The 57,671-nt window shown below is 39.1% G+C and carries 56 protein-coding genes and 1 tRNA gene (2 of these 57 only partly in view); 48 read left to right on the plus strand and 9 right to left on the minus strand.

The features are described from left to right. From J0J35_RS10230 to J0J35_RS10245, 4 genes are all read left to right on the plus strand, one after another. Positions 1-146 carry the 3' portion of an ECF transporter S component gene (locus J0J35_RS10230; RefSeq protein WP_019294173.1) on the plus strand. It extends 337 nt beyond the left edge of the window, so 146 of the gene's 483 nt are visible here — the last part of the coding sequence; the start codon falls outside the window, past its left edge; its stop codon occupies positions 144-146. After that, a complete protein-coding gene (locus J0J35_RS10235; RefSeq protein WP_117516704.1) occupies positions 127-669 on the plus strand; it encodes a TIGR01440 family protein in 543 nt (180 codons plus the stop codon). Before J0J35_RS10230 ends, J0J35_RS10235 begins: the two co-directional genes overlap by 20 nt. Before the next feature lie 485 nt (positions 670-1,154). Beyond that, positions 1,155-2,759, plus strand: coding sequence for a CTP synthase (locus tag J0J35_RS10240; protein ID WP_061413691.1), 1,605 nt, complete (start codon positions 1,155-1,157; stop codon positions 2,757-2,759). A 105-nt stretch (positions 2,760-2,864) separates the two neighbouring features. Continuing rightward, entirely contained in the window at positions 2,865-3,482 is a 618-nt protein-coding gene (locus tag J0J35_RS10245; RefSeq protein ID WP_206916867.1) for a sugar O-acetyltransferase, read from the plus strand. Between the two features lie 36 nt (positions 3,483-3,518). On the opposite strand, the gene J0J35_RS10250 is transcribed toward J0J35_RS10245, so the two are convergent. Next, positions 3,519-3,695 carry a DUF2929 family protein gene (locus J0J35_RS10250; RefSeq protein WP_017369403.1) on the minus strand — a complete coding sequence of 59 codons (177 nt, stop codon included), beginning with the start codon at positions 3,693-3,695 and terminating at the stop codon, positions 3,519-3,521. 106 nt (positions 3,696-3,801) lie between these two features. Between J0J35_RS10250 and J0J35_RS10255 the strand changes: the two genes are divergently transcribed. Beyond that, the gene (locus J0J35_RS10255) at positions 3,802-6,918 is read left to right on the plus strand and encodes a DNA polymerase III subunit alpha (RefSeq protein ID WP_206916868.1); all 3,117 of its coding nucleotides are present in this window, start codon (positions 3,802-3,804) and stop codon (positions 6,916-6,918) included. Positions 6,919-6,927: 9 nt separating this feature from the next. On the opposite strand, the gene J0J35_RS10260 is transcribed toward J0J35_RS10255, so the two are convergent. After that, positions 6,928-7,581 (minus strand): hemolysin III family protein, encoded by a 654-nt coding sequence (locus tag J0J35_RS10260; RefSeq protein ID WP_019292642.1) that lies wholly within the window; start codon positions 7,579-7,581, stop codon positions 6,928-6,930. 167 nt (positions 7,582-7,748) lie between these two features. Between J0J35_RS10260 and J0J35_RS10265 the strand changes: the two genes are divergently transcribed. From J0J35_RS10265 to J0J35_RS10285, 5 genes are all read left to right on the plus strand, one after another. Then, positions 7,749-8,585, plus strand: a complete 837-nt coding sequence (locus tag J0J35_RS10265) for a DegV family protein (RefSeq protein ID WP_019292641.1) — start codon at positions 7,749-7,751, stop codon at positions 8,583-8,585. Continuing rightward, positions 8,578-9,402 carry an SGNH/GDSL hydrolase family protein gene (locus J0J35_RS10270; RefSeq protein WP_206916869.1) on the plus strand — a complete coding sequence of 275 codons (825 nt, stop codon included), beginning with the start codon at positions 8,578-8,580 and terminating at the stop codon, positions 9,400-9,402. The genes J0J35_RS10265 and J0J35_RS10270 overlap by 8 nt, the downstream gene beginning before the upstream one ends. After that, the gene (locus J0J35_RS10275) at positions 9,392-9,976 is read left to right on the plus strand and encodes a YpmS family protein (RefSeq protein WP_019294169.1); all 585 of its coding nucleotides are present in this window, start codon (positions 9,392-9,394) and stop codon (positions 9,974-9,976) included. The genes J0J35_RS10270 and J0J35_RS10275 overlap by 11 nt, the downstream gene beginning before the upstream one ends. Before the next feature lie 117 nt (positions 9,977-10,093). Beyond that, positions 10,094-10,369: an HU family DNA-binding protein gene (locus J0J35_RS10280; RefSeq protein WP_003133973.1), complete on the plus strand. Its 276-nt coding sequence runs from the start codon at positions 10,094-10,096 to the stop codon at positions 10,367-10,369. 243 nt (positions 10,370-10,612) lie between these two features. Next, positions 10,613-11,758, plus strand: coding sequence for a cysteine desulfurase family protein (locus tag J0J35_RS10285; protein ID WP_206918207.1), 1,146 nt, complete (start codon positions 10,613-10,615; stop codon positions 11,756-11,758). A 111-nt stretch (positions 11,759-11,869) separates the two neighbouring features. Here J0J35_RS10285 and cysK read toward each other — a convergent pair whose 3' ends face one another. Beyond that, positions 11,870-12,790 (minus strand): cysteine synthase A, encoded by a 921-nt coding sequence (cysK, locus tag J0J35_RS10290; RefSeq protein WP_019294167.1) that lies wholly within the window; start codon positions 12,788-12,790, stop codon positions 11,870-11,872. A gap of 184 nt (positions 12,791-12,974) precedes the next feature. Here cysK and J0J35_RS10295 point away from each other — a divergent pair, with 184 nt between their 5' ends. After that, positions 12,975-13,904 carry a glucosaminidase domain-containing protein gene (locus tag J0J35_RS10295; protein ID WP_019294166.1) on the plus strand — a complete coding sequence of 310 codons (930 nt, stop codon included), beginning with the start codon at positions 12,975-12,977 and terminating at the stop codon, positions 13,902-13,904. Between the two features lie 101 nt (positions 13,905-14,005). On the opposite strand, the gene J0J35_RS10300 is transcribed toward J0J35_RS10295, so the two are convergent. The 3 genes from J0J35_RS10300 to recU are packed head-to-tail and all read right to left on the minus strand — an operon-like array spanning position 14,006 to position 17,405. Next, on the minus strand, positions 14,006-14,632 hold the full coding sequence (locus J0J35_RS10300) for an MBL fold metallo-hydrolase (protein ID WP_206916871.1): 627 nt from the start codon (positions 14,630-14,632) through the stop codon (positions 14,006-14,008). Between the two features lie 3 nt (positions 14,633-14,635). Then, complete coding sequence (locus J0J35_RS10305) at positions 14,636-16,723, minus strand: transglycosylase domain-containing protein (protein ID WP_206916873.1); 2,088 nt, start codon at positions 16,721-16,723, stop codon at positions 14,636-14,638. A 31-nt stretch (positions 16,724-16,754) separates the two neighbouring features. Next, on the minus strand, positions 16,755-17,405 hold the full coding sequence (gene recU, locus J0J35_RS10310; RefSeq protein WP_206916875.1) for a Holliday junction resolvase RecU: 651 nt from the start codon (positions 17,403-17,405) through the stop codon (positions 16,755-16,757). Between the two features lie 271 nt (positions 17,406-17,676). Between recU and J0J35_RS10315 the strand changes: the two genes are divergently transcribed. The 28 genes from J0J35_RS10315 (at position 17,677) to J0J35_RS10450 (ending at position 46,971) form a co-directional block, all read left to right on the plus strand. Further along, complete coding sequence (locus tag J0J35_RS10315) at positions 17,677-18,204, plus strand: SLOG family protein (protein ID WP_206916876.1); 528 nt, start codon at positions 17,677-17,679, stop codon at positions 18,202-18,204. Between the two features lie 136 nt (positions 18,205-18,340). Next, a complete protein-coding gene (gene spx / locus J0J35_RS10320; protein ID WP_003133982.1) occupies positions 18,341-18,733 on the plus strand; it encodes a transcriptional regulator Spx in 393 nt (130 codons plus the stop codon). A gap of 23 nt (positions 18,734-18,756) precedes the next feature. Then, positions 18,757-19,038 (plus strand): UPF0223 family protein, encoded by a 282-nt coding sequence (locus tag J0J35_RS10325; protein ID WP_019292631.1) that lies wholly within the window; start codon positions 18,757-18,759, stop codon positions 19,036-19,038. Continuing rightward, complete coding sequence (locus tag J0J35_RS10330) at positions 19,004-19,792, plus strand: inositol monophosphatase family protein (RefSeq protein ID WP_019292630.1); 789 nt, start codon at positions 19,004-19,006, stop codon at positions 19,790-19,792. The genes J0J35_RS10325 and J0J35_RS10330 overlap by 35 nt, the downstream gene beginning before the upstream one ends. 72 nt (positions 19,793-19,864) lie before the next feature. Beyond that, entirely contained in the window at positions 19,865-21,148 is a 1,284-nt protein-coding gene (gene murA, locus J0J35_RS10335) for a UDP-N-acetylglucosamine 1-carboxyvinyltransferase (RefSeq protein ID WP_019292629.1), read from the plus strand. Beyond that, positions 21,141-21,326 carry a DNA-directed RNA polymerase subunit beta gene (locus tag J0J35_RS10340; RefSeq protein WP_019292628.1) on the plus strand — a complete coding sequence of 62 codons (186 nt, stop codon included), beginning with the start codon at positions 21,141-21,143 and terminating at the stop codon, positions 21,324-21,326. Before murA ends, J0J35_RS10340 begins: the two co-directional genes overlap by 8 nt. Positions 21,327-21,479: 153 nt before the next feature. After that, positions 21,480-22,763 carry a trigger factor gene (gene tig, locus J0J35_RS10345; protein WP_019292627.1) on the plus strand — a complete coding sequence of 428 codons (1,284 nt, stop codon included), beginning with the start codon at positions 21,480-21,482 and terminating at the stop codon, positions 22,761-22,763. Positions 22,764-22,917: 154 nt separating this feature from the next. Further along, the gene (locus tag J0J35_RS10350; RefSeq protein WP_019294159.1) at positions 22,918-23,250 is read left to right on the plus strand and encodes a helix-turn-helix transcriptional regulator; all 333 of its coding nucleotides are present in this window, start codon (positions 22,918-22,920) and stop codon (positions 23,248-23,250) included. Then, the gene (locus J0J35_RS10355) at positions 23,247-23,924 is read left to right on the plus strand and encodes a type 1 glutamine amidotransferase domain-containing protein (protein WP_019294158.1); all 678 of its coding nucleotides are present in this window, start codon (positions 23,247-23,249) and stop codon (positions 23,922-23,924) included. Before J0J35_RS10350 ends, J0J35_RS10355 begins: the two co-directional genes overlap by 4 nt. Continuing rightward, on the plus strand, positions 23,924-24,844 hold the full coding sequence (locus tag J0J35_RS10360; RefSeq protein ID WP_206916879.1) for an NAD-dependent epimerase/dehydratase family protein: 921 nt from the start codon (positions 23,924-23,926) through the stop codon (positions 24,842-24,844). Before J0J35_RS10355 ends, J0J35_RS10360 begins: the two co-directional genes overlap by 1 nt. 97 nt (positions 24,845-24,941) lie before the next feature. Beyond that, positions 24,942-25,631, plus strand: a complete 690-nt coding sequence (locus tag J0J35_RS10365; RefSeq protein WP_206916882.1) for an HAD family hydrolase — start codon at positions 24,942-24,944, stop codon at positions 25,629-25,631. A 51-nt stretch (positions 25,632-25,682) separates the two neighbouring features. After that, positions 25,683-25,754: transfer RNA gene (locus tag J0J35_RS10370), tRNA-Arg, on the plus strand. Positions 25,755-25,940: 186 nt separating this feature from the next. Then, positions 25,941-26,873 (plus strand): ribonuclease Z, encoded by a 933-nt coding sequence (gene rnz, locus J0J35_RS10375; RefSeq protein ID WP_206916884.1) that lies wholly within the window; start codon positions 25,941-25,943, stop codon positions 26,871-26,873. After that, positions 26,854-27,501 carry an SDR family oxidoreductase gene (locus tag J0J35_RS10380; RefSeq protein WP_206916886.1) on the plus strand — a complete coding sequence of 216 codons (648 nt, stop codon included), beginning with the start codon at positions 26,854-26,856 and terminating at the stop codon, positions 27,499-27,501. The genes rnz and J0J35_RS10380 overlap by 20 nt, the downstream gene beginning before the upstream one ends. A 32-nt stretch (positions 27,502-27,533) precedes the next feature. Beyond that, on the plus strand, positions 27,534-29,768 hold the full coding sequence (gene recJ, locus J0J35_RS10385; RefSeq protein ID WP_206916889.1) for a single-stranded-DNA-specific exonuclease RecJ: 2,235 nt from the start codon (positions 27,534-27,536) through the stop codon (positions 29,766-29,768). Beyond that, positions 29,758-30,270, plus strand: a complete 513-nt coding sequence (locus J0J35_RS10390; protein ID WP_003134000.1) for an adenine phosphoribosyltransferase — start codon at positions 29,758-29,760, stop codon at positions 30,268-30,270. Before recJ ends, J0J35_RS10390 begins: the two co-directional genes overlap by 11 nt. Positions 30,271-30,395: 125 nt before the next feature. Further along, the gene (gene rpoE, locus J0J35_RS10395; RefSeq protein WP_003134001.1) at positions 30,396-30,956 is read left to right on the plus strand and encodes a DNA-directed RNA polymerase subunit delta; all 561 of its coding nucleotides are present in this window, start codon (positions 30,396-30,398) and stop codon (positions 30,954-30,956) included. A gap of 105 nt (positions 30,957-31,061) precedes the next feature. Further along, positions 31,062-32,777 (plus strand): endolytic transglycosylase MltG, encoded by a 1,716-nt coding sequence (mltG, locus tag J0J35_RS10400; RefSeq protein ID WP_019294152.1) that lies wholly within the window; start codon positions 31,062-31,064, stop codon positions 32,775-32,777. 24 nt (positions 32,778-32,801) lie between these two features. After that, complete coding sequence (gene greA, locus J0J35_RS10405) at positions 32,802-33,275, plus strand: transcription elongation factor GreA (RefSeq protein WP_019292667.1); 474 nt, start codon at positions 32,802-32,804, stop codon at positions 33,273-33,275. 119 nt (positions 33,276-33,394) lie between these two features. Next, positions 33,395-33,847, plus strand: a complete 453-nt coding sequence (locus tag J0J35_RS10410) for a CtsR family transcriptional regulator (RefSeq protein ID WP_019292666.1) — start codon at positions 33,395-33,397, stop codon at positions 33,845-33,847. Continuing rightward, positions 33,837-36,287: an ATP-dependent Clp protease ATP-binding subunit gene (locus J0J35_RS10415; RefSeq protein ID WP_029345874.1), complete on the plus strand. Its 2,451-nt coding sequence runs from the start codon at positions 33,837-33,839 to the stop codon at positions 36,285-36,287. The genes J0J35_RS10410 and J0J35_RS10415 overlap by 11 nt, the downstream gene beginning before the upstream one ends. Positions 36,288-36,408: 121 nt before the next feature. Next, complete coding sequence (hpf, locus tag J0J35_RS10420; protein ID WP_003134010.1) at positions 36,409-36,966, plus strand: ribosome hibernation-promoting factor, HPF/YfiA family; 558 nt, start codon at positions 36,409-36,411, stop codon at positions 36,964-36,966. 247 nt (positions 36,967-37,213) lie between these two features. Beyond that, positions 37,214-39,547, plus strand: a complete 2,334-nt coding sequence (pflB, locus tag J0J35_RS10425) for a formate C-acetyltransferase (protein ID WP_019292664.1) — start codon at positions 37,214-37,216, stop codon at positions 39,545-39,547. A 229-nt stretch (positions 39,548-39,776) separates the two neighbouring features. Further along, complete coding sequence (gene coaE, locus J0J35_RS10430; protein ID WP_019294150.1) at positions 39,777-40,382, plus strand: dephospho-CoA kinase; 606 nt, start codon at positions 39,777-39,779, stop codon at positions 40,380-40,382. A gap of 46 nt (positions 40,383-40,428) precedes the next feature. After that, positions 40,429-41,619 (plus strand): multidrug efflux MFS transporter, encoded by a 1,191-nt coding sequence (locus J0J35_RS10435; protein WP_206916892.1) that lies wholly within the window; start codon positions 40,429-40,431, stop codon positions 41,617-41,619. Continuing rightward, positions 41,616-41,762 (plus strand): 50S ribosomal protein L33, encoded by a 147-nt coding sequence (rpmG, locus tag J0J35_RS10440; protein WP_014024306.1) that lies wholly within the window; start codon positions 41,616-41,618, stop codon positions 41,760-41,762. Before J0J35_RS10435 ends, rpmG begins: the two co-directional genes overlap by 4 nt. A gap of 132 nt (positions 41,763-41,894) precedes the next feature. Beyond that, on the plus strand, positions 41,895-43,118 hold the full coding sequence (locus tag J0J35_RS10445) for an FtsW/RodA/SpoVE family cell cycle protein (RefSeq protein ID WP_206916896.1): 1,224 nt from the start codon (positions 41,895-41,897) through the stop codon (positions 43,116-43,118). 433 nt (positions 43,119-43,551) lie between these two features. After that, complete coding sequence (locus tag J0J35_RS10450) at positions 43,552-46,971, plus strand: pyruvate carboxylase (RefSeq protein WP_206916899.1); 3,420 nt, start codon at positions 43,552-43,554, stop codon at positions 46,969-46,971. 45 nt (positions 46,972-47,016) lie between these two features. Here the strand turns inward: J0J35_RS10450 and J0J35_RS10455 are convergent, their stop codons facing one another. After that, positions 47,017-47,616: an ATP-dependent Clp protease proteolytic subunit gene (locus J0J35_RS10455; protein WP_003134020.1), complete on the minus strand. Its 600-nt coding sequence runs from the start codon at positions 47,614-47,616 to the stop codon at positions 47,017-47,019. A gap of 179 nt (positions 47,617-47,795) precedes the next feature. Between J0J35_RS10455 and J0J35_RS10460 the strand changes: the two genes are divergently transcribed. From J0J35_RS10460 to J0J35_RS10490, 7 genes are all read left to right on the plus strand, one after another. Further along, positions 47,796-48,173: a VOC family protein gene (locus J0J35_RS10460; RefSeq protein ID WP_206916902.1), complete on the plus strand. Its 378-nt coding sequence runs from the start codon at positions 47,796-47,798 to the stop codon at positions 48,171-48,173. A 59-nt stretch (positions 48,174-48,232) separates the two neighbouring features. Beyond that, positions 48,233-48,763, plus strand: coding sequence for a hypothetical protein (locus tag J0J35_RS10465; protein WP_019292658.1), 531 nt, complete (start codon positions 48,233-48,235; stop codon positions 48,761-48,763). A 161-nt stretch (positions 48,764-48,924) separates the two neighbouring features. Then, positions 48,925-49,323, plus strand: coding sequence for a transcriptional regulator Spx (spx, locus tag J0J35_RS10470; RefSeq protein ID WP_003134024.1), 399 nt, complete (start codon positions 48,925-48,927; stop codon positions 49,321-49,323). 135 nt (positions 49,324-49,458) lie between these two features. After that, on the plus strand, positions 49,459-50,232 hold the full coding sequence (locus tag J0J35_RS10475; RefSeq protein WP_019294145.1) for a TatD family hydrolase: 774 nt from the start codon (positions 49,459-49,461) through the stop codon (positions 50,230-50,232). Beyond that, on the plus strand, positions 50,229-50,774 hold the full coding sequence (rnmV, locus tag J0J35_RS10480) for a ribonuclease M5 (RefSeq protein ID WP_019292656.1): 546 nt from the start codon (positions 50,229-50,231) through the stop codon (positions 50,772-50,774). The genes J0J35_RS10475 and rnmV overlap by 4 nt, the downstream gene beginning before the upstream one ends. Continuing rightward, entirely contained in the window at positions 50,771-51,694 is a 924-nt protein-coding gene (locus J0J35_RS10485; RefSeq protein WP_019292655.1) for an ABC transporter ATP-binding protein, read from the plus strand. The genes rnmV and J0J35_RS10485 overlap by 4 nt, the downstream gene beginning before the upstream one ends. After that, positions 51,687-52,457 carry an ABC transporter permease gene (locus J0J35_RS10490; protein WP_019292654.1) on the plus strand — a complete coding sequence of 257 codons (771 nt, stop codon included), beginning with the start codon at positions 51,687-51,689 and terminating at the stop codon, positions 52,455-52,457. Before J0J35_RS10485 ends, J0J35_RS10490 begins: the two co-directional genes overlap by 8 nt. Before the next feature lie 57 nt (positions 52,458-52,514). Here the strand turns inward: J0J35_RS10490 and J0J35_RS10495 are convergent, their stop codons facing one another. Both J0J35_RS10495 and J0J35_RS10500 read right to left on the minus strand, forming a co-directional pair. Next, positions 52,515-53,486 carry a LacI family DNA-binding transcriptional regulator gene (locus J0J35_RS10495; protein ID WP_019292431.1) on the minus strand — a complete coding sequence of 324 codons (972 nt, stop codon included), beginning with the start codon at positions 53,484-53,486 and terminating at the stop codon, positions 52,515-52,517. Further along, entirely contained in the window at positions 53,486-54,901 is a 1,416-nt protein-coding gene (locus tag J0J35_RS10500) for a sucrose-6-phosphate hydrolase (RefSeq protein ID WP_206916903.1), read from the minus strand. The genes J0J35_RS10495 and J0J35_RS10500 overlap by 1 nt, the downstream gene beginning before the upstream one ends. Before the next feature lie 182 nt (positions 54,902-55,083). Between J0J35_RS10500 and J0J35_RS10505 the strand changes: the two genes are divergently transcribed. Then, positions 55,084-57,021, plus strand: a complete 1,938-nt coding sequence (locus tag J0J35_RS10505; protein ID WP_206916906.1) for a sucrose-specific PTS transporter subunit IIBC — start codon at positions 55,084-55,086, stop codon at positions 57,019-57,021. A 16-nt stretch (positions 57,022-57,037) separates the two neighbouring features. Then, positions 57,038-57,671 carry the 5' portion of a fructokinase ScrK gene (scrK, locus tag J0J35_RS10510; RefSeq protein WP_029346182.1) on the plus strand. The gene runs 242 nt beyond the window's last position, so 634 of the gene's 876 nt are visible here — the first part of the coding sequence; the start codon lies at positions 57,038-57,040; its stop codon lies off the right edge, out of view.

Below are 57,671 nucleotides of genomic sequence, written 5' to 3' on the forward strand. Positions count from 1 at the left end.
ATATGTTTATTGTTGGAAGTTTAGCCGTGGCATTACCAGACATGGCAATCAATGCCGTGCAAACCAGTGTCGGTTTTGTCGTTGCTTTGCTTCTTACAGAAATTCTTAAGAAATCAGGTGCTCTTCATGGACTTAAAACAAATTAAAGAAGAAACAAAAACAATTATTGAAGATGTTATTGCAAAAACAGAGATAAAAGCTGGACAGATTTTTGTCTTGGGCCTATCTAGTTCCGAAGTCAATGGCGGTACAATTGGTAAGAACTCCTCAGCTGAGATCGGCGAAGTGATTGTCGGAACGATTTACGAAGCACTCAAGGCGCGGGATATTTATTTAGCTGTCCAGGCTTGTGAACACCTTAACCGTGCTTTACTTGTAGAGCAAGAATTGGCGGACAAAAAAGATTTGGAAATCGTTTCTGTTGTTCCACAGCTTCATGCAGGAGGGAGTGGACAAGTCGCAGCTTATAAGCTATTTAAGGCACCAGTAGAAGTTGAGCATATCACGGCATATGCTGGACTCGATATTGGCGATACAGCTATTGGAATGCACGTAAAGCATGTCCAAATCCCTGTGCGACCTCTCTTGAAAGAACTTGGCGGAGCGCATGTCACAGCTCTCAAATCACGTCCTAAGCTTATTGGTGGGGAACGTGCAAGTTATGAGTAAGTAAAAGTCTGGATAAGTACCTCACTGGAAATTTTGCATATCAGTTGGTAATAAGGACAAAGTGTGAGAAAATGTTTTTTAACAATAAAGAGGGAGGTGCAGATGACATTTAAAGTCGAAGTAGATGACCTCAGAGGGAAACCAGTTGCTCGCGAGTCCTACTGATATTCACTAATTTCTAAAAGGAGGATAGATGTTCTTATCCTCTTTTTTACTCCAGATAAAATCTAGGACCTTGACAAAAAAATCAAAATCATATAGAATAATATTCGGGCACCGCTTTTTGCGGTAAAGTCAGAAGCTCCCTTACAAAAGGGAGCTTATTTTTTTGTTTCGCTACCAACATTTGTGGCTAAAACCACTAATTGATGGATGGCAAGCTCTACGGAGCTTTGCCTAAGCGCCTCATTAGGAAAAATAAAAAAGCAACTATTTTTCCATTATATTTTCCCAGGCTTAATATAGAAAACAGAGGAGATTTCGCATTGGCAACTAAGTATATTTTCGTCACAGGTGGTGGTACATCATCAATGGGTAAGGGTATTGTTGCAGCGTCTTTGGGACGTTTGCTCAAAAATCGTGGCCTTAAAGTAACTGTACAAAAATTTGATCCGTATCTTAATATTGACCCAGGGACAATGAGTCCTTATCAACACGGTGAGGTTTTTGTTACAGACGATGGTGCTGAAACAGACCTTGACCTTGGACACTACGAGCGTTTTATTGATATCAATCTTAATAAATACTCAAATGTAACTTCAGGTAAAGTTTACTCTGAAATTTTACGCAAAGAGCGTAAAGGGGAGTACCTTGGAGCCACAGTTCAAATGGTACCTCACGTTACGGATACATTAAAAGAAAAAATTAAGCGTGCAGCAACTATGACTGATGCGGATGTTATCATCACTGAGGTGGGTGGTACAGTAGGTGATATGGAATCCCTTCCGTTTATTGAGGCTCTACGTCAAATGAAAGCCGAAGTTGGTTCAGATAATGTGATGTACATTCACACTGTGCCAATCCTCCACTTGCGTGCAGCTGGGGAGTTGAAAACAAAAATTGCACAAAATGCAACAAAAACATTACGTGAGTATGGTATCCAAGCGAATATGTTGGTGCTTCGTACAGAAGTTCCAATCACACGGGAAATGCGTGATAAAGTAGCTATGTACTGTGACGTTGATCCTGAAGCAGTTATCCAGTCTCTAGATGTGGAACATCTTTACCAAATTCCGTTAAACTTGCAAGAGCAAAACATGGATCAAATCGTTTGTGATCACTTGAAACTTGATGCACCTGCAGCTGATATGACAGAGTGGGCAGCAATGGTTGACCATGTGATGAACCTCAAGAAAAAAGTCAAGATTGCCTTGGTTGGGAAATACGTAGAATTACCAGATGCATATATCTCAGTGACAGAAGCATTGAAACATGCCGGATACCCAGCAGACAGCGATATCGAATTGGACTGGGTAAATGCCAATGACTTGGACGATAGCAATGCTGCTGCACGTTTGAAAGATGCACATGGTATTATCGTTCCTGGTGGGTTTGGTGAACGTGGATCAGAAGGTAAAATTTCGGCTATCCGTTATGCACGTGAAAACGACGTTCCAATGTTGGGGATCTGTCTGGGTATGCAAATGACATGCGTGGAGTTTGCGCGCAATGTTCTCGGCATGGAAGGGGCACATTCTTACGAATTAAACCCAGAAACACCATATCCAATTATCGATATCATGCGTGACCAAGTTGATGTTGAAGACATGGGAGGAACCTTGCGCTTAGGACTCTACCCATCAAAACTAAAAGCAAACACTAAAGCACGTGCGGCATATAACGATGCGGATGTCGTTCAACGTCGTCACCGTCACCGCTATGAATTTAATAATAAATATCGTGAACAATTTGAAGCGGCAGGCTTTACATTCTCTGGTGTTTCCCCAGACAACCGTTTGGTCGAAATCGTTGAGTTAACCGATAAGAAATTCTTCGTTGCTTGTCAATATCACCCAGAATTACAATCACGTCCAAACCGTCCAGAAGAGCTTTATCAAGCCTTTGTTAAAGCTGCAGTGGAAAACATGTAAAAATAAAAATCCCTACTTAAGTTGGGGATTTTTTTAGTGCTTACTTTTTAATATTTTTTCCTATCATAATTTGATATACTGGATGCAATATTGAGAGGAGAAGCCATGTCAGAGTATCAACGTATGATTTCAGGACAACTTTATAGAGCATCTAAGATTGAAAAAGAGTATGATCCACAACCAGAAAGAGTACTTGCCCAAAAGATAAATCAAACCAGCCTAATGGATCAAAAAGAAATTATTGCTTTAGAGAAACAATTGTTTGGGAGTACAGGAAAATCTATTTATGTGAATCCGCCACTTCAAGTCGATTATGGTTTTAACACACACATTGGTGAAAATTTTTATGCCAATGTGGATTGTATTTTTTTGGATGTTGCACCAATCACTATTGGAGACGATGTGATGTTTGGACCTCGCGTAAGCCTGATTACACCATTGCATCCTATCGATGCAGCTGTTCGGGTTCGAGGGCTTGAATATGCAAAACCAATCACTATTGGCGATCGTGTATGGCTCGGTGCAGGTGTTATTGTGAATCCAGGTGTTAGTATTGGCGAAGGAACGATTGTAGGGTCAGGAGCAGTAGTTACTAAAGATCTGCCCGCACATGTCATCGCTGTGGGAAATCCGGCACGTATTTTAAGAGAAATTAGTGAGACAGATCAAGAGTATTGGGAGCTACAAGAAAAGGATTATTATGACACAAAAAAAGCAGATTAAAAACCTGCTTTTTTTGATCGGTCTTTGAAAGAGAGATTAATGCTTTGGTTCCACAACTCCGACTTTACTAATGAGTAAAACAAAAAGTCCGAATACCAGTGAGACAACCAAAGTGCTAAACGGCTTGTCAGCTACCCCAGCGAGTGCGGTCATGATGTAACCTACAACTTCGCCGATAACGGCTGACCAGAAAAGAGTTACAAGTACTTTCATAATAATTCTTCTTTCGATTTTTCTTCAAAATAAAGTATAATACTATTAGAGCTAAAATTCAAGAATTATGCGAAAAAAGTATAAAAACAAAGGAGAAAGGAGCCAAATGTTTGCACAACTCAACACCAAAACAGAGTACAGTTTTTTAGATAGTGTTGTCCGAGTAGATGATTATCTGAATGTGGCAGAAAAAATGGGCTATAAACAGCTCGGCATTTGTGATGTCGGAAATTTACATGGTGCTTATCACTTTGCGATTGAAGCACAAAAGAGAAACATACAGCCCATTATTGGGGTTGAGCTTGTTTTTGAGCTGGACAGTTTACCTGTATCCTTTAGTTTTATTGCTAAAAATACTGAGGGTTATAAAAATCTTTTAAAAATCTCTTCCAGTCATAATTACGGTCGTCACCGTTTTTCTGATATTGAGAGTTTTTTAAATGATGTCGTTCTAGTGGTACCAGAGTCTTATGCGAATCTCTCAGCCCTTTCACAGATTCAAGCAGAAGTATATATTGGCATCTTGCCTACAGGTGCCGGAGGAACTTCGCTTCAGTTTCCGCACCTTCCTTTTCAGCCTGTGCGCTACTTATCACAGGTCGATAATGAAAGCCTTGAAGTTCTACATGCGATTCGTGATTTAATACCTTACAATCAAGAGTTGACTTTGTCAAATGACCAACTTTTGCAGAGACCAGAAATTTATGAAAAATTATATGCTAAGAATTATCCTCAAGCCTTAGATAATCTTGAAAACTTAGTTGCAAATATTGCATATGACTTTAGTGAGAAGTTAGGCTTGCCTCAGTTTGATAAACAAAGAAATGCAGCGGAGCTTCTTCGTGAAAGAGCAGAAGTCAATCTGCCTGCAGGAGAAGACTATCGTGCACGTCTCAATCATGAACTATCGGTCATCCATCAAATGGGTTTCGATGACTATTTCCTTATCGTTGCCGACTTATTACGCTATGCAAGTGAAAACGACATCTATTGTGGCATGGGGCGTGGCTCTGCTGCTGGTTCATTGGTGGCTTATACTTTAGGTATCACTCATGTTGATCCGGTGGCAAATAATCTCTTCTTTGAACGTTTCCTTAATCCTGAACGTGTAGCGATGCCCGATATCGATATTGATATGCCTGATACCAAACGGTCCGAGTTGCTTGCTTATATGAAGCGGCGTTATGGTAGCGACCATGTGGCGCAGATCGTGACTTTCTCGACCTTAGGTAAACGACAAGCTTTACGTGATGTCGGAAAGGCTTTTGGGATGAACGAAGCTGAGCTTTCTTCTCTCACACGCATGTTGAGACAGCGGTTTGGTTCGCTTCGTGATGAATATGAGGAAAATCCTAAACTTAAGGCTGAAATTTTACGCGACAGTCGATTGCAGAAAGTGTATGAGATAGCTACTCGTATTGAAGGCTTACCGCGTCAAACATCGACACACGCTTCGGGCGTGGTGTTAAGCCAAGAATCCTTGGTCAATTACGTGCCTCTAAAACCATCCGATGATTTGGCCTTGGCACAATATGAGGCACCGGATGTTGAAGCAATTGGCCTGTTGAAAATCGACTTTTTGGGTTTACGAAATTTAACGATAATTGAGCGATTATGTGAATTAGTACAAAAACGAAAAAATGTTCACATCGACCCTTTGCACATAGATTTAGAAGATGACAAAACGTTAGCACTTTTCCGGGCTGGAAATACTCTAGGTATTTTTCAATTTGAGAATCCACAGATGAGACGCTTTTTGCGTAATTTAGCTCCAACAAAGTTTGAGGATATTGTTGATGCGACATCTATTTTCCGTCCAGGCCCTTCACAGTTTATTCCCCAATTCGTTGCCCGCCGACATGGACAGGAAAAAGTAGAAGTCATTGACGAGACACTGACAGAAATATTAGCGCCAACCTATGGTATTATGATTTATCAGGAACAGATCATGCAAGTTGCACAACGCTTTGCTGGCTTCTCTTTGGGTAAGGCTGACTTGCTCCGCCGTGCAATCTCAAAGAAAAAAGGAAAAGAATTTGAAGAACTCCAAGCCGAATTTTTAACAGGAAGCTTAAAGTTGGGGCACACCGAAGCACAAGCGATGGAGATATATCGTCTGATTGAACGTTTTGCTAATTATGGTTTTAATCGTTCTCATGCCTATGCTTATGCTGCTCTAGCTTTTCAAATCGCTTATTTCAAGGCGAATTATCCCGATGAATTTTATGAGGTTCAGCTTCGAGACCGTAAAAGAGAGAGCATGATTCAAGACGCTTTGGATAATGATTTTCAAATGGAGCAACCTTCCATCAATCGGATGCCTTATCATGACAGAGTAGAAAATGGTAAAATCGCCTTGGGCTTAGCAAATGTACGGAGCATTCCACGAGATATGGCATTTTGGATTGTTGAACATAGGCCCTTTAGTGATTTAGCAGATTTGGTGAAAAGTTTACCTCAAAATTTCCAGAAAGAAGATTATTTGCTACCACTTGTACAGATTGGAGCTTTTGATGACCAAGACATGAACAGAGGGAAGCTGGCTCAAAACTTATCAACTCTCATTGATTATAGTCAAAATATTCAACTGGATCTCTTCGGTGCATCTGCCTTAAAATTCTCTTTTCAAGATGCAGAAGATTATCTGCAATCCGAGAAATACGAGTATGAAAAGCAGTTTTTAGGTGTAGGGATTACGCCACACCCCTTGCAAACTTTAGCACTTAAACTGAAAACAAATTTTACAGCACTGACTGATTTGCAAAAAAATAAGCGAGCGACTGTTTTAGTCGAGCTACTTGCTGTGCGTACCCATCGTACAAAGACAGGAGAGACAATGGCTTTCCTATCCACAACTGACAGTAAAGAAAATTTTGATATTACACTTTTCCCAGAAAATTATCGGCGGTTTATGGCAAATCTCGAAAAAGGAAAATTTTATTTAATTTCTGGCAAAGTTTCTGAAAGAAATGATGCTTTACAGATGCTAGCTGATCGTGTCATCGAAGTAGAAGAGACAGACCGTAAACTTTGGTTGAATCTTGAAGATGCAAGTCATAATACGCATATTTCTCGAATTTTACGGGAGTTTCCTGGAGGAATACAAGTCATTTTGCATTTTGCTGACACAAAAAAAACCACACAGACTCAAGTCTATGTGGAAGAAAATGATTTACTTTTGAACAAGTTGAAAACCTATGTCTTAAACGCTGTTTATAAATAGCGTTTTTTCTTATGATCCCACATAACCATAGATGGAGAACCACATCAGCATTGCAGCACCAAGAACAAAAAGATGCCAGACCACGTGAGCGAAAGGGAATTTATAACGGTATATAATTGCACCGACAGAGTAAATTACGCCTCCTCCAACGAGAAACCAGAAGCCATAGGCAGGCAGAAGCTGCCAGAGAGGGTAAATGGCAAAGAGGATGACCCATCCCATAACAATATAAAGGACAGTTGAACCTCTAGGCACGGTATTCCATCGTGGGAGGTAGATAGCTGTAACGACTATTCCCAAGATCGCACAAAGCCAAACAAGTGCTAACATTCCCCAGCCTAGCCAATTTCCTAATGTAACGAGGCAATAAGGGGTATAAGTTCCTGCGATGAGTAAAAAGATACCGCTATGATCAAAAACTTGAAAAACTTTTTGAGCGCGTGTAAAGTGTAGGCTGTGTGCCAAAGTTGAAAAGAGAAAAAGTAGTACAAGAGAGGCTCCATAAATTGAGAAAGCAACAATCTGTATCGGTGAATGATTGGCTACTCCTTTAAGTATGAGTAAAACAAGTCCTGTAATAGCAAGACCAGTTCCGACTCCGTGTGTGATGGCATTAAAGACCTGGTCGACAATTTGATAAGCGCGAGAAGCTGGCTTTTCCATTGATCTCCTTCTTTCCATAATAATTTCGCTTTCTAAAATCAAAATATTTATAAATTTGAAAAAGAGGATTAGCGAAATTGCAGTTCATTTGGTATAATATTAATATATATTAACATAGATTGTTTAGAAAAGAAATCGAAGTCTTTTTATTTTGATTTGGAGAAAATATGACAATTAAAATTGTGACAGATTCATCAATAACTATTGAACCAGAATTAGTAGAAGAACTTGATATTACTGTAGTTCCATTGTCGGTAACTATTGACGGGACAACTTACCTTGATTCAGACTTACCCTTGGACTCATTTATGGAAAAAATGAAGGCTTCTAAGGCATTGCCTAAAACAAGCCAACCTCCTGTAGGGGTCTTTGCAGAAAAATATGAAGAAATTGCCAGTGAAGAAGATGCGATTATTTCCATCCACATCACTGAAAGTTTAAGCGGTACAGTACAAGCAGCACGTCAAGGGGCAATGCTATCTGGCCGTGATGTAACAGTTCTTGATAGTGACTTTACGGACCAAGGTTTGAAATTCCAAGTAGTGGAAGCCGCACGATTGGCTAAAGAAGGTCTTGGAAAAGAAGAAATCTTGAAGAGAATTAATCACGTACGTGAAAATACAGAACTGTTTATTGGGATTTCGACGCTCGAAAACCTGGTTAAAGGCGGACGTATCAGTCGTACAACCGGAATCGTGGGAAGTCTCTTGCATGTACGTATCGTGATGGAACTAAAAAACCGTGAGCTAGGTGTAATGACACGAGGACGTGGGAATAAGACATTTACCAAATGGTTAGATGAAACGGTAGAACACATCGCAAACTCTGGACGTAAAATTCGTGAGATTGGCATTTCACATGTAGAAGGACTTGATTTTTCTAATAAAGCGAAGGAAGCTTTGCAAAAATTTGTTGAAAAACCAATTTCTATCCTCGATACTAACTCTACTATTGCTACTCATACAGGACCGGGTGCTTGGGCTGTAATGATTGATTATGAATAAAAAACTGAAAATTATTCTTGAACTTGCTGGCTTTTTGCTAGCAAGTTTACTTGTATTCTGTTTGCTTTCCTTGATGAGTACTCCAGCTGGCAACCGTTTAAAAGAAGAAGTACAGGATCAAGATAAAATCGTGAATTACGTGGCATTGGGAGACTCATTAACAGAAGGTGTTGGTGATGCAACAGGCCAAGGTGGCTTCGTCCCTCTTTTAGCAAAAGAGGTAGAAAACCAAACCACAGGAAAAGTAGAGTCACAAAACTTTGGTCATGCAGGTGATACAAGTACCCAAATCTATGAAAAAATGCAGGACAGAGAAATCCAAACTGCTATAAAAAATGCAGATTTTATCACTTTGACTGTTGGTGGGAATGATGTTATGAAAGTTATCCGAGATAATGCTGCTCGTCTTTCAAAACTTAAAGAAAAAGACTTTGAACAACCTGCGCGTAATTATCAAAATGAGCTGAAAAAAATCTTTGAGACTATTCGGATAAATAATCCTAAGGCTCATGTCTATGTTTTAGGGATTTATAATCCTTTCTATATGAATTTTCCTAATATAACAGCCTTGCAAACAATCATTAATAATTGGAATATCGCAACAGAGGAGACGGTAAAAGAAGAAAAAAATACGAGTTTTATTGCCATTAACGATTTGCTTTACAAAGGAATCGGAGGGGAGAAAGGGATTTCTGAAAGTCAGTCTCAAATCAATGATCTCCTTTATACAGCAGATAGTTTCCACCCCAACAATATTGGCTATCAAATCATGGCTGATGCAGTATTTAAAGAATATCAGGTGATCAATGAAAAATAAAAAAACAATCTGGAAATGGCTCTTTCTTGCTCTATTAGCAATTAATCTTGGAACTTTTGCTTTTATTTCGAGTCGCGTATTTAATGTGCGGGACCAACAATCTTTGAGACAAGTAAGTAAGCCTAAAGAGACGACAGAAGTCGCTAAAATAACGACTAATCGGGACCAGTTAAACCAGCTTATTAATACTTATCTGCAAGATTTTCAGACTTCAGACATGAGTTATAAATTCTATCTATCAAATAGTCAAGCTGTTTTAGAAGCTTCTTACCAACTTTTTGGCCAAAAAATTCCACTCTATATTTACTTTGAACCTTTGGCTTTAAATGATGGTTCTGTTGCACTTCAGGTGAAGAATGTTTCGGCAGGGACATTGAACTTACCAACAAGTGCTGTTCTTGCTTATGTGAAGTCAAGCATTAAGCTTCCAGCCTTTGTAGAAGTCTTACCGACGAAGGATCAAGTCATATTACATCTGCCACAACTTACTTTAGCAGATAATTTATATTTAAAAGCAAATCAGCTAGATTTAGTCAGTGGAAACTTTACTTTTAATTTGATGATTCAACCTTAAAATCAGCTAAAAACCGCAGAAAAACGCTGTTTAGGCTTGCAAAGGTTCACAACATTTGATAAAATGAAAAGTGCCTAATAAGAACAGGTAAAACAAAATATGGAGGACATTTTTAAAATGGCTAACAAACAAGATCTTATTGCTGAAGTTGCAGCAAAAGCTGGATTGACTAAAAAAGATGCTGAAAAAGCAGTTAACGCTTTCGGTGAATCAGTAACTGAATTCCTCGCAAAAGGAGAAAAAGTTCAACTTATCGGTTTCGGTACTTTCGAAACTCGTGAACGTGCAGCTCGCGAAGGACGCAACCCACAAACTGGTGCAGCTATCCAAATCGCAGCAACTACAGTTCCTGCATTTAAAGCTGGTAAAGCTTTGAAAGACGCTGTTAAATAATCTAGCGTAGAAATACTGATACCGTGGTTAACCATGGTATTTTTTATTGTCTTTGATTATAAAAATTTGTAGCTCTTGCATGTTTACTTACAGTAAAACAGAATGAAGATAACAGTTGAGTACATAATGATTTTCAAGCTGTAAAAAGCGAGAAAAAAGTGATAGAATGTAAGGATGAAAAAATGCTTCCGCTGCTTAAGCTAAGGAAGCTGCTAAATGTTATTCAGAAATGGGGAAACTAAAATCATTTACTTTGATAATTCAGCCACTACCGCTATAAATCCAGAAGTTTTACGCACATATACAGATGTAGCCACTAAAATCATGGGAAATCCCTCGAGCTTGCACAGTTTAGGAACAACTGCAACACGTCTTTTGGAGGCTTCACGCCGTCAAATCGCGGATCTACTTCATGTTAATGCAGAGGAAATTTACTTTACGAGTGGTGGAACAGAAGGCGATAACTGGGTCTTAAAAGGTGTGGCATATGAAAAAGAAAGATTTGGTAAGCACATCATTATCTCAGCCATAGAACATCCTGCAGTTAAAAATACTGCAGCATGGTTAGCTACGCAAGGATTTGAAATTGATGAAGCACCAGTTGATGAACGGGGATTTGTTAAAGTTTCAGAGCTTGAGGCATTAATCCGCGAAGATACAATTTTGGTATCTGTCATGGCCGTAAATAATGAGATAGGCTCTATTCAACCGATCAAAGAAATCGCTAAACTCTTGGAAAATCGTCCTACCATTTCTTTCCACATCGATGCTGTCCAAGCCATTGGTAAAATAGCTGTTGAGGACTTTATGTTGGAACGTGTGGACTTTGCAACATTTTCAGCGCACAAATTCCACGGGCCACGTGGTGTCGGTTTTCTTTATATTAAATCAGGGAAACGCTTAGCCCCTCTTTTACATGGCGGTGGTCAGGAAAATAACAAGCGTTCGACGACTGAAAATGTTGCTGGTATCGCTGCTACAGCTAAGGCCCTTCGTCTTGCACTATCTGATTTTGATCATAAAGTTGAGAAAATTCGTCAAATGAAAGCAATCATCTTTGAGGAACTCTCTAAGCAAGAAAAAATTATCCTTTTTTCAGAAATGGATGACTTTGCTCCCAATATATTGACCTTTGGAATTCGTGGAGTTAGAGGAGAAGTTGTTGTTCATGCTTTTGAAAAACATGAGATTTTCATCTCAACAACATCTGCATGTTCTTCGAAGAAAAATGCTGCTGCCGGCACACTCATGGCTATGCATGTCAAACCTGATCTTGCAACCAGCGCTGTACGTGTTAGTCTGGACCATACAAATAATATGTTAGAGATTGAAGCCTTTCTTACAATCTTCCGCAATATTTATCAAGAAATGCTTAAAGTAGCGAATTGATAAAAGAATAAAAGCCCCGATTAAGTGTCGGAGCTTTTTTATCTGTTGTTTAAGTAAAGACGTGGCTAAATTACAACTATTGATGTTTCTCTTAAGTTAAGAGTTTAAGAATTAAAAATCATAGAGTTCTGTAGAGAGGTAGCGCTCGCCATTGTCGGCAGACAAGGTCAATACTTTCTTTCCTTTACCTAATTTTTTCGCAACTTCAAGAGCAGCCCAAATTGCTGCACCACTTGAAATCCCTACAAGGAAGCCCTGGCTAAAACCAATTTCGCGAGCAGTAGTAAAAGCTTCTTCCACAGGGACATCAATTACTTCATCATAAGAAGAAGTGTCCAAAGCTTTAGGGATAAAAGGAACACCAATCCCTTGAAGTTTATGGGGCTGTGGTTGCCCGCCTGTTAAGACAGGAGAACTTGCAGGTTCTACCGCATAACTTTTGAGATTAGGATTTGCTTTTTTCAGTACATGGGAAACCCCAGAAATAGTTCCACCGGTTCCCGCACCAGCCACAAAAGCATCCAAACCTGTTTCACCAAAAACGTCCAGTATTTCTACAGCTGTTGTGGCTTCGTGAGCAGCTGGGTTAGCCGGGTTGTCAAATTGAAGTGGAAGGAACCATCCTTTTTCTTCTGCAAGATGCTCTGCTGTAGCAATAGCTTCATTCATTCCTCCAGCAGCTGGAGTTAAAATAAGTTCAGCACCGTAAGCTTGAATTAATTTACGGCGTTCAAGTGAGAAGGTTTCAGGCATGACAATCACAACTTTGTAGCCTAAAGCAGCTCCGACAAAAGCAAGTCCGATTCCAGTATTTCCAGAAGTTGGTTCAATAATAGTCCCACCTTCTTTTAGTAGTCCATCCCGCTCTGCTTGCCGAATCATATTGAGGGCAATACGGTCTTTTACTGATCCTCCAGGATTAAATGCCTCAAGTTTAACGTAAACCTCAGCACTGTCTTCAGGAAGATTGCGAAGCTTGATAATGGGTGTTTGCCCAATGAGTTCAGTAATGTTTTCATAAATTTTAGACATAGAGTTCTCCTTTTATCTTTGATGATCCTGCTTCTTATTATAAAACCTACTTTATCAGTTTTACATAAAAAAAGCGAATAAGCGCTATAAAAATATAATATCAAGGATTATATAGTTTTACATTAGATAATAAATAGTATATACTTAGAAATAATGAATATTTTATTTATGGAGTTTTTATAAGATGAATACAAAACACAAATTTTTATTTGGCGCAGCTGCTGTAGCCCTTACAAGTCTTGGGGCTGTGAAAGCACAAGCAATGTCAGTACAAGAGTTGGCTGAAGCAGCAACTCCAGTCGCAAACGAATATGGTCTTTACCCCTCTGTTATGATTGCCCAAGGTATTTTGGAAAGCAGTGCTGGACAAAGTGCACTAGCTGTAAATTATAATAATATTTTCGGTGTGAAATACACTTCAGGAAATCCAGTTTATTTGCCTACACAAGAATTTCTTGACGGACAAATGCATAATGTCGTGGAACCTTTCCAAGCTTATGCTTCAGTTGCAGAGGCTTGTGCTGCACAAGCACGTTTATTACGTGGCTCTTTCTTGTATTCAGGTGTTTGGCGTGAAAATACAAGCTCGTATCAAGATGCAACCGCTTGGTTGCAAGGACGCTATGCTACAGATCCAAATTATGCCTCAAAATTAAATGCTGTTATTGCGCAATATGGTTTAACAGCTTATGATGGCGGAGAAGTCGCTACAACTTCAACAACAAGCTATGTGACAACTACAACTTCTACAGATACAAGTTCATACGGTACACAAACTTATACTGTTCAAGAAGGTGATACAGTCTATGATATTGCAGCACACTATGGTGTATCAATGGATGCAATTCTTTCCCAAAATGGTCTCTCAGCTACAGAACACATCATGCAAGGCCAAGTTCTCCAGATACCAACAGCTGGGACTAGTGCAACGACGACAACTTCAACTACAAGTGCTTCAACGATGGCAACAAGCACCGTTTCTAGTTCTTATACTGTTCAATCAGGTGATACTTTAACGTCAATTGCCTCTGTTTATGGAAGAACAGCAGATGAACTTGCCGCAATGAACGGTATTACAGGAAATATCTATCCTGGCCAAACATTATCTGTATAATAAAAAACATCTCTATATTAATATAGAGATGTTTTTTTTTGAGGGAAATTTCTGGAAGCTTACTAAGCTGAATATAAAAAAGCCCATTGGGGCTTTTTATATTAGAAAAATGGATTATAAAGTTTTTCTTTTCCAATCGTTGTGCTTGGACCGTGCCCTGGATAAACCGTATAATCATCGGGAAGGCTAAAAAGTTCTGCCTCAATGGACTGTAGTAATTGTGTGTGATTCCCACTTGGAAGATCTGTTCTTCCAATCGCACCAGCAAAAAGTGCATCACCGGAAAAAATAAGCCTCTCTTCTTCGAAAACAAGACTAATTCCTCCAATAGAATGTCCGGGTGTGTGGCGCACGTGGAATTTTAGCCCAGAGAGATTATAAGGTGTATCACAGACATAATATTCATCTATATTAGTCTTACAAGTGACAGGAAAGGGGAGCATTAAAGCTGAAGCATTAAGCTCGGGGTTTTTGAGCCACTCTTTTTCATTTTCATGTAGATAAACTTGAGCATTAGGATAGGCTTGCTTGAGGGTATCAAGCCCCATGATATGGTCAAAATGTGCATGAGTCAAGAGAATAGCAGTTAAAGGCTTGTCAATCTCTTGAAGTTTTGCAATAATTTTTTCTGGTTGACTGCCAGGATCAATAAGTATACTAAAAGCAGAATTGCTCAGGATATAAGCATTTTCCTGAGCAATTTCACTAACGATTTTCTCGATTATCATAAATTAATTTCCTGTTACACTAAGGTCAGAACCTTGTTTTACGACATCGCTTGGCATTTGCCAGTCTGCAACAGATGTTGGATCAGGATATAAATCTGTCATCATTGCTTTGAAAACTTTAGCAGCGATATACATATTTTCGCCATAGACAGGTTGTAGTCTATTTTTATAACCGGTCCATACAGCCATAGAATATTGTGGTGTGTAACCAACAAAGTTTTCGTCTGGTGCCATTGAACCACCTTGGAGCTGAGCTTGCGTGATTCCAGCTGTTTCAAGAGCTTTAGGATATTCAGCATCATCGTAGTTGGAAGTTCCTGTTTTCCCTGCTTCAGGAAGGCCAGGAGTTTGTGCATAAAGACCTGTAGAAAGAGCAGGTATTGTGCCGTCATTTCCTTTGATAACATCTTTGAGGATATCAGTAATAAGATAAGCAGTTGAAGACTTCATCGCACGCGTGCGCTCTGGCTCATAAGTTTTTGTCGAGCCGTCAGGCATTACAATTTTCGAAACATAGTAAGGTTTTGTGTAGATACCATCGTTCGAAAAAGCAGCATAGGCAGCAGCCATACGTTCAGAACTTGCACCATATTGAGAATCACTACTTCTTGAGTTACTTGAAATCCCATTAGCGAAAGTCATAGTTCCTGGTTCAAAAATAGGGTTACCTTTGTCATCATATTTTCCTGTTTCTACAGGATACTTAAATCCGAGTTTGTTGGCAAAAGCAGTCGCATTGTCCAGTCCAACAGCATCCAAAGTTTTAATAGCCGGGATATTACGTGAAAGAGCTAAAGCCTGTCGTACGGAGATATTTCCTAGATACTGATTGTCCCAATTGTTCAGTTGAATATTTTGAGCATCGGGATAGAAGTAAGGACCAGAGTCGGAAATGGTTTGGGCAGTGCTTGTATAAATGCCATTTTCAAAGGCAGGTGCGTAGTCGATGAGTGGCTTCATCGTTGAGCCCCAGTCACGAGTAGATTCTGTTGCAGGATTTGAACCAAACACCGCAATTTCTTGCTTACGTCCACCGATTTGGGCAGCAACGCCACCTGTCTGTGTATCAATCAAAGTTGAAGCAACTTGAAGTTCGTCATCAGTGAATGGTACAGAATCATTGGTATTGACAATGTTGAATAGATTTTCCTGCGCTTTGCTGTCAAGCGTAGTATAAATCTTTAAGCCAGCATTTGGCGCATCTGTTCCTGTTTCTTGATTGGCTTGCTTGATGGCTTCGGTGATGAAGTCATTGGCATATTCAGGAATGTTTACACCGCTCTTCAAGTCTTGAAGACCGTCATCGATTGGTGTATTGATGGCTTCATCTCTTTGTTTCTCCGTGATTTTACCATTGCGGTACATCGCATTGATTACCAAATCGCGACGATATTTCGCAGCTTCTGGGTTTTTATAAGGATTATAAGTATTTGGTGCTTGTGGCATACCCGCAAGTAGGGCTAACTGTGCGATAGACAAGTCTGTTAACGGTTTATTATAGTAAGCTTGAGAAGCTGTCCCCATACCGTAATAACCATTCGCCATATTGACTTTATTGACATAAGCAGTAAAGATTTGCTCTTTTGACCATTTTTGGTCCAGCTGTAAGGCAAGCCAAGCTTCTTGAATTTTGACTTTCATGTTTTGGTCAGCTGAGTCAGTAGAGAAGAAAGACAGTTTAATCAACTGCATATCTAAGGTAGAACCACCTTGCATATGTCCACCACGTAAGTTATTGACTAAAGAACCAGCAATACGTATTGGGTCAACACCACGTGTATTGAAAAAGCGGCGGTCCTCAATCGAGGTTACAGCATTAACAAGCATGACAGGTATATTATCAGCCTGTACTAAATCACGTTGTTCCGCACCAAGAGTAGCAATTACTTTCTCATCCTTGTCATAAACGACCGTTGATGGGGGTGACTCTAATTTGCTCATATCTAATTTCGGCGCATCTTTTGCGTAATAAATAAAGAGCGCACCAGCAGCAACAAAAGTCAGAATAATTGTTGAAAAAATCAGAATTAAAGCCCATTTCAATGTTGAAATGAGAGATCTTTTAACTGCAGTGTTTTTATTTCGATTCATTTTTGATTTTTTTCGTTTGTTAGTAGGAATTTTAATTCACCTCGCAAAGTTGATTAACGATATCCAAGTAAGGGATTCTAGGAATCTGATTTGATGGGATTTGATAAGCATGTTGCTTAATATAATCAAGAGGAATAGACTTTAAGCCTTTTTTTTCTTGATAAAAACGAATCAAATTCTCAGATGGCAAGTAGTAAGTTTCGTCCAAAGAGGCAAAGTGTAAGAGCACAAAGGCAATGCCTTTTTGTTCAAGAACTTTGGACATATGGACGATTTGATGCTCATGAAAATTTTTCAGAGGAAAACTTGTCTTCTGTTGAGTTTCCTTAGCTTCAAAATCAATATATCTTCCCTGATAGACGCCAGAATAATCTGTAGTTGAAGCCTGTCTAAAGTAGGCTTCAGTAATTTTAGCACGGCTACGTTGGGGATAGTCAACCTTTACAATTTGGATAGGAGTGGGTTTTTTATGAATCACAGCGATATCATGTGCAAGATAGTAATCATTAGTCGCATTGATCTCTGCTTCAAAGTTCATACCACGTTTACCAAATTTTACTGCCGATTTAGATTTTACCATATTCGGAGTACTTTTCGCAGCGTTATGCACCACTTTTTTCTCTGTTTGTTTTCCTGAAAAATTTTTTCTTTGTTTATTTAATCCTTGAGGATATTTTAGCATGTGTGTTTTTCCATATATTAAATAATTACTTCTATTGTATAATGTAATTATAGCAAATTATTTGTCTTTTGGATTATTACAGTTAAAATGGTATCTTATTGTAGAGTTTGCGATTAGTTTCTTTACTTTCAAATTTTAATAACAGCAATAAAAATAGCTCTTTATTTTTGCTTAAGTCGTATAAAAAGTATAAACGAGGAGAAAAGATGTTTTTTGATAATCAAGAAAAGAAAAAATATAATGCCTTATATTGTGCAAGGAAGGACCCGTTATGAAGACATTGCTTATTACAGGTTACACAGCTTTTGATTTAGGGATTTTTGATGAGAAGGATATCAAAATTAAAATTATCAAAAAAGCCTTTAAAAGAAGATTGGAAGCGTATCTGGACAAAGGATTGAAATGGGTGATTTTCACGGGGAATTTAGGCTTTGAATATTGGGCATTACAAGTTTCTAAAGAATTACAAACAGAATACGAGTTCCATATTGCAAGTATTTTTCCCTTTGAAACGCAGGGAAAAAACTGGAACGAGGCGAATCAAGCAAAATTGCGTGAATTTAAAGATGTAGATTATGTTAAATATGCTTACGAAGATTACGAAAATCCAAGTCAATTTCGTCAGTATAACGATTTTTTGCTCGAAAATTCAGATGGTTCTTTAGTTTTATATGACGAAGAAAACGAAACTAAGCTCTATTTTATTACGGATAGGATGCAAAAGACATCAAATTATAATATGGAATTGATTAGATTTGAAGATTTACAAGAAATTTGTGATGATATGAACAATATGTAACATAGACACAAATTCTTACACAATAGTAAAAAAACGCACTTTTTTTAATCTATAATTTTTGGTATAATAAGTAACAAATAATAGCGCTGCTCAAGTTTAATAATTGGTTACAGCCTAGATAGAATGGGGAAAGAAAGTGGTTGATTTATACTTATCGCCTTCATGTACTAGTTGCCGTAAGGCACGTGCATGGTTGGACAAACACAGTGTCCCTTATACGGAGCACAACATTTTGACACAGCCGATGACAAATGATGACTTACGTAAAATTTTGTCAAAAACAGAAAACGGAACGGAAGATATTATTTCAATTCGGTCAAAAATATTTCAAAAGCTTGCTTTGGATCTTGATGAGTTGACCATTAACGAGTTGATTAATCTTGTAACAGAGTATCCAAACCTTTTACGTCGTCCGATTATCACAGATGATCGTTTGTTACAAATTGGTTTTAATGAAGACGAGATTCGTGCTTTCTTACCTCGTCATTATCGTCGTGCGGAAATGAAACGTGCCGTAAACGACTTCTAAATGAATAAGGGAGAGTGGAAATAATGAAAGCTAATTATCAATATCCACTTGATTTAAGTTGGAGTACTGCTGAAATGACTGCAGTGCTCTCTTTTTTCAATCAAGTGGAAAATTTTTATGAGAGTAAAGTGGACAAAGAAGAATTCTTGGAGGCTTATAAAACATTCAAGAAAATTGTACCTTCCAAGATGCAAGAAAAACAGCTGGGGCGAGAATTCGAAGAAAGCAGTGGTTATTCGCTTTATCGTGCCGTCAAGGAGGTACAAGCGAGTGAAAGACAATTTGTTCGCTTTGAAAAAGCTTAAACAAGCAAAAACTTGGGTGAGAGAAGCCGGTGCTTTTCTTCGTGATAATATTCATCAAACTTTGGAAGTTTCGCAAAAAAGTAATTTTAGTGATTTGGTGACAAATTTTGATCAGCGGGTTCAAGAAATTATCATTGAAGAAATTATGAAGAATTATCCTGAGGATAAAATTTTAGCCGAAGAAGCCGGACGAAATACAGCAGCTTTTGACCGTAGTCAAGACAATTTTTGGGTTTTGGATCCTATTGATGGTACGATAAATTTCGTGGTGCAGCAGGATAACTTTGCTGTGATGCTGGCTTATTATGAAAAAGGGCAGCCCCAATTTGGATTAATTCTTGATGTAATGGCGGACAAACTTTATTGGAATAACGCGCAAGAAGTATATTGCAACGATAGAAAACTTTCCTATAAACCGCAAGCATTTGAAAAAAGTCTGCTTTCAATCAATTCAATGATTTATCGTAAAAACTTATATAAACTAACGGACTTTAGTTTAACTACTTTAGGAGTAAGGATGTTAGGTAGCGCAGGAATGGCCTATGCGGACCTTCTTGAAGGAAAAACTGTCGCTTATTTTAGCCTTTTACAACCTTGGGATTATGCCGCAGGAGGTATTTTGACCGAAAAGCTCGGTTTTGTGACCAAAACCTTTGAGGGAGCAAAACCCAATCTTATAGACCGTCAGTACGTTTATAGCCTGCCTGCACATTTAGTTGAACAACTAATACAAAGGACAGACATAATCCTGTAAAGTTGACGAAAAGATTCATTGTGCTATAATTTAGGGTGTCTTTCAGAATAAAGAAATTATAGGAATGTATAAATGGATAAAATAATTGTCAAGGGTGGAAATACCCGCCTTAAAGGAACTGTAGAAATTGAAGGAGCAAAAAATGCTGTTTTGCCTTTGCTTGCAGCGACACTTTTGCCAAGCGAGGGAGAGATTATTCTTCGTAATGTTCCTATCTTGAGCGATGTTTACATGATGAACAATTTAGTGGATCATCTTGGAGTTGACTTAGAGTTTTCAGAAGAAAGCAAGACGGTTCACGCACAAGCAGCTTCTAAAGTAAAAACAAAAGCACCCTACGAATTTGTAAGCAAAATGCGTGCCTCTATCGTTGTAATGGGTCCAATTTTAGCTCGAAACGGGCATGCTCGTGTCTCAATGCCCGGAGGTTGCTCAATTGGTTCGCGTCCTATCGATCTCCACTTGCGTGGCTTTGAATTGATGGGGGCGGAAATTACTCAAGAAGCGGGTTACATTGAAGCTAAGGCTGAAAAGCTACGTGGTGCACATATCTATTTGGACTTCCCATCAGTAGGTGCCACACAAAACTTGATGATGGCTGCAACTCTAGCAGAAGGAACAACAACTTTAGAAAATGCAGCACGCGAGCCTGAAATTGTTGACCTTGCAAATTGGCTCAATAAGATGGGTGCAAATGTCAAAGGTGCTGGTACAGATACAATTATTATCAAAGGTGTTGAAAAAATGCATGGAGCTAACCACGCAGTTGTACAAGACCGTATCGAAGCTGGAACCTTCATGGTAGCAGCGGCAATGACACAAGGTGATGTGTTAATCAAAGATGCGGTTCGTGAGCACAACCGTCCCTTAATTTCTAAATTGATTGAGATGGGTGTGGAGTTTGTCCAAGAAGATGAAGGACTTCGTGTTCTAGGTCCTGAAATCTTAAAAGCAACAAATGTAAAAACTTTACCACATCCTGGTTTCCCAACAGACATGCAATCGCAAATGACTGCGGCTCAAGCTATCGCTAAGGGTGAATCAACAATGATTGAAACGGTTTTTGAAAATCGTTTCCAACATTTAGAAGAAATGCGTCGTATGGGCTTAACGGTCGATATTACACGTAACACAGCCATCATCCAAGGCACACGAAAATTACAAGGTGCACAAGTTAAATCAACAGATTTACGTGCAAGTGCAGCATTAATTTTGCTTGGTATGGTTGCGCAAGGTCAAACTACAGTACGTAAATTAAGTCACCTTGATCGTGGTTATTACCGCTTCCATGAAAAATTAAAATCACTTGGAGCAGATATTGAACGTGTTCCAGAACTTGAGGAAATTGATGATTAAAAAAACGATTAAAGTATTAGGCGTTCGCCTTTCATTAGTCTTTTTAGTTCTTGTACTTGTCCTTATAGCAGGTGCAGCGGGCTTGATGCTAGGCTATGGTGTGCTAGGCGGCGGACAAGCGTCCCGTGTTTTTAGTGGCGACCTATGGCAAGAAGTCATACAACGTTTAAATCCATAAAAGTTTGCTTTTGCAAGCTTTTTTTTTGACTTAAACTCAAAGAAAAGCGCGAAAAATAATTGTTCAAAAAGTTGAATTCACTCAGTTTTTATGCTATTCTAGAAAGGTATGAAATTTCTGAGCTCAAGGCTCATAAATAAGGAGAAATAATTAATGACTGCAAGTTTTGAAAAAACTGGTGTTAACACTGGTACACTCTCATTTTCAATCGACCAAGAAACAATCAAAAACGGTCTTGACAAAGCTTTCAATAAAGTAAAAGGTAATATCTCAGTGCCTGGTTTCCGTAAAGGTAAAATCAGCCGTCAAATGTTTAACCGCATGTATGGTGAAGAAGCTCTTTTCGAAGAAGCTTTGAATGCCGTATTGCCAACTGCTTATGATGCAGCTGTAAAAGAAGCAGGTATCGAACCTGTTGCTCAACCAAAAATTGATGTCACTAAAATGGAAAAAGGTTCTGACTGGGAATTGACAGCTGAAGTAACTGTTAAACCTGAAGTAGAACTTGGTGACTACAAAAACTTGGAAGTTTCAGTAGAAGCAACTAAAGATGTTGCTGATGAAGAAGTTGAAGCACGTTTGACACAAGAACAAAACAACCTTGCTGAATTAACTGTTAAAGAAGGTAAAGCTGAAAACGGAGATACAGTAGTTATCGACTTTGTTGGTTCTATCGATGGTGTTGAATTTGAAGGCGGAAAAGGTGCGAACCACAGTTTAGAACTTGGTTCAGGTCAATTTATTCCTGGTTTTGAAGAACAACTTGTTGGCACTTCAGCTGGCGAAGAAATCGATGTGAAAGTGACTTTCCCAGAAGACTACCAAGCTACAGATCTTGCAGGTAAAGAAGCAGTTTTCGCAACTAAAGTTAACGAAGTTAAAGCAAAAGAAGTTCCAGAACTTGATGATGAATTAGCAAAAGATATTGACGAAGAAGTTGAAACTTTGGATGAGCTCAAAGCTAAATTCCGTAAAGAACTTGAAGATGCTAAAGCTGAAGCTTATAACGATGCTGTTGAAACTGCAGCTATCGAAACAGCTGTAGCAAATGCTGAAATCAAAGAAATTCCTGAAGAAATGATTCACGAAGAAGTTCACCGCGCAATGAACGAATTCCTTGGTGGAATGCAACAACAAGGTATCTCTCCAGAAATGTACTTCCAAATCACAGGTACTACTGAAGAGCAATTGCACGAACAATACCAAGAAGATGCTGGTAAACGTGTGCGTACAAACCTTGTTATTGAAGCAATTGCTAAAGCAGAAAACTTCGAAACTACAGATGAAGAAGTTAAAGCTGAGATTGCTGACTTGGCTGCACAATATAACATGCCTGTTGAACAAGTTGAAAAACTTCTTCCAGTTGACATGCTCCAACACGATATCGCAATGAAGAAAGCTGTTGAAGCAATCACAGATTCAGTTAAAGTTAAATAATTGTTTTATATAAAAATAAAAACTCATAGCCTTTGGTGCTGTGAGTTTTTTTATTTTCTAAAAAAAAAATGAATAGGTTGTCAATCCAATTTTTTGACAGTAAGTTTAGATAATGGTTTAATGGTTTAAAAACATAAACCAATAAGGGGTAATAATGAAATTTGAGCATTTAAAACATGAACTAAGTGAAGTCAGCGACTTTTTAATTGCTTTAGGTGATGAAAAGAGACAAGCAATTATTATTAAGTTACTGGAGAAGAGTGATTGTAAAGGCATACAAGTTGGAGATTTAATCGAAGCAACAGGCTTATCGCGCCCCGCTATTTCACATCATTTGAAAATCTTAAGACAAGCAAAGATAGTCAATTATCGTTCAGAAGGAACAAGAAACTTTTACTATCTTGAACACGATACATCAGAAATTATGAAATTACAACATTTTCTGGATGAAGTAACAAGGATAATGAAAGGAAAGCAAGAAAAATGAATAAAGTTTTGATTGTCGAAACAAATATTAAGCGTTATAAGAATACCGATGAAGCGACAGGGCTTTGGCTGGGCGAGAGTGCAGAATTTGTTGATGAACTCCAAAAACATGGTATTGCTTATGACTTTGTTAGCCCAAATGGTGGCTATGTTCCACTTGACCCACGGAGTATGAAATATATGGATGAAGCCATTTGGAACATTTATGAGCGGCAAGACTTTGTCGAAAGAGCTTTAAAAAAGACTTTGAAACCTGAGGAAGTAATCTCGCAAGACTATCGTGCCATATATTTCACAGGTGGCCACGGTGTGATGTGGGATTTTCCAGATAATCCAGAAATAAAAGGTATCGCCCAAGCTATTTATGCGCATGGTGGTTATCTCACTTCCGTTTGTCATGGTATCGCCGGTTTACTTAATCTTAAGAACCAAGAAGGTCAATACATCATTTCAGGGAAAAAGATAACGGGTTTTACAACAGCTGAAGAAGTTCTTGCAGGCAAGAAAAAAATCGTTCCTTTTCTCAATGAAGAGGTAGCCAAAAGCCGTGGGGCAACATGGTGCAAAAAAAGATTCTATAAAGATTTTGCCCTCCAAGATGGGCAACTTATCACGGGACAAAATCCGTTTTCTGTAAGGTCAGTCGCTAAAATGCTTATAAAGGAGATTGCATAATGCAAACAATACTAGGAAGTAATGGACAGATTGGTCAAGAGCTGGCCAAGGAACTTTTTAAAAAATATACAAAAGACATCAGGCTTGTGAGCAGAAAACCTCGCAAAGTAAACCCAACAGATAGCTTGTTTTCGGCTGACTTACTGAAGGCTGAAGAAGCACGCGCAGCGATTGCTGGCAGTGCGATTGTTTATTTTACAGCCGGTTTACCGATGGATTCTGAGCTTTGGGAAGAACAATTTCCTCTGATGATGAAAAATATCATTGACGCATGTAAGCTGCACCAAAGTAAGTTGGTTTTCTTTGATAATACCTATATGTACCCTAAAAATGCGGAAATACAATATGAAGACACTAAATTTGAACCGAGGGGAAGAAAATCCACGGTACGTGCCCGATTAGCAGAAATGGTAATTGAGGAGATAGAGAACCATTCGCTCGAAGCTGTAATCTGCCGCGCGCCGGAGTTTTATGGCCCAGGTCAGACGCAGAGTATAACAAATACAATGGTCTTCAATGCAATTAAAGAGAATAGAAAAATAAAAATTCCCTTGAGTGCTACTCGTTTGAGAACCTTGATTTGGACACCCGATGCTAGCCGTGCAATGGCTCTCATAGGGAATGATGCGGATGCTTATGGTCAAACTTGGCATTTGCCATGCGCACCAAGCTTGATTTACCAAGACATCATTACACTTTCAGAAGAAATCACAGGAAAAAAACTTCAATACACAATAATTAAGATGTGGCAATTCAAATTGGCGGCCCTTTTCAGCCAAAAAGCGAAAGAATTGCAAGAGCTTCTTCCGCGTTATGCAGAGGACAATGTATTTAATTCAGACAATTTTAAAAAACATTTTCCAGAGTTTGAAGTAACAAGCTTTGAAGCAGGTGTAAAACAGGTGCTTTTAGAGAAATAGCCTTATGAAAAACTTCCTGATGGCTCGTCTTAATTCATTTGATATCCAGAAGGCAAAATGATAAACTTTTAAAGAAAGAGGAAAGGGATTAAGAAACATGAAAGAGATAAAAAATATTATTTTTGACTGGGACAATACACTCTTTCCTTTTAAAAAATATTGGGAAACAGCACACCGAAAAGTTTTTTTGGACTTGATTGATTTTCAGGATGAATTTTCTATAGATGATTTTATGGCAAAGTATCGTGAAGTGGATGAGCAACTCTGGCCTTTAGTTCACGAAGGGAAAATGACGATTGAGCAGCTGCGCGAAGAGCGTGTGCGCCAGGTCTTGGATTACTACGCAATTCACTATAAAGAAAACTTTGTGCGCCTGTTCTTTGACATTTTTTTGACAGCTTTACTTGAAGAGATAGAAGTTGATCAGAATTTATTGTCTAAAATGCAGGAGCTCTCCCAAAATTATAATATTGCTATTTTAAGCAATGGGGAGAGTGGAGAGCAAAGAGAAAAGATTAAACGTTTTGGCTTTGAAAATCTGTTTCCAGTTTATATTTCGGCCGAAACTGGCTTAACCAAACCTGATCAAGCAGCTTTTTATAATATTTTAGATAAGGAAGGCTTTGATCGTGAAGCAACACTTATGGTTGGAGATCTACTTGAACATGACATTCTTCCAGCACAAAAACTTGGTTTAGCCACTGCTTATATAGGACATGACGATAAGGAAATCGCAGATAAAACCTATGAAAGCATCGAAGATTTCCTTGAAGATTTTTTGAAATAAAGAAACTTGAAATTTCCTTTATTTTCCTGTAAAATGATAGAGTTATCAGTGCCGTCTGTAGTGTAATGGATATCACGCAAGATTCCGGTTCTTGCGATGGGGGTTCGATTCCCTCCAGACGGATAAATTTTTTATTTTGAGCGCTGTAAGACATTGTGAGAAGCACAATGTTTTTTACATTTTGATATTCTCTTTTCTGACTTAATGAACAGGTGGAAACGATGAGAGACAAGCATCAAAGTAGAAAATGTTTTTTATTTGATTCCAATAATGGATAGGAAAGAACATAATTAGAATATTGAGGAAGATATGGATATTCAATTTTTAGGGACGGGCGCGGGCCAGCCATCACGAACGCGAAAAACACAGGCTATCGCTTTGAAGTTACTCGATGAACGTAACGAAATATGGCTATTCGATTGTGGCGAAGCGACCCAACATCAAATTTTGGAAACGTCAATTAAACCAAGAAAAATCACCAAGATTTTTATTACACATTTGCATGGCGATCATATTTTTGGTCTACCGGGTTTTCTATCTAGTCGTTCTTTCCAAGGTTCAAGTAAAGATGAGGAACATACGGACTTGGAATTATATGGACCAAAAGGTCTGAAAGACTTTGTGATGACGGCTCTGCGCATGTCGGGTTCGCGTCTTGGATACAAGATTCACTTTCATGAAATTGAAACGCCTGGTAAGATATTTGAAGATCAAACCTTTGAAGTATATGCTGATACCTTAGATCATACAATTTTTTGTCTCGGCTACCGTGTAGTCGAAAAAGATCGTCCTGGAGAACTAGATGCTGCGGCTTTGAAAGCATCAGGTCTACCTTTCGGTCCCCTCTTTGGCAAAATAAAGAATGGTGAAACAGTAGAGCATGATGGGAAAGTTTTTCATCCAGAGGACTATATTGGCGCAGATAAGCAGGGGAAAGTTGTCACTATTCTTGGAGATACCCGACGTACACCAAGCGCTGTTCGTTTAGCGGTTGGGGCAGATCTTTTAGTTCATGAAGCAACTTATGAAGCAAAAGAAGCAAAAATGGCCCGCCGACACGGACATTCGACCTCAAAACAAGCAGCAGATGTTGCTCAGGAAGCAGGTGCAAAACGTTTGGTGCTCACGCATATTAGTGCACGCTATGTTGGCCCACTTGTAGCTCAGCTTGCGCAAGAAGCACGAGCTGTTCATCCTAATTCGTATGTGGCGAAAGATTTTTATGAAGAAAAAGTTGAGTAAAAAGAATATTGTAATTACAGGCGCTAGCGGTGATATAGCACAAGCACTTGTTCAGCGTTTAGAGGATCATAACCTTATCTTGATCAGTCGCTCGCTTCCTCAGCCAGACATGCCTGAAAAAGTAGATATCCTCATTAATAATGCAGGTTTTGGAGAGTTTACAGAGTTAAGTAACTTATCGGATGAGCAAATTGATGAAATGTTCAAGGTGAATACGTTAGATCTGATTAAACGGACGCGTGATTTGCAACCACAGTTGCAAGTAATTAATATTGCATCCATAGCAGGAAAATTACCTACAGCGAAATCGACCGTATATGCAGCTTCCAAAGCCGCTGTTCTCGCTTTTTCTGATGCTTTACGTTTAGAAAAACCCGATCTTATCGTGACAACAGTCAACACAGGGCCGGTCCGCACAAAATTTCACAAAGACAATATGGACTATTTGGAAAAAGTGGGCGAAAATGCGGTCAGTGCAGAATATGTTGCGGATAAGATTGAGCAGATTTTAGGGAAAAATAAAAGAGAATTGAACTTACCTGTCCAGCTGGCTTTCGTTGCGAAAGTCCGTGCGCTTTTTCCAAGTCTTGTAGATAATATAGGAAATAGGTTTTTTAATTATAAATAAATCTTCAAATAAGCAGTCGAAGTGGAGGAAACTTGATTAAATCAAAATATATATGGAAGTTAACTGAGTCAGACTTACCGGATGAGTTTCTTAAGTTAAGTAAAAAATATAAATTAGATACACTGGCAGCGCAAATTTTGTGGCAACGCGGCATAAGGGCAGAAGAGGAGATTCAAGCTTACTTGAATCCTGACCTTCAGCAATTACATGATCCGTTTTTGTTGCACGATATGGAAAAAGCCGTTCAAAGAATTTTGACTGCAATTGAAAATGGGCAAAATATCTTAATATACGGTGATTATGATGCGGATGGTATGACGGCAAGTTCCGTCATGAAATCAGCTTTAGATGAATTAGGAGCGGAAGTTCAGGTCTATCTTCCTAACCGCTTTACTGATGGTTACGGACCAAATCTTGATGTCTATAAATATTTCATTCAAAATGAAGACATTGATTTGATTATTACCGTGGATAATGGTGTGGCTGGTCATGAAGCCATCGCCTATGCACAAAGTCAAAATGTTGATGTTATCGTAACTGACCATCACAGCATGCCAGAAGTACTGCCAGAAGCTTTTGCAATTGTGCATCCTGAACACCCAGAATCAAACTATCCTTTTAAGTATTTGGCTGGAGTAGGAGTAGCTTTTAAAGTCGCAACAGCTCTTTTAGACTATATTCCTTCAGATATGCTTGATTTGGTGGCAATCGGAACAATTGCGGATATGGTTAGTCTTACTGATGAAAATCGTATCTTGGTGAGTCATGGACTAAAAGTATTAGCGAATACTGAGCGTGCAGGCTTGATGGAACTCATGCGTCTCTCAGGAACTGATTTTGAAAAGGTGAATGAGGAAACGATTGGTTTTCAAATTGCCCCTCGTTTGAATGCTCTGGGGCGCTTAGATGACCCAAACCCAGCGATTGAACTATTAACAGGCTGGGATGAAGAAGTGGCTGCTGAAATTGCGCAGATGATTGATGAAAAAAATAGCGAGCGTAAAGTAATTGTAGAAAATATCTTCAATCAAGCCCTCACAATGATAACGGACGAGCCCGTACAAATTCTGTATCATAAGGATTGGCATAAAGGTGTTTTAGGTATTGTTGCCGGACGTTTACTTGAGCAATTTCACAAACCTATCATTATGTTGGCAGAAGAAGAGGGGATTCTTCGAGGATCAGCACGTTCGATTGAAAACTTTAATATATTTGAAGCACTCAACGAACACCGTGAACTTTTTATGGCTTTTGGTGGCCACAAACAGGCTGCTGGGATGACTTTTGCCTTGGAGAATGTGGAAGCAATCAAGCAAGTGATGCTCGACTTTATTCAAGAAAACGATATCGATATGTCAGGAAAAAGTTCACTAGAAGTTCAGGGCAGTTTGCAGTTTGACGAGATTAGCTTAGAGACGATTAGGAGTTTAGAAAAGTTATCTCCTTATGGTATGGACAATCCGAAGCCTCATTTTCTCCTTACGGATTATCAGGTTGAGCAAGCACGTAGTATGGGAAAAGACAACAGTCATCTCAAACTTAAATTAGTACAAAATGGACAAGCTTTAGATGCGGTTTACTTTGGGCATGGAGCTGAAAGCCTAGAATTTGAACAAAGTGATACAGAACTTGTCGGTACCTTATCTAGCAATACTTGGAATGGTACAACAACTGTTCAGCTTATGGTGGCTGATGCTAGAGTAAATGGTGTTGAGCTTCTGGATATTCGAAGTCGACAAGTTGAATTGCCTAAAAATACAATACGTTTTGTCCATAATGAAGTGAAAAATGGTACAATAGAAGAAGTGCTTATTATTGAGGAAGCCCCAACTGATAAGGAAGCCTTATCTGCTTTGGCGGAATTAATACATGAGCAGGAATTTGAATTGATTTATTTCAAAAATACAATCAAGAAAAATTATTATTTGACGGGAGCGGGGACGCGTGAGCAGTTTGCGCGCTTCTATAAAGCAATTTATCAGTATCCTGAGTTTGATATACGTTTTAAATTGAAAGACTTAGCAAATTATTTGAAGATACCCGATATTTTACTGATAAAGATGATTCAAATATTTGAAGAACTGAATTTTGTCACTATTGACAATGGCATGATGAGTGTGAATAAAGCCGCCGAAAAGCGTGATATTTCTGAAAGTAATATTTACCAAGAGCTTCAAGAAATTGTTGCTTTTCAAGAACTTTTCGCCTTATCCCCTGTCAAAGAAATTTATAAAAAATTAAAAGAGGAAGATGCACATGCAACTTAAAGATTACATTGCAACGATTGAAAATTACCCAACAGAAGGTATCGTTTTCCGCGATATCTCACCACTTATGGCTGATGGAAATGCCTACAACTATGCAGTTACTGAAATTGTGCAATATGCACGCGATAAAGAAATTGATGTAATTGTTGGCCCAGAAGCGCGTGGATTCATCGTTGGATGTCCTGTTGCTTTTGCACTTGGTGTTGGTTTTGCTCCTGTGCGTAAACCAGGAAAATTACCACGTGAAGTTATTTCAGCAGACTATGAAAAAGAGTATGGTACAGATACATTGACAATGCATGCTGACTCTATTAAGCCAGGACAACGTGTTCTGATTGTAGATGATCTCTTGGCAACAGGTGGAACAGTAAAAGCTACTATTGAGATGATTGAGCGTTTGGGTGGTATCGTTGTTGGGTGTGCCTTCTTTATTGAACTTGATGACCTTAAAGGGCGTGAAAAACTCGGTAACTATGATTATAAGGTATTGATGCATTATTAATTTCATCCTACCAAGCAAGACGGAAAACGACATATAATGAAACAGTTTAAATCCGTTTACATATTGACAATGAAGCGAATTTAATATAATATAGAAAAAGAAAATCTGAAAGAGAGCAAAAAAGTTTGAAAATTGAAGCATTAGAAGGACAAAATATCGAAGAACTTTCAATGATTGAAGTTGCTCATGCAATTTTGGAACAAAATGGTAAGGAAATGGCTTTTGCAGAAATCTTGAACGCCGTTCAAGACTACTTGAAAAAGTCGGACAATGAAATCAAAGCCACAATTGCACGTTTTTACACAGAAATGAATACAGATGGAAGCTTTATTCCATTAGGAAATAACATTTGGGCACTGCGCTCATGGTACGCGATCGACGAAATCGATGAGGAAGTAATTGCTCTTGATGAAATTGACGACGAAGAAGAAAAAACAACTAAAAAACGTACAAAAGTTAATGCATTCGGTATCGAAGATGAAGTGGATCCTGAAGATGAACACATCGACAAAGGAAACGATGCAGATGACATGACTTATGATGATGAGAATCCAGATGATGAAAAAGATGAGGTTCAAGCTTATGATGCTGAACTTGCTGAAGTTGAACTGGATAACGTGGATGAAGACGTTGAACTCGATGAAGAGGACGACGATGATGACGACAGCGACTCAGAAGAGAATTAAAATCTAAAAGAGTGAGGTCCCTGACCTCGCTTTTGTGAATATTACCCAACAAACTTACGCTTCACTGTTTAAAAAAAGAGGGTGGCGTGATAAGGAGGATTAACCTTGGTAGAAAAAGATACGGAGAAGTTTTCGAGAGAAAGTTTCAAAGATAAAATCTTGCGTGAACTTGAAGAAGGAAATCGAGCCAACACGGATGGGACTTTTGAAAACTATGCCCGTGAATCCAACAAAGAACTTTCTTCAACCCCGAGTAGACATACTCGGCGAGAACGTGCTGATTTTTCGGATATTCAACGTCCAACTCCATTTAAGTTGACAGAAGAACTGGAAAATCCAGAAGTAGAGGGACAAGCTAAAATTTCCGAAGATGTAGAATTTCCTGAAAAAGCTGTTTCTGATCAAGTGAAAACAGAAGCATCAGCACATGAAGAACGTCCAGACTTTGCAAGTGTTCGCGAGCAAATGCTCCAAGCGAGCCAAGGACAAAGTTATTCACGACTTAGACGCAAGACAAAAGAGTCTGATAAAGAAGTTGTTGATGAATATGAGCAACCTGAAGCACAAGCAAGTGATGCTGCAGAGCCTCTTGGCGAAGAGACGACTCACAGACAAAGAAGTCGTCGTGCAGCAGTAAAATCGGATGCGGAAGCTGAAGAAATGCAGCCCAAGTCGAAAGCGAAAAAATCCAAGAAGAAAGTTTCTTCTGGAAAGATTATTGCTGTTATCGTAGCTGTTTTAATTCTGGCTGCGGCAGGGACTGGTTTTTACGGTTATAATTTCATCAAAGAAGGTGTACAACCGCTCAATACTGCAAATACAACCAAACGCGCCATTAACATTCCAGCGGGAGCAAGCAGTAAACAAATCGGAGATATCTTACAACGAGAAGGTATTATCAAAAATGGTATGGTTTTCCAATACTATACTAAATTTAAAAATTTCAGTGGCTTTAAGAGCGGCTACTACAACTTGGCGCCTAGCATGAACTTGTCGGATATTGCAAGTCTTTTGGAGCAAGGAGGAACCGAACATCCTGTGGAACCAACTCTGGGCAAAATTTTGATTCCTGAAGGTTATACATTGGAACAAATTGCTCAAGCTGTTACAGTGAATTCTGCGGATAAAGATGAAAAAACACCTTTTACTAAAGATGAGTTTATGAAGACTGTACAGGATCAAGCGTTCATCGAAAAAATGAAAGAGAAGTTTCCAAAACTTCTTGCAAGCTTACCAAGTAAAGACAGTGGTGTGAAGTATCAACTTGAAGGTTACCTCTTCCCAGCAACTTATGAGTATACGAAAAAGACAACTGTTGAAAGCTTAATTGAGACCATGCTTTCAACAACTAATACACAGCTGGAACCTTTGTATGAACAAATACAAGCGAACGGACTTACGGTCAATGAAACCTTGAGTTTGGCTGCCATTGTCGAAAAAGAAGCGAATAGCGATGATGATCGCCGTAACGTTGCACAGGTCTTCTTTAACCGTAAAGATTTAGGGATGACGATGGATTCTAATACAGGAATCTTTTATGCTGAAGGTAAGCTAGGTAAGGATACGTCGCTTGATCAGCAAGCTGCAATTAATACACAATTAGACTCACCTTTCAATACTTATTTGTACCCAGGTTTTGGTCCTGGACCAATCGTGAGTCCAAGCTTGTCGTCAATCAAAGCAGTGCTTAACCCGACTGCGAATGATTATCTTTATTTCGTAGCAGACGTTGAAGGTAAGATTTACTTTGCGCAAACACTTGAAGAACAAAACATCAATGTTCAAAAGTATGTCAATGATGCGATTGCGTCGGGTAATTAATTAGAAATTTAAAAAGGATAAAAAATGGTAGAAAAAACTTTCCCCATGACCAAAGAAGGTCTGGAAAAATTAGAACAAGAATTAGATAACCTTAAATTGGTTAAACGCCCTGAAGTTATTGAACGCATCAAAATTGCACGTAGCTACGGTGACCTTTCAGAAAACTCAGAATACGAAGCAGCAAAAGATGAACAAGCCTTTATTGAAGGTCGTATCTCAACTGTGGAAACAATGATTCGTTATGCTGAAATCGTAGACAATGCTAATATTGACAAAAATGAAGTTGCTCTTGGTAAATCAGTTGTTTTCCAAGAAGTTGGAGATGACGAAGAAGAAGAGTACGAAATCGTCGGTACTGCTGAAGCTGATCCATTTTCAGGCAAAATTTCAAATGAATCTCCAATCGCTCAAGCCTTGATTGGCCGTAAAGTTGGCGATGTTGTGAAAATTCCGTTGCCTATGGGTGAAATCGAAGTTAAGATTGTTGATGTCAAATAAAATAAAAAAATCTGCTTTTAGCGGATTTTTTTATTTTAGAGACGTTTCAGCCACTATTTTTGGTAAAAAATTAAAATTTTCGATATAATAGTCAATAAAGGTCAAAGATTGGAGGTTCTATGTCTGCCCAAAATACTTCAGATATTATCGAAGCTTATTTGCGAAAACTGCTAGAAGAGGCACGTGAGATTGAGATTAAACGTGCAGATTTAGCCAGTCAATTTGACGTGGTTCCTTCGCAAATTAACTATGTGATTAAAACCCGTTTCACCCCATCTAAAGGCTTTGATGTTGAGTCAAAGCGTGGTGGTGGCGGCTATATTAAAATATTCAAATACCATTATTCGGCAAAGCATGAATTCTTGCTTGATTTAGCACAGAAGTTGCCTGCCAACTTGACCGAAAGTATGGCACAAGATGTCTTGCAACTTTTATTTGATGAAAACATTTTGACTGAACGAGAAGGAAATCTTCTCCTTTTGCTTTTAGCTGATAGTGATATTTCTAACAGTTGTCGAGCACAAATGATGATAAAAATACTACAGAGATTGGATCGTGATGATGAAATTTAATGAAAAGGACTTTACACCACAAGTCATAAAAGTGCTTGAGAAGTCTGTCGACTATGCGCACAAGTTTAACTACGCTTGGGTTGAAAGCTCGCACTTATTGGCTGCCTTGGCTGAGGTCCCGGCTTCATTGGCATTTACGCTACTTAATTCAGAAAAGATTGATTTGGAAGAAATGTTAATCGACATCGAAGATTTTTCAAGTCAAGTGAAGACAAAAAAATCAGAAATAAAGCTTAGTCCAAGAGTGGAAACGATTATTGAGCAAGCACGAGCACTGGCTCAAAATAATGATAAAAACCGCATCGGGACCGAGCATCTCTTATATATGCTGTTGGCAAATGAAGCCAGCTTTGCAGGACAACTTTTACGTGAGCAAGACATCAATATCGTTAACCTCCGCAAAAAGCTAGAGCAAAAAGCATATCTACGTGTACCAGAGCGCCGTAAAGCGGTGACACCAGCTTCGAAAAGAAACCTGTCGGGGAAAGTGTCCGAAACAACGACAACGCCTACTTTAGACACGGTATCAACAGATTTGACAAAAGCAGCCCGTGAAGGCAAGCTTGATCCCATGATTGGAAGAGAGCGTGAAGTTGAACGTCTTATCCACATTTTGAGCCGTCGAACAAAAAATAATCCCGTTCTTGTTGGTGAGCCAGGTGTTGGTAAGTCAGCGATTATTGAAGGTTTTGCGACACGTGTGGCTGCAGGAAATGTTCCTGTAGGTTTACGCGGCAGCCGCATTATGGCTTTAAATATGGCGATGGTCGTAGCGGGGACAAAATTCCGTGGTGAATTTGAAGATCGTTTGACGGCTATTGTTGATGAAGTGACACATGATAAAGATGTTATCGTCTTTATCGATGAACTCCATACCATTATTGGTGCTGGTGGCGGCATGGACTCGGTCAACGATGCCTCAAACATTTTAAAACCAGCATTAGCACGGGGCGAGTTCCAACTCATTGGTGCTACCACTTATCAAGAATATCAAAAATATATTGAAAAAGATGAAGCCCTAGAACGCCGTTTTGCCCGTGTCAATGTCGAAGAACCCTCAGAAGAGGAAACGGTTGCGATTTTACAAGGCTTGAAAGAAAAATTTGAGGCTTACCATACAGTCAAATTTGAAGAAGGGGCTTTGGAGCGTGCTGTCAGCTTGAGTAATCGCTATATGCCTAGTCGTCGTCTCCCAGACAAAGCTATTGATCTTCTTGATGAAGCAGCAGCCAAAGTTAAAATCACGAGTAAAACAAATTATACCAAGTTAGACGAGTTAAAAGCAGAATTAAAAGCGGAAGAACTGAGATTACAAAAAGCAGTTGTTGCTCTTGATATTGTTGAAGCGCAAGGGATTGAAAAAGATATTGAAAAATTAACGCACAAGATTGATAATTTTACAGTATCGGAAAATGATAATCCTTTGGTGGAGGAAAGCGATGTTTATGCTGTCGTTTCTAACCTTACAGGAATCCCACTCCAACAGATGACGAAGACAGAAAGTGAACGTCTGATTAACTTAGAAAAAGAGTTACATAAACGTGTGGTTGGACAGGAAGAAGCGATTTCTGCTGTTTCTCGTGCCATTAGACGTGCACGTTCAGGGATTGCCGATACGAGACGTCCTTTGGGCTCATTTATGTTCCTTGGTCCGACAGGAGTTGGGAAGACAGAGCTTGCTAAGGCTTTAGCGGAAAGTGTTTTTGGCAGTGAAGAAAATATGATTCGTGTAGACATGAGTGAATTTATGGAAAAATTCTCGACATCGCGTCTTATCGGAGCACCTCCTGGATATGTAGGTTACGATGAAGGTGGGCAATTGACAGAGCAAGTCCGTAATAAGCCTTATTCTGTTATTCTCCTTGATGAAGTCGAAAAGGCCCACCCTGATATTTTCAATATCATGTTACAAATTTTGGATGATGGTTTCGTTACAGATACCAAAGGACGTAAAGTTGATTTCAGAAATACGATCATCATTATGACATCTAACTTGGGTGCAACGGCTATTCGTGATGATAAAACGGTTGGTTTTGGGGCTAAATCAATTTCAACGGATTATCCAGCTATGAAAGCAAGAATCATGGAAGAGCTGAAGAAACAGTACCGTCCAGAATTTCTCAATCGTATCGATGAAACTATCGTTTTCCATTCACTGACAGAAAAAGAGATTGAACAAGTCGTGAAAATCATGAGTAAATCTCTTGTATCGCGTTTGAAAGATCAAAATATCAAAGTAAAATTTACACCTGCTGCTTTGAAAGTTATTGCTGATAAAGGATTTGATCCTGAATACGGTGCCCGCCCATTGCGTAAAGCTCTGCAACGTGAGGTTGAAGACACGCTCAGTGAACAATTGCTTGCCGGCGAAATTCATCCAGGGGATACGATTTCGATTGGTTCTTCTAATAAAAAGATTAGAATAAGTGTTATTGATTGACTTGTAAGCGATTATATATTATAATTAAATTAGAAATAAAGAAAGGACGGTTCTTAAACTTGACTGTCCAGCGCCTGCAAAACAGTGAAGGTTCAATACAAGAGCCGTTAAGGTAGACTCTATGATCAAATATAATATCCGTGGTGAAAATTTTGAGTTAACAGATTCAATCCGCTCGTATGTTGAAGATAAGGTTGGAAAACTTGAAAAATACTTTAACGATGGTCATGAAGTAACAGCCTATGTAAATCTTAAAGTTTACTCCGACAAACGTTACAAAGCAGAAGTTACAGTTCCTGCTAAAAATGTAACTTTGCGTGCAGAAGATACAGCAGCTGACATGTATGCAGCTATTGACTTTGTTGAAGAAAAACTAGAACGTCAAATTCGCAAGTATAAAACACGTGTAAACCGTAAATCTAAGATTAATGTTCCTACCGGACAAGCTTTCGGAGACGAGTTTGCACCACTTGATGAAGCTGAAGAAGTAAATGAAGATCAAGTAAAGATTGTTCGTACAAAACATGTTTCCTTGAAACCAATGGATGCTGAAGAAGCAGTCCTTCAAATGGACATGTTAGGACATGATTTCTATATCTTTACAGATGCAGATACAGACAGTACTAATGTCGTTTACCGCCGTGAAGATGGCAACATTGGTTTAATCGAAACCAAATAAGATTTAAGTACAGAAACTGTATCAAGAAAAAAGTCAAGCAAAAAAGCTTGGCTTTTTTTGTTATCTCTGTACTTCTGTGACATTTTGCATCTGTAATCGTTTACCGTAAATATAACAGTTTAACTTAAAATTCAAACTGTACTAGTAAAGAAAGTGCAAACATTCCCATATATCCCTTGAAATTAGTAAACTGTATGATATAATAAAAGCGTAATCTGAAACAGAAAGACCAAAGGAGATTTTCTACATGAAAACAGAAACTAAAGAAATCTTTGAGCAAGCCTGGGAAGGTTTCAAAGGATCAGACTGGCAAGATAAAGCAAGCGTTACGCGCTTTGTTCAAGCCAACTACAAACCTTATGATGGAGACGAAAGTTTCCTCGAAGGACCAACAGAACGTACGCTTAAAGTAAAAGATATTATCGAAACAACAAAAGCGCACTATGAAGAAGTAGGATTCCCATTCGATACTGATCGTGTGACTTCTATTCACAAAATTCCTGCTGGTTACATCGATCCTGAAAACAAAGATCTCGAATTAATCTACGGTATGCAAAACAGCGAACTTTTCCGTTTGAACTTCATGCCAAAAGGTGGTCTTCGTGTAGCAGAAAAAATCTTGACAGAACACGGACTCAGCGTTGATCCTGAATTGCACGAAGTGTTGGATACAACAATGACTTCTGTAAATGATGGTATCTTCCGTGCTTATACATCAGCTATCCGTAAAGCACGTCACGCACACACAGTAACTGGTTTGCCAGATGCTTATTCACGTGGACGTATCATCGGTGTTTACGCACGTCTTGCGCTTTATGGTGCAGACTACTTGATGAAAGAAAAAGCACGCGAATGGGATGCAATCACTGAAATCACAGAAGAAACTATCCGTCTTAAAGAAGAAATCAATATGCAATACCAAGCACTTGATCAAGTTGCTAAATTTGGTGATCTTTATGGACTTGACGTTCGTCGTCCAGCCTTGAACACTAAAGAAGCTATCCAATGGATCAACATTGCTTACATGGCTGTATGTCGTGTTATCAATGGTGCGGCTACATCACTTGGACGTGTGCCAATCGTTCTTGATATCTTTGCTGAACGTGACCTTGAACGTGGTACTTTCACTGAACAAGAAATTCAAGAATTCGTTGATGATTTCGTATTGAAACTTCGTACAATGAAATTCGCGCGTGCTGCTGCTTATGATGAACTTTACTCTGGTGACCCAACATTCATCACAACATCAATGGCAGGTATGGGTAATGACGGTCGTCACCGTGTTACAAAAATGGACTACCGTTTCCTTAACACATTGGATACAATCGGTAACGCTCCAGAACCAAACTTGACAGTACTTTGGTCTGATAAATTACCGCATGCCTTCAAACGTTATGCAATGTCAATGTCTCATAAACACTCTTCTATTCAATATGAAGGTGTAGAAACAATGGCTAAAGAAGGCTACGGCGAAATGTCTTGTATCTCATGTTGTGTATCACCACTTGACCCAGAAAATGAAAACGAACGTCACAACCTCCAATACTTCGGAGCGCGTGTTAACGTTCTGAAAGCGATGCTTACTGGTTTGAACGGTGGATATGACGATGTTCATAAAGACTACAAAGTGTTCGACATCGAACCTGTAACTGACGAAATTCTTGACTATGATACAGTTATGGAAAACTTTGACAAATCATTGACTTGGTTGACTGATACTTATGTGGATGCAATGAACATCATCCACTATATGACTGATAAATACAACTATGAAGCTGTACAAATGGCCTTCTTGCCAACACGTGTTCGTGCGAACATGGGCTTCGGTATCTGTGGTTTCGCCAATACAGTTGACTCACTTTCAGCAATCAAATATGCGAAAGTTAAAACAATTCGTGATGAAAACGGCTATATTTATGACTACGAAGTTGAAGGCGACTTCCCACGTTACGGTGAAGATGATGACCGTGTAGACGATATCGCTAAACTTTTGATGAAGATGTACTACGAAAAACTAGCTTCACACAAACTTTACAAAAATGCTGAAGCTACAGTTTCACTCTTGACAATCACTTCAAACGTGGCTTACTCTAAACAAACAGGTAACTCACCAGTTCATAAAGGTGTATTCCTCAATGAAGATGGTTCAGTGAACAAATCTAAAGTAGAATTCTTCTCACCGGGTGCTAACCCATCAAACAAAGCGCGCGGTGGATGGCTCCAAAACTTGAACTCTTTGGCGAAACTTGAATTTGCTCATGCAAATGACGGTATCTCATTGACAACTCAAGTTTCTCCACGTGCACTTGGTAAAACACGTGACGAACAAGTAGATAACTTGGTTCAAATCCTTGACGGTTACTTCGGACAAGGTGGACAACACGTTAACCTTAACGTTATGGACCTTAAAGATGTTTACAGCAAAATTATGGCTGGCGAAGACGTTATCGTACGTATTTCTGGTTACTGTGTAAACACTAAATACCTCACACCAGAACAAAAACAAGAATTGACTGAACGTGTGTTCCACGAAGTTCTTTCACAAGATGATGATGAAGTAATGCACACATCTAATATCTAATGAAATGTAGAAACAATCTCTCCTTTGGGAAGGTTGTTTTTTGCTTATTTATATAAATTAAGCAAATTCTGTTTTTTTTAACGATAATACTTACTTTCTGCAGTGGAAGAGGTAGTGAATGGACAATTACAACAGTCCGAAGCCCTTTCTGGACTGGAAAAATATCGTTTTTGCTTCATGGGGGCGTAATTACTGAATATCGTATCATGAGTTGTGCTATAATAAAGCTATGAAGAAAGTAATCGGTTTGACAGGTGGAATAGCTTCTGGGAAATCAACGGCGGTTGATTTTTTGCGTTCTCAGGGCTATCCGATCATTGATGCGGATCAAGTGGTTCGTGAATTACAAGCCCCAGGTGGCTCCTTATATCAGGCGATTCTACAAGAATTTGGCCCTGCCTACTTTGATGAGAAAGGACTTTTGGTTCGGCGAAAGTTGGGCGACTTAATTTTCTCAAATGATGAAGCGCGAGAAAAACTAGCATTGCTCCAAAATCATATTATTCGCCAAGAACTCTATAAGAGACGTGAAGCACTTTTGAAGGATGATAAGGTTCAAAAGGCCATAATTATGGATATTCCCTTACTCATCGAACAGGCTTATGATGGTTTTGATGAAATATGGTTAGTCGCTGTTCCAGAAAGCATCCAAATTGAGCGTATCATGAGTCGGGATAATATGACAAAAGAAGAGGCAGAAGCGCGTATCAAAGCTCAAATGCCTTTGTCAGAAAAGAAGAAGTATGCCACACGTATTATTGACAGTTCAGGAACAATTCCTGAAACTTATGAAAAAATCACAGAACTGTTAAAAGCAGTAGAAAAGAGGGATTAAAACGAGTAAATCAACAAAAAACAGAAAAGTTAATTGGAAACAAAATTTGTGGATCACATGGATTGGCTGTTTTATTGTGGGCTCATCTTTTTCACTGGTGATGCCATTTTTGCCCCTTTATATTCAAAGCCTAGGAGTGACAGGTTCTAATGTAGAGCTGTTTTCTGGTATTGCTTTTGCTTCGACAGCTTTGGTCTCAGGCTTAGTTGCTCCTATGTGGGGAAAATTAGCGGACAAATACGGCCGGAAACCCATGATGGTCAGAGCTTCTTTTGCCATGACCTTTACCATGTCTGCGATTGCTTTTTCTCATCATATGGGTGGCTATTGGTGGCTACTGCTCATGCGCAGTCTTATGGGCTTCTTTTCAGGATTTATTCCCAACTCGATAGCAATGATCGCTTCTCAAGCACCGAAAGAAAGTTCAGGTTATGCCCTGGGTGTCTTATCCACTGCAATGATTACGGGAACTTTGATTGGCCCTTCTATCGGTGGTTTATTGGCACAATGGTTTGGGATGGCGAATGTCTTCCTTATCGTTGGGAGTCTGCTAGCTCTTGCAACAATTCTAACTGTCTTTTTTGTCCATGAAAACTTTGAACCTGTAACGAAAGATAATATGTTATCTACAAAGGAAATTATCAATCGTGTAAGTAACAAGCATATCCTTTTTGGCTTACTTATTACCAGCTTCATTATCCAAGTCACCACACAATCAATAGAGCCATTTGTGACCCTTTACATCAAAACATTGACTACAAATACAAATAACTTAATGTTTATCTCAGGTCTTATTGTATCTGCAGTTGGCTTATCTGCAATGATGTCTTCTAGTACATTGGGTAAATTAGGAGACAAATATGGCGCACATCGGCTGATTTTAATCGGTTTAGCTTTTAGTTTCGCTATGTATTTACCGATGGCTTTTGTAGAAACCCCTCTTCAATTAGGAATCTTAAGATTTATGCTGGGGTTCGGCACGGGTGCTCTGATGCCTTCCGTCAATTCCCTTTTGGCTAAAATCACCCCTAAGGAAGGTGTGTCACGGATCTTCGCCTATAACCAAATGTTTTCTAACTTTGGTGTTGTTGTAGGTCCGATCGTTGGCTCAGCAATTGCAGGTTGGGTTTCCTATCGGATGGCGTTTATTGTGACAAGTCTTTTCGTAGTTGTTAATTTCTTTTGGTCCTTGGCTAATTTCCGGAAATATTTAAGAAAACGGAGCATCGTAGAATGAGAGTGAAAATAACTTTAGCTTGCACAAGTTGTAAGAGTAAAAATTATATTAGCAGTAAGAATAAAAGCAGCAACCCTGATAAAGTCGAAACGATGAAGTTTTGTCCAAAAGAGCGCATGGTTACATTACACCGAGAAGTTTAAGTGCTATGAAGTATTTTTCATTCTAGAAAAACCATTTATTTTTAAAATAATTGCACATCTGTAAAAATGAAACTGAAAAAATGGTATAATAAAAAATGTTAAAAAATAATAGAAATGAAATGATAACATAAAATGAATGATGGATTGAAGAAAGCAAACTTCCTGAACTATTCTATTTTGATTCCCTACCTGATAATGTCAGCTGTAGGTATCGTGATGGTTTTTTCAGCAACAGTCCCATATCAGCTGGCGAAGGGACTTTCACCTTATAAAATGGCAATCAACCAAGGCGCGTTCATGTTGCTGAGTTTTGTTGCTATTGCAGTGATTTATCGGATGAAACTCCGAGCTCTTAAGAGTAAAAAAATGATTGGCTGGGTTTTATTTCTTTTGATCTCAGCCATGATTTATTCGCGTGTCGGTCCAAATACTTCTGCAAATGGCGCACACGGCTGGATTCCCATCCCAGGTGTGGGAACGATTCAACCTGCTGAATATGCAAAATTTTTCGTTGTGTGGTATCTGGCTTCTGTCTTTTCCGAAAAGCAGGATGAAATATATGAAAAAGATATCGCAGCAATTTTCAAAGGGAAAACCATTTGGCAAAAACTATTTGGTGGATGGCGCTCTGCGATTCTCGTAATGTTAGGGATTTTGGTTATCATGCCAGACTTGGGTAATGCTTCTATTATGGCGATGATTACAGGAGTAATGATTGCTTCGAGTGGAATCTCTTGGCGTTGGTTTAGTGGCTATGGCAAGATAATTTTGGGAGCTATGGTTGCCTTTCTTGCCTACCTTTATGCCGTAGGTGGCGATGTTATCCCGGGACACTATGTCAATGCACGTTTTAAGGCAATGGTTAATCCTTTCGGAGGCTTGTCAACATATGGTCACCAAATGGCCAACTCCTATTACGCCGTAAGTAATGGCGGATGGTTTGGTCGTGGACTCGGAAACTCTATTGAGAAAAACGGTTTTCTACCTGAAGCGCACACGGACTTTATCTTCTCGATTGTCATTGAGGAGCTGGGTCTAATCGGAGGGATTCTTGTTCTCGGCGTATTGTTCTTTATGATTGTTCGTATCTTAATGGTCGGTATCCGTGCAAAAAGTGCGTTTAATTCGATGATCTGTATCGGTATTGGTTCTACCCTTTTGATTTCAGTATTTATCAATATTGGGGGAGCCTTTGGGATTATTCCGGAAACAGGGGTAACATTCCCATTCCTATCGCAAGGAGGATCATCATTCCTTGTGTTGTCTTTGGGGATTGCTTTCGTACTCAACATTTCGGCAGATGAAAAACGTAGAGAAGTCAGAGAGCTTTCAAGTACATATGCTAGAAATGTTTAATATTAAATGCTAAAGTTAAGAAAAAGCTAATCAAATTAGCTTTTTTTATAAAGTTTGTATGTTGTGAAAATTCATAATTTGGTTGCTGATGCTTTCTAATACTCAATGTCTCTATCCTGCTAAAGCAAGGAGAGCCAAACGCAAACTCTTATGAAGAGTTGCTAGAGTCTTACTACTTCCTTCGCAAAAAATGTTTTTACTGTGTCAGGTCGTAATACTCAATGCCTCTATCCTGCTAAAGCAAGGAGAGCCAAACGCAAACTCTTATGGAGATTTGCTAGAGTCTTACTACTTTCTCCGCAAAAAATGTTTTTACTGCGTCAAGTCGTAATACTCAATGCCTCTATCTTGCTAAAGCAAGAAGGGAATTGAATTATAAGGTATCGTCAACCATATTACACAACATATTTAGGGAATAAAGATAGGGGATTGTATGAAAAAACTGCTCGTTGCCAACCGTGGTGAAATTGCCATTCGTGTTTTTCGTGCCTGTAATGAATTGGGTTTGTCCACTGTAGCCATCTATGCAAAAGAAGATGAGTACTCAGTACACCGTTTCAAAGCAGACGAAGCATACTTAGTCGGACAAGGTAAAAAACCGATAGATGCTTACCTTGATGCGGATGATATTATTCGTATTGCTCTAGATGCAGGAGCGGATGCAATTCACCCGGGATATGGTTTGCTTTCTGAAAACTTAGAATTTGCGACTAAGGTCCGTGAAGCTGGCTTAGTTTTTGTAGGGCCAGATTTAAAACATTTGGATATTTTTGGCGATAAAATTAAAGCTAAGAAAGCAGCGGATTTAGCGCAAATTCAAGGTATTCCAGGAACGGATGGAGCTGTCGATTTGGATGGGGCTCTTGCCTTTGCTGAAACTTATGGTTACCCTGTTATGATAAAAGCAGCTCTCGGTGGCGGCGGACGTGGAATGCGTGTTGCTCGCAATGACGAAGAGATGCGTGATGGTTATGCGCGTGCCAAGTCTGAAGCACAAACAGCTTTTGGTTCAGCAGAAATTTACGTTGAAAAATATATTGAAAATCCAAAACATATCGAAGTACAGATTTTGGGAGATACACATGGCAATATTGTTCATCTTCATGAGCGAGATTGTTCTGTGCAACGCCGTAATCAAAAAGTCATCGAAATTGCACCAGCTGTAGGCTTAGAACCAGAATTTAGAAATGAAATCTGTCAAGCAGCTGTCCAACTTTGCCAAGCTGTGGGTTATGTTAATGCAGGGACAGTTGAGTTTTTAGTTAAAGATAACCAATTTTACTTTATTGAAGTTAACCCACGGGTCCAAGTAGAACATACGATTACGGAGATGATTACTGGTGTAGATATTGTTACAGCACAAATTCTTATTGCTCAAGGCCAGGATTTGCATCAAGATATCAAAATTCCTGCACAGGATGAAATTCCATGTCTAGGTGCAGCCATCCAGTGCCGTATCACGACTGAAGATCCCGAAAATAATTTCCTTCCAGATACAGGAAAAATTAACACATACCGCTCACCAGGCGGATTTGGTGTACGTCTTGATGTAGGTAATGCTTATGCAGGATATGAAGTGACGCCTTATTTCGATAGTCTTTTAGTCAAGGTTTGTACTCATGCGACAGATTTTGAAGAGGCGGTGCATAAGATGCAGCGTGTCTTGCGTGAATTCCGCATTCGTGGGGTAAAAACGAATATTCCGTTTTTGGAAAACGTTATTGAGGACGAGCAGTTTACCAGTGGTCAAGCAACGACAACCTTTATTGACAATACACCGCAACTCTTCAAGTTTTCTCGCAAACGTAATCGCGGTACAAAAATCTTGAAATATATTTCGAATATTACCGTGAATGGATTCCCAGGGATTGACAAAACAGAGAAGCGTTATTTTGAACCTGCTCGTCAACCTGAAATTGAGCTTCTCCAGAAAACAACAACAAAGAATATCCTTGATCAAGAAGGTGCTGCAGCCGTAGTAGACTTTGTTAAAGGTTCACATGAAGTTTTGCTCACAGATACAACTTTTCGTGATGCACACCAAAGTCTTTTAGCCACACGCTTGCGTCTACAAGATATGAAGGGGATTGCAACCTCTGTAGATCAAGGTCTTTCTGACCTATTCTCTGTAGAGATGTGGGGCGGGGCAACTTTCGATGTCGCCTACCGTTTCTTAAATGAATCACCTTGGTATCGCTTAAGAAAATTGCGTGAACAGATGCCCAATACACTTTTCCAAATGCTGTTCCGCGGCTCAAATGCAGTAGGTTATCAAAATTATCCTGATAATGTTATTCAGGAGTTTATTCAAAAAGCAGCAGCTGAGGGAATCGATGTTTTCCGTATTTTTGATAGTCTTAACTGGCTGCCGCAAATGGAAAAATCTATCCAAACTGTACGTGACACGGGTAAAATTGCTGAAGCAACGATTTGTTATACTGGCGATATCTTAGATAAAACACGTCAAAAATATGACTTGAAGTATTATAAAGACCTAGCTAAAGAATTGGAAGCTAGCGGTGCTCATATTCTTGCAATTAAGGATATGGCTGGTCTTCTGAAGCCACAAGCTGCCTATGTACTGATAACAGCACTGAAAGAAACAGTTGATTTGCCGATTCATTTGCATACACATGATACGGCAGGTAATGGTATTATTACCTATTCAGGTGCGATTAAGGCAGGTGTAGATATCGTCGATGTGGCGACCGCATCACTTGCTGGTGGCACATCGCAGCCTTCTATGCAGTCACTCTATTATGCCTTGGAGCATGGTGGACGTCATGCGGCTTTGAATATTGCTAACGCGGAACAAATTGACCATTATTGGGAAGATACGCGTCGTTATTATGCACCTTTTGAAGCTGGAATTACGAGCCCGCAAACAGAAGTTTACAGACATGAGATGCCAGGGGGGCAATATACCAATCTTAAAGCACAATCTGCTGCAGTTGGCTTAGATGCTCGTTTTGATGAAGTCAAAGCTATGTATAGCAAAGTGAACATGATATTTGGTGACATTATTAAAGTGACTCCAAGTTCGAAAGTTGTGGGCGACATGGCACTCTTTATGGTGCAAAATGATCTCACAGAAGAAGATGTTTATGCAAAAGGCGCAGAATTAAACTTCCCAGAGTCAGTTGTTTCCTTCTTCCAAGGAGATTTAGGTCAACCTGTAGGTGGTTTCCCAGAGAAACTTCAATCGCTGGTTCTCAAAGGTAAACAAGCATTAACAGATCGTCCTGGTCTTCACGCGCCAGCCGTTGACTTTGCACAAGTGGAAAAGGAACTCTCAGACATATTAGGTTACCCAGCTGAAGAACATGAGGTTTTAAGCTACATTATGTACCCACAAGTCTTCTTGGATTATCAAAAAATGCAAGATGCTTTTGGCTCAGTAACCTTGCTTGATACGGAAACCTTCCTCCATGGTATGCGTATGGGTGAGCAAATCGAGGTGCAGATTGAGAAAGGTAAAACTCTGATTATTCGTCTTGATGAGATTGGTGAGCCAGATGTTTTAGGAAATCGTGTGCTCTTCTTTAACCTTAATGGTCAAAGACGTGAAATTAGTGTAAATGATCAATCGATCAAAACACAAATTGTTGCGAAGCGTAAGGCTGACAGCACCGATCCACAACAAATTGGTGCAACTATGCCGGGATCTGTTTTGGATATCCTAGTGAAAAAAGGAGATCAGGTCAAAAAAGGACAAGCACTGATGGTTACAGAAGCAATGAAGATGGAGACGACCATCGAAGCACCGTTTGATGCTACGATTGAAGAAATTCATGCCGTAGCAGGAGAAGCGATTCAGACGAAAGATCTTCTTATCGAACTACGTGAGCAATAAAAGAAAAACGTTCAACTCTTAGGTTGAACGTTTTTTTGTTTTACTTTACTTTAAGCTGTTGGCTTCCATGATTTCGTCAATGAAACCATAATCCAATGTTTCTTGGGCTGTCATCCAGTTGTCACGTTCTGCATCAGCATGTACTTTTTCCATAGACTGACCAGAGTTTTCGGCCAAAATCTTTTCTAAAGTACGACGTGTTTTGAGCAAGTGTTCTGCTGCGATAGCCATATCGGTTTGTTGTGTACCACCACCAGTACCGCCCATAGGTTGGTGGATCATGTATTCAGCATGCGGCAACATGAAACGTTTGCCTTTTGTACCACTAGAAGCAATGATTGTACCCATAGATGCAGCAATACCCATAACAATTGTTTGAACGTCAGATTTGATGAAGTTCATAGTATCAACAATTGCAAGTCCAGCAGAAACAGAACCACCAGGTGTGTTAATGTAGAGGTAAATATCCTTTGTGCTGTCTTGGGCATCCAAGAAGAGGAGTTGTGCGATGATTGAGTTGGCCATACCATCCTCAACTTGGCCTGTCAACATGATGATACGGTCTTTCAGTAGACGGCTATAAATGTCATATGCGCGTTCACCACGGCTTGATTGCTCGATGACAGTAGGTACTAAATATCCCATAGATAAGTCTCCTTTTTCAATGTTTTATTCTATTATAAATCAAAGGTCAAAAAAGGTCAAAAAATAAGTACGATTAAAAAGGAGGAAATGAAGATATCTTTTCAAAAGTAAAATGTTTCAAAGAAAGGAACACTTTTATCTGTCGGAGTATATTATAATAGAGTCAAGGAGATAAAAAGATGAAAGTTGAACATATCGGAATTTGGGTAAGAGACTTAGGGAAGATGAGGAATTTTTATGAAACCTTTTTTTCTGCAAAGGCGGGTCAGCAATATCACAACTCTAAAACAGGCTTTACTTCATATTTTATGAGTTTTGAAGAAGGGGCACGTGTAGAGCTCATGCATCGTGCAGATATTGAAAAGATAATGCCTGAAGGTCTGGGTTTTGCTCATCTTGCTTTACAGGTGGGAGATGAAGCCGAGGTAGACAAGCGGGCTCAAGAATTTTTAGAACAAGGTTTTGAAGTTTTATCTGGACCACGGAGAACTGGCGATGGCTATTATGAAGCCGTTATTCTCGATCCTGAGGGAAATAAGATCGAAATAACAGCTTAGCTATATAAATTCTGGAGAAATGAGTTTTAAAACATTAGTCATTTTGTTATAATAATAGTATGAATTCAGAACTTATTATTTCTATGATTATTGCTATGATTGCGGGTGCTTGGCTTTTTATTGCGGGCATGTATATCTACAAACGTTTTGACGAAAATCGCTATAAGAAGCGCTTAGCCATTGAGAAACTCTTACGCGAAATTGAAGTCAGAAACACCTTGAATCAAAAAATTATCGAAATCTTGAACCGTCCGATTATTGGAGATGATGAAGAAATCGTTAATCCCCGTAGTGATGTAAAAGTGCCGTTTTACGACTATAATTTTTTGAAAAATTATACTTCAATGTATAATTTGTACATCCCCGCTTATTTCTTAAGTACTTTCTTTAAAAATCTATCCCACCATTTGGCTGTTTTCGAAGATGAACAAGATTTGAAAAATGGCGGCTATATTTTCAAAGAAGCACGTCCTATTTTTGAAAATTTTTCGGTCGAAATTACGGAAGATATTGAGAATAAGAAAAAAGAACTGGAAGAAGCAAAGAACATTTATCCATCTATGTTAAAACGCCAGTATTATAACATTTAAATACTTTTTTTAATCTGTCCAATAGGACAGTTTTTTTTAGAATAAAAAGGGAAAGGGTCTTTTTTTTGTCTGTCAATTGTGCTATAATAGCAAATGCTAATACCGCTAGGTATTATAAATAAGATCATGGATTGTTCCATATTAATATAAAGGAGAGAGGGATGCTTACTATTTATACGGCCCCATCTTGTACGAGTTGTAAAAAAGCTAAAACTTGGCTTACTTATCACAATATTCCATTTCAAGAACGTAACCTCATTGGCGACCCACTTTCAGCAGAAGAAATTAGTCGTATTCTTGAAAAGTGTGATGATGGTGTGGAAGGGCTTATTTCTAGCCGTAATCGCTTTGTGAAGACCTTAGGCGTTGATTTTGAAGACTTGTCGCTTTCAGCAGCCATCAAAATTATTTCAGAAAATCCGCAAATCATGCGCCGTCCAATCATTATGGATGAAAAACGTCTACATGTGGGATACAACGAAGAAGAAATCCGTGCTTTTTTACCGCGTACAGTACGTATTTTAGAAAATGGCGGCGCTCGTTTGCGCAATGCCATCTAAAAGCAAATGCAATTATTATAAACACCCCGAGCGGGTGTTTTTTGCTGCATGCTTTTAGTAAAGGAAAATTTTCTTTTTAAAATAGAGCGGTTTTTCTAAGATAAGATTTGCTTTATTTTGGGTTATAATAGAAGAATGGATATTTTTGACACGCACACACACCTCAATTCAGATGAATTTATTGGTAGAGAAAAGGAAATTATTACTCAGGCACATGAGCTAGGGGTTCATCGCATGAATATTGTCGGAGTGGATCGTAAAACAAATGATTGGGCGATAAAGCTTGCTACAGAACATGAAGAATGCTATGCTACGATTGGTTGGCATCCAGATGAATGTGGAAGCTTTGATCAAGCTGCAGAGCAGTATCTGCTGGAAAATTTGCAAAAAAATAAGGTGCTTGCAGTGGGCGAAATTGGCTTAGATTATCATTGGATGGTCGAATCAAAAGAACTGCAAGAACAAAGTTTTCGGCGCCAAATTCAAATTTCAAAAGAAGCAGATGTTCCTTTTGTGGTACACACACGTGATGCTTTAGCTGATACTTATGAAATTATAAAGTCTGAGGGCGTTGGCTCTCGTGGAGGAATCATGCACAGCTTTTCTGGTACCTATGAAGAGGCCCGACAGTTTCTGGAGCTTGGTCTAATGCTTTCTTTCTCAGGTGTTGTGACATTTAAAAAGGCTCTTGATGTCCAAGAAGCAGCTACAAAGCTTCCTTTAGATCGCATACTTGTGGAAACTGATGCCCCTTATCTTTCACCAATGCCTTATCGCGGTAAGGAAAATCAGCCAGGCTACACACGTTACACAGCAGAGAAAATTGCGGAACTTCGTGGACTTAGCTTGGAAGAAGTGGCTGAGCAAACCTATGCAAATGCACTGAAAGTTTTTGGTTTGACCTCATGAAAGAAAAAATCGAAAAAGTTATCGTCGTTGAAGGGCGAGATGACACAAGAAACCTGAAGCGCTTTTATGATCTGGATACCTATGAAACTGGTGGAAGTAGTATAGACGCGACTGATATCGAGCGGTTAAAGGTCCTCCAAGAGAAACGAGGGCTTGTTGTTTTTACTGATCCAGATTTTCAAGGGGAACGCATCCGTAAGATTATTATGCAAGCTATTCCTGAGGCGCAGCATGCCTTTTTGAAACGTGAAGAAGCACGACCTAAAGGTAAAGGTTCTCTCGGAGTAGAACATGCCAAGTATGAAGATTTGCAAAAAGCTTTGGGACACTTGACAGGAGGCGCGAATATCGAGCCGACTGTGGTTCAAGCAGATCTTATTAACTTTGGTCTTGTCCTCCGCTCTGATAGTCGCCAACGTCGGGAATATCTCTGTGAAGAACTCCGCATAGGTTATGCTAATGGCAAGCAAATCCTCAAAAGACTTAACATGTTTGGGATTGAGCTTCAACAAATAGAAGAAATAATGAAGGGCTATAAATGAAAAAAGCACTTGAAATAAAAAACTTAAGAAAAGTATATGATTCCGGTACGGAAGCCTTAAAAGGTATTGATTTAGCAGTTGAAGAAGGAGATTTTTATGCCTTGCTTGGTCCTAATGGGGCAGGGAAATCAACTACTATCGGTATTATTACTTCACTCGTGAATAAAACGTCTGGAACAGTTAAAGTCTTTGACTATGATATTGATAAAAATCTAGTGCAGGCTAAGCAACAACTCGGACTTGTGCCCCAAGAGTTTAACTTTAATCAGTTTGAAACGGTTCAACAAATCTTAGTCAATCAAGCCGGATACTATGGTGTTCCTCGTAAGGAAGCGCTCAAACGCTCAGAAAAGTATCTCACACAGTTGGAACTTTGGGAAAAGCGTAATGACCGTGCAGGACGTCTTTCTGGTGGGATGAAACGTCGTTTGATGATTGCGCGTGCCTTGATGCATGAGCCTAAGCTCTTGATTTTGGATGAGCCAACAGCGGGTGTTGATATTGATGTGCGCCGCTCAATGTGGGAATTTCTCGCACAACTCAATGCTTCAGGTACAACAATTATTCTGACGACACACTATTTGGAAGAAGCAGAAATGCTTTGCCGAAATATTGGAATTATCCAATCTGGACAAGTAATTGAAGATACAAGTATGAAAAACTTACTATCGAAATTACAGTCGGAAACATTTATTCTCGATATTAAAGCGGAAGGGCAAGCACCAGAGCTTATTGGATATGAGATGAAATTGGTGGATTCCCAGACCTTGGAGCTTAAGATTGAACGCAACCAGGGCATCAATGTTGCTTTTGAGCAACTAACTGCACAAGGTGTTCAGGTCCTCTCCATGCGCAATAAATCAAACCGTCTAGAAGAGCTTTTTGTTAAGCTTACTCATGAGGAGGGAAAAAATGTTTAAACTCTACTGGACTGCAGGAAAATCTCTTGCTATCAAGGAAGTCACACGTTTTATGCGTATTTGGGTGCAAACTCTTGTGCCACCAGTGATTACGACCACACTTTATTTTATTATCTTTGGTAAAATGATTGGTTCACGAATCGGTGATATGCATGGTTTTTCTTATATGCAATTTATCGTGCCCGGACTTATCATGATGTCTGTTATTACTAGCTCTTATGCGAACGTTTCTTCGAGTTTCTTTTCGCAAAAATTTCAAAAAAATATTGAAGAATTACTCGTCGCTCCAGTGCCTACACATGTGATTATTTTAGGCTTTGTGGCCGGCGGAAGTCTTCGAGGTATTTTCGTTGGGACGTTAGTGACTATCATTTCGTTGCTTTTTGTTCCTTTAGTTGTGAAGTCTTGGCTCGTAATTATTGTAACTCTGTTGTTGACGGCTTTCCTCTTTTCCTTGGCTGGGCTTCTTAATGGTGTCTTTGCGCGTTCTTTTGATGATGTTTCGATCGTGCCAACATTTGTCTTACAACCTTTGACTTATCTCGGTGGTGTCTTCTATGCTATCTCTATGTTACCCCCAATTTGGCAGGACATTTCGAAAGTCAACCCGATCGTATATATGATTTCAGGTTTCCGTTATGGCTTTTTAGGTGTGCAAGATGTTGCCCTGTGGATTAGCTTGCTTGTGCTACTTGGTTTTGTCATTGCTCTCTATGCCGTTTGCTATTACTTTATTGAACGTGGTCGTGGTTTGAGATCTTGAAAGTAAGATAAAGAAAGTTAGAATAAAAAAGCGAAAACCGATTGGTTTTCGCTTTTTTTATTCTTCTTCGAAAGGCTTTCGTCCTTGATGTAAAGTTATAGGAAGTTTATATGAGTTTTCGACTGTTTCTCCTTGGATTTTACGAATAACTAAGTCGACTAAAAGCTCCGCCAAATCTGTAATGGGTTGCTTCACTGTCGTCAAGTCTGGATGATATTCCCTGATAAACTCTGTGCCGTCAAAGCCAATGATACTTATATCTTTGTTCATTGCCGCCGCTAGATTTTTCACAAGAAGTGCTGTTAAGTCATCTGTGCAGAAAATCCCGTCAAAGTCAGATTTTTTTAAAATTCTCTTGATTTCTTCTTTTTTATTCAGAAAAGTTAAACTTGTTGGGATTTTAATCACATGAGGTTCTAAGTCATGCTTTTTCATCACAGAGAGATAGCCTTCGCGTCTGAGGCGCGTGGGCGAATTAGTATTGTCACTGCCGGTAAAAATAGCAATTTTTTTGTTCCCGTTTTTTATCAAAGTTTCTGTTGCTAAACGACCGCCTTGCAAATTATCTGAACTAACGATAGTAGTTTGTGCAGTGAGGATGCGGTCAAAAGATACGATAGGTGCGTGGATTGCAGTATAATCGTTAGTACTTAAATTATGACTTCCATAAATGATGCCATCCACTTGGTTAGAAAGAAGTAAAGTTAAATAATCTCTTTCTTTCCTTTCGTCGTGCTCAGTTGTTGCCAGCATGGCTTTATAACCTCTTCGAAAGAGCGCCTGTTCAATTTTTTCGATTAATTCTGCATAGAATACATTCTGGATATTAGGAAAAACGAGTCCAATTAATTTTAAAGATTTCCCTTGTAAAGAGCGGGCTGCAGCATTTGGGACATAATGTAAGTCACGCATTGCGGCCTCAACCTTAGCAATAGTTGTGTCGCTTAAGTACCCTTTGTTATTAATCACACGCGAAGCGGTTGTCAAACTTACACCCGCTTTTTTTGCAACATCTTCAAGTTTAACCACTAATTCAGTTCCCACATTTTAATATTTATCGGTTTTTCACTTTGTATAAAATACTGTTCTTTGTTAGGAAATACACGCCCCGATAAGACTTTCTCTCCATCATTAATAAAAATTTCAAAAATAGATTTATCTATAAATAGATTAACTTTTTCTATTTTAACATTTACTGTCCTTTTTTCATAATTTCTTTTAACCGTGAAACAATCATTTTCCTTGTCAATATGGATTTCCAGTGCACTTTCATGAGAAGCGTTTGCCATGATATTCAAATGGTGTGATTCTTCAGACTTGAGGTCAATTTCCATTTCAAAAACATTATGAGTCGAAATCAGCTCTTCTTTGAGTAAAAACTCTTTTTTCTTTTTGCGTAGAGTTTTCATTTCATCTACAGGAGTTTGATAAAGCTTTCCGTCTTTAACACTTAGTTTTTTGACCATAGACAAGGCGCCTTGCACGCCAAACTGATCTGTCGGATAAGTTGTATCTGGTAAACCTAACCAAGAAATAGCATAAGCAGAGCCGTCAGGAGCATTAAAAGCCTGTGTGGCATAACAGTCAAAGCCATAATCAAGATTTTCTATCCTATTGTCGCCCATTAACCGGACTTCTTTATCAACAGAAAAAGAATCGGCAATAAGATAGGTATTGGGGTAAATATTGCCATAAGAGCAGATTGATTGATCCAAGCCTTGGGGGCAGAAGATGAGGACCGGTGTGTTATTTATAAAGATAAGATTGGGACATTCGATCATATAGCCCATCTTTTCTGAAGTAAAATTCAAAAAACCTAAGTCTTCCCAAGCTGTTAATTGCTCATTTTTAGAGCGATAAATCTTTATTTTTCCTTCTTCGGCGACAGATTGTGCACCAATCAGCATATAGTGTTTCTTTTGGTGTTGAAAAATTTGTGGATCTCGAAAGTGATCAGTTGTTTCTGAGAAATTGGGATAGATTATAGGCTCTGGCAACTTTTCTAGCTGATTTTCTTTATCCAACTTAGCACCAAGTTGATAAGGTATGCGTGTCCAATCCTCTTTACGATGATTTCCTGTGTACATGATAAAAAGTGCATCATCAAGAGGAAAAGCAGAACCAGAAAAAGCACCAGCGTTTTCAAATTTCGTATCAGGGTAGAGAATGAGTCCTGATTTTTCAAAGTGCACCAAATCTGTAGAAGTCAAATGTACCCATGACTTCAAACCATGCACAGCGCCAAATGGAAAATGTTGGTAAAAGAGATGCCATTTACCATTAAAAAATGAAAAACCATTGGGGTCATTGAGAAGACCGGTTTCTGGCTCAATATGAAAAGTTGAGTGCCAAGGTGATTGAGCAACACGTTCGCGTAAGGACTTTAATTCATCCTCAGAATAGCTTTCATAAGCACGGTATCGTTCAGTGGTAGTCCATGTCATTTCTTGTGTTTCCTTATCGTCATATTTTATTTTTATGATAAACGTTTTTCATGTAAAAGTCAATTTATAAACTTGATTATTTTAAGTAATGTTTTATTTTATGTTAAACGCTTGACATATTTTTTGTAAAGTGATTAAATGTGTTATGTAAGCGACACCAAAATAAATTTTAGGAGAAAACTATGAACCACAAACAAGTTGCTGAACGGATTATTTCTGCTGTGGGAGAAGAGAATATTCAAGCAGCAGCACATTGCGCAACCCGCTTGCGCCTTGTACTGAAAGACAGCTCATTGATTCATCAAGAAGCCTTAGACAATGACCCAGATCTCAAAGGAACTTTTGAGACGGCGGGACAATATCAAATCATTGTGGGACCTGGTGATGTCAATAAAGTCTATGAGGAATTTGTCAAACTTACAGGAGTAAAAGAGGCGTCGACAGCTGATTTAAAAGAGATTGTAAACAGCCAAAGCAAACCAAATCCTGTGATGGCATTAGTCAAACTTCTTTCAGATATCTTTGTTCCTTTGATTCCCGCTCTTGTTGCAGGAGGTTTATTGATGGCACTCAATAACGCTCTTACCGCTGAGAATCTTTTTGCAGCAAAATCAGTTGTTGAAATGTTTCCAGCTTGGAAAGGATTTGCAGATATTGTCAATGCTATGAGTGCAGCACCATTTGCCTTTATGCCTGTTCTTATAGGATTTTCGGCTACCAAACGTTTCGGAGGAAATCCCTATCTTGGTGCTGTTATCGGGATGATAATGGTGATGCCATCGCTTGTCAATGGTTATGCGGTGGCCACAGCTATTGCAAACAATGAAATGACCTACTGGAATATATTTGGTTTAAATGTTGCTCAGGCAGGTTATCAAGGTCAAGTACTTCCTGTTATTGGGGTATCTTTTGTCCTTGCAAAGCTGGAAAACTTTTTCCATAAACATTTGAACAACGCAGTTGACTTCACTTTCACACCATTGCTTTCGGTAATTATTACAGGATTTCTCACTTTTACCATAATTGGTCCTGCACTTCGTTTTGTATCAAATGGTTTAACAGATGGCTTGGTTGGCCTTTATGACACCTTAGGTGCCTTAGGGATGTTCATATTTGGCGGCTTTTACTCACTGATTGTTTTGACAGGTTTACACCAAAGCTTTTCAGCAATTGAAACCATGCTTATCACTAACTATCAGCATTCGGGTATTGGTGGGGACTTTATTTTTCCGGTTGCAGCCGCAGCCAACATGGCACAAGCAGGTGCAACCTTCGCGATCTTCTTCCTGACAAAAAATATTAAAACAAAGGCGCTCGCAGCTCCAGCTGGTTTTTCCGCCCTTTTAGGGATAACTGAGCCTGCCCTCTTTGGGGTCAACCTAAAACTTAAATATCCATTCTTTATTGCACTTGGTGCTTCCGCTGTTGGTTCATTATTTATGGGGCTTTTCCATGTGCTGGGTGTAAGCTTAGGCTCTGCCGGTTTGATTGGGTTTATCTCCATTAAAGCAGGCTACAATCTGCAGTTTATGTTCGCTATTTTGATTAGCTTTATCCTTGCATTCATTGTTACTTTGATTTACGGACGACAAGTTGAAAACAAAAAAATTGAGAAGCCTCAGGTAGAGAATCCAATTTCTGAAATGCAAGATATAGAAAACTCTGAAAAGGAAGCAATTTTCGTACCAATCAATGGCACAGCTTTTCCACTCTCGCAGGTCAATGATCCTGTCTTCTCCACAGAAAAAATGGGCAAAGGTGTCGCTATCCAACCTGCAGATGATCATGTCTTTGCGCCAGCAGATGGAGAAATTGTGATTGCTTACGAAACGGGTCATGCCTATGGGATGAAAACCGAAAGTGGAGCAGAAATCTTGATTCACATTGGTATTGATACGGTCACGTTGAAGGGCAAAGGCTTTAGCCAAAATGTGAAGGCAGGCCAAAAAGTTAAAAAAGGAGACTTGCTTGGAACATTTAACAGAAAGACTATCAAGGAAGCTGGGTTGGAGGATATGGTAATGATGATGATTACAAATTCGTCTGATTATAACGATATTTTAGTGTTAAAGGAATATGCAGAAGTAGTAAAACAGGAAAAAATTCTTTCATTAATTTGAAGAAAGGGAGTAGAAGTTGACAATGTATTATGGATCTATAGAAGCTGGTGGGACAAAGTTTGTGCTCGCCGTTGCGGATGATCAGTTCGAGCTTGTAGATAAAATTAGAATATCTACCACAACACCCGAGGAAACAATTGCTGCTACAGTGGATTACTTTAAATCAAAAAATGTTGTGGCAATTGGCTTGGGATCATTTGGTCCCATTGATATTAATATCAAGAGTAAAACTTACGGCTATATTACATCAACACCGAAGGCAGGTTGGGCAAATACGGATTTGGTTGGGCTTTTAGAAGAGGCACTTCATGTTCCTATAGCTTTTACTACTGACGTAAATGCATCGGCTTATGGTGAAATGATGAATACTGCTCTTGAAAATCTAGTCTACTTTACTATTGGTACAGGGATTGGCGGTGGCGCTATTCAAGGCGGTCACTTTATTGGTGCTACAAGCCATGCTGAAATGGGCCATCAAATGGTTAAACGCCATCCAAACGATCTTTATTTTAAAGGTATTTGTCCGTTTCATGGTGATTGTTTGGAAGGACTGGCTTCAGGTCCAAGTCTTGAGGCCAGAACAGGGATTTCGGGTGAAGAACTTCCTGCAGACAGTCTTGAGTGGGAAATCTTGGCCTACTATATCGCGC

The organism is Lactococcus sp. LG606 (genome assembly GCF_017309645.1).
In the GTDB taxonomy this organism is placed as follows: domain Bacteria; phylum Bacillota; class Bacilli; order Lactobacillales; family Streptococcaceae; genus Lactococcus; species Lactococcus petauri.

Bases quoted from the DNA above. Each gene is read 5' to 3' on its own strand.
- J0J35_RS10235 (WP_117516704.1), top strand. From the start codon at position 127: ATGGACTTAAAACAAATTAAAGAAGAAACAAAAACAATTATTGAAGAT.
- J0J35_RS10245 (WP_206916867.1), top strand. From the start codon at position 2,865: ATGTCAGAGTATCAACGTATGATTTCAGGACAACTTTATAGAGCATCT.
- J0J35_RS10250 (WP_017369403.1), bottom strand. From the start codon at position 3,695: ATGAAAGTACTTGTAACTCTTTTCTGGTCAGCCGTTATCGGCGAAGTT.
- J0J35_RS10255 (WP_206916868.1), top strand. From the start codon at position 3,802: ATGTTTGCACAACTCAACACCAAAACAGAGTACAGTTTTTTAGATAGT.
- J0J35_RS10260 (WP_019292642.1), bottom strand. From the start codon at position 7,581: ATGGAAAAGCCAGCTTCTCGCGCTTATCAAATTGTCGACCAGGTCTTT.
- J0J35_RS10265 (WP_019292641.1), top strand. From the start codon at position 7,749: ATGACAATTAAAATTGTGACAGATTCATCAATAACTATTGAACCAGAA.
- J0J35_RS10270 (WP_206916869.1), top strand. From the start codon at position 8,578: ATGAATAAAAAACTGAAAATTATTCTTGAACTTGCTGGCTTTTTGCTA.
- J0J35_RS10275 (WP_019294169.1), top strand. From the start codon at position 9,392: ATGAAAAATAAAAAAACAATCTGGAAATGGCTCTTTCTTGCTCTATTA.
- J0J35_RS10280 (WP_003133973.1), top strand. From the start codon at position 10,094: ATGGCTAACAAACAAGATCTTATTGCTGAAGTTGCAGCAAAAGCTGGA.
- cysK (WP_019294167.1), bottom strand. From the start codon at position 12,790: ATGTCTAAAATTTATGAAAACATTACTGAACTCATTGGGCAAACACCC.
- J0J35_RS10295 (WP_019294166.1), top strand. From the start codon at position 12,975: ATGAATACAAAACACAAATTTTTATTTGGCGCAGCTGCTGTAGCCCTT.
- J0J35_RS10300 (WP_206916871.1), bottom strand. From the start codon at position 14,632: ATGATAATCGAGAAAATCGTTAGTGAAATTGCTCAGGAAAATGCTTAT.
- J0J35_RS10305 (WP_206916873.1), bottom strand. From the start codon at position 16,723: ATGAATCGAAATAAAAACACTGCAGTTAAAAGATCTCTCATTTCAACA.
- recU (WP_206916875.1), bottom strand. From the start codon at position 17,405: ATGCTAAAATATCCTCAAGGATTAAATAAACAAAGAAAAAATTTTTCA.
- J0J35_RS10315 (WP_206916876.1), top strand. From the start codon at position 17,677: ATGAAGACATTGCTTATTACAGGTTACACAGCTTTTGATTTAGGGATT.
- J0J35_RS10325 (WP_019292631.1), top strand. From the start codon at position 18,757: ATGAAAGCTAATTATCAATATCCACTTGATTTAAGTTGGAGTACTGCT.
- murA (WP_019292629.1), top strand. From the start codon at position 19,865: ATGGATAAAATAATTGTCAAGGGTGGAAATACCCGCCTTAAAGGAACT.
- J0J35_RS10340 (WP_019292628.1), top strand. From the start codon at position 21,141: ATGATTAAAAAAACGATTAAAGTATTAGGCGTTCGCCTTTCATTAGTC.
- tig (WP_019292627.1), top strand. From the start codon at position 21,480: ATGACTGCAAGTTTTGAAAAAACTGGTGTTAACACTGGTACACTCTCA.
- J0J35_RS10350 (WP_019294159.1), top strand. From the start codon at position 22,918: ATGAAATTTGAGCATTTAAAACATGAACTAAGTGAAGTCAGCGACTTT.
- J0J35_RS10355 (WP_019294158.1), top strand. From the start codon at position 23,247: ATGAATAAAGTTTTGATTGTCGAAACAAATATTAAGCGTTATAAGAAT.
- J0J35_RS10360 (WP_206916879.1), top strand. From the start codon at position 23,924: ATGCAAACAATACTAGGAAGTAATGGACAGATTGGTCAAGAGCTGGCC.
- J0J35_RS10365 (WP_206916882.1), top strand. From the start codon at position 24,942: ATGAAAGAGATAAAAAATATTATTTTTGACTGGGACAATACACTCTTT.
- rnz (WP_206916884.1), top strand. From the start codon at position 25,941: ATGGATATTCAATTTTTAGGGACGGGCGCGGGCCAGCCATCACGAACG.
- J0J35_RS10380 (WP_206916886.1), top strand. From the start codon at position 26,854: ATGAAGAAAAAGTTGAGTAAAAAGAATATTGTAATTACAGGCGCTAGC.
- J0J35_RS10390 (WP_003134000.1), top strand. From the start codon at position 29,758: ATGCAACTTAAAGATTACATTGCAACGATTGAAAATTACCCAACAGAA.
- greA (WP_019292667.1), top strand. From the start codon at position 32,802: ATGGTAGAAAAAACTTTCCCCATGACCAAAGAAGGTCTGGAAAAATTA.
- J0J35_RS10410 (WP_019292666.1), top strand. From the start codon at position 33,395: ATGTCTGCCCAAAATACTTCAGATATTATCGAAGCTTATTTGCGAAAA.
- J0J35_RS10415 (WP_029345874.1), top strand. From the start codon at position 33,837: ATGAAATTTAATGAAAAGGACTTTACACCACAAGTCATAAAAGTGCTT.
- hpf (WP_003134010.1), top strand. From the start codon at position 36,409: ATGATCAAATATAATATCCGTGGTGAAAATTTTGAGTTAACAGATTCA.
- pflB (WP_019292664.1), top strand. From the start codon at position 37,214: ATGAAAACAGAAACTAAAGAAATCTTTGAGCAAGCCTGGGAAGGTTTC.
- coaE (WP_019294150.1), top strand. From the start codon at position 39,777: ATGAAGAAAGTAATCGGTTTGACAGGTGGAATAGCTTCTGGGAAATCA.
- rpmG (WP_014024306.1), top strand. From the start codon at position 41,616: ATGAGAGTGAAAATAACTTTAGCTTGCACAAGTTGTAAGAGTAAAAAT.
- J0J35_RS10445 (WP_206916896.1), top strand. From the start codon at position 41,895: ATGAATGATGGATTGAAGAAAGCAAACTTCCTGAACTATTCTATTTTG.
- J0J35_RS10450 (WP_206916899.1), top strand. From the start codon at position 43,552: ATGAAAAAACTGCTCGTTGCCAACCGTGGTGAAATTGCCATTCGTGTT.
- J0J35_RS10455 (WP_003134020.1), bottom strand. From the start codon at position 47,616: ATGGGATATTTAGTACCTACTGTCATCGAGCAATCAAGCCGTGGTGAA.
- J0J35_RS10460 (WP_206916902.1), top strand. From the start codon at position 47,796: ATGAAAGTTGAACATATCGGAATTTGGGTAAGAGACTTAGGGAAGATG.
- J0J35_RS10465 (WP_019292658.1), top strand. From the start codon at position 48,233: ATGAATTCAGAACTTATTATTTCTATGATTATTGCTATGATTGCGGGT.
- spx (WP_003134024.1), top strand. From the start codon at position 48,925: ATGCTTACTATTTATACGGCCCCATCTTGTACGAGTTGTAAAAAAGCT.
- J0J35_RS10475 (WP_019294145.1), top strand. From the start codon at position 49,459: ATGGATATTTTTGACACGCACACACACCTCAATTCAGATGAATTTATT.
- rnmV (WP_019292656.1), top strand. From the start codon at position 50,229: ATGAAAGAAAAAATCGAAAAAGTTATCGTCGTTGAAGGGCGAGATGAC.
- J0J35_RS10485 (WP_019292655.1), top strand. From the start codon at position 50,771: ATGAAAAAAGCACTTGAAATAAAAAACTTAAGAAAAGTATATGATTCC.
- J0J35_RS10490 (WP_019292654.1), top strand. From the start codon at position 51,687: ATGTTTAAACTCTACTGGACTGCAGGAAAATCTCTTGCTATCAAGGAA.
- J0J35_RS10500 (WP_206916903.1), bottom strand. From the start codon at position 54,901: ATGACATGGACTACCACTGAACGATACCGTGCTTATGAAAGCTATTCT.
- J0J35_RS10505 (WP_206916906.1), top strand. From the start codon at position 55,084: ATGAACCACAAACAAGTTGCTGAACGGATTATTTCTGCTGTGGGAGAA.